Annotated in this window: 48 protein-coding genes and 7 tRNA genes; 14 read left to right on the forward strand and 41 right to left on the reverse strand. The window is 66.8% G+C overall.

From position 1 onward, the window contains the following. From putA to QZ709_RS05385, 3 genes are all read left to right on the forward strand, one after another. Positions 1-2,804, forward strand: a 2,804-nt coding sequence (gene putA / locus QZ709_RS05375; RefSeq protein WP_294636250.1) for a bifunctional proline dehydrogenase/L-glutamate gamma-semialdehyde dehydrogenase PutA, incomplete at its 5' end; no start/stop codon positions are given. A gap of 57 nt (positions 2,805-2,861) precedes the next feature. Beyond that, positions 2,862-4,346 carry a sodium/proline symporter PutP gene (gene putP / locus QZ709_RS05380; RefSeq protein WP_294636251.1) on the forward strand — a complete coding sequence of 495 codons (1,485 nt, stop codon included), beginning with the start codon at positions 2,862-2,864 and terminating at the stop codon, positions 4,344-4,346. A 134-nt stretch (positions 4,347-4,480) separates the two neighbouring features. Further along, the gene (locus QZ709_RS05385; RefSeq protein ID WP_294636313.1) at positions 4,481-5,707 is read left to right on the forward strand and encodes a Glu/Leu/Phe/Val dehydrogenase; all 1,227 of its coding nucleotides are present in this window, start codon (positions 4,481-4,483) and stop codon (positions 5,705-5,707) included. A gap of 3 nt (positions 5,708-5,710) precedes the next feature. On the opposite strand, the gene QZ709_RS05390 is transcribed toward QZ709_RS05385, so the two are convergent. Both QZ709_RS05390 and QZ709_RS05395 read right to left on the reverse strand, forming a co-directional pair. Then, positions 5,711-6,685: a WYL domain-containing protein gene (locus QZ709_RS05390; protein WP_294636252.1), complete on the reverse strand. Its 975-nt coding sequence runs from the start codon at positions 6,683-6,685 to the stop codon at positions 5,711-5,713. Between the two features lie 140 nt (positions 6,686-6,825). Then, positions 6,826-7,935: a hypothetical protein gene (locus tag QZ709_RS05395; protein WP_294636253.1), complete on the reverse strand. Its 1,110-nt coding sequence runs from the start codon at positions 7,933-7,935 to the stop codon at positions 6,826-6,828. A gap of 274 nt (positions 7,936-8,209) precedes the next feature. Between QZ709_RS05395 and QZ709_RS05400 the strand changes: the two genes are divergently transcribed. Continuing rightward, positions 8,210-8,599: a c-type cytochrome gene (locus QZ709_RS05400; protein WP_294636254.1), complete on the forward strand. Its 390-nt coding sequence runs from the start codon at positions 8,210-8,212 to the stop codon at positions 8,597-8,599. A gap of 119 nt (positions 8,600-8,718) precedes the next feature. Here QZ709_RS05400 and QZ709_RS05405 read toward each other — a convergent pair whose 3' ends face one another. The 7 genes from QZ709_RS05405 to QZ709_RS05435 form a co-directional block, all read right to left on the reverse strand. After that, on the reverse strand, positions 8,719-9,279 hold the full coding sequence (locus QZ709_RS05405; protein ID WP_294636255.1) for a phosphatase PAP2 family protein: 561 nt from the start codon (positions 9,277-9,279) through the stop codon (positions 8,719-8,721). Positions 9,280-9,416: 137 nt separating this feature from the next. Further along, positions 9,417-9,492: transfer RNA gene (locus QZ709_RS05410), tRNA-Thr, on the reverse strand. A gap of 88 nt (positions 9,493-9,580) precedes the next feature. Then, positions 9,581-10,978: a diguanylate cyclase gene (locus tag QZ709_RS05415; protein WP_294636256.1), complete on the reverse strand. Its 1,398-nt coding sequence runs from the start codon at positions 10,976-10,978 to the stop codon at positions 9,581-9,583. Between the two features lie 76 nt (positions 10,979-11,054). Further along, positions 11,055-12,068 carry a class 1 fructose-bisphosphatase gene (locus tag QZ709_RS05420; RefSeq protein WP_294636257.1) on the reverse strand — a complete coding sequence of 338 codons (1,014 nt, stop codon included), beginning with the start codon at positions 12,066-12,068 and terminating at the stop codon, positions 11,055-11,057. Between the two features lie 36 nt (positions 12,069-12,104). After that, on the reverse strand, positions 12,105-14,777 hold the full coding sequence (pepN, locus tag QZ709_RS05425; RefSeq protein WP_294636258.1) for an aminopeptidase N: 2,673 nt from the start codon (positions 14,775-14,777) through the stop codon (positions 12,105-12,107). Positions 14,778-14,828: 51 nt separating this feature from the next. Beyond that, positions 14,829-15,933, reverse strand: a protein-coding gene (prfB, locus tag QZ709_RS05430; RefSeq protein WP_294636259.1) for a peptide chain release factor 2 whose coding sequence is annotated in 2 segments (ribosomal slippage) — positions 14,829-15,851 and positions 15,853-15,933 — 1,104 coding nt in all. Because the reading frame shifts where the segments join, the coding sequence is not laid out codon by codon here. 86 nt (positions 15,934-16,019) lie between these two features. Beyond that, complete coding sequence (locus QZ709_RS05435) at positions 16,020-16,949, reverse strand: alpha/beta hydrolase (protein WP_294636260.1); 930 nt, start codon at positions 16,947-16,949, stop codon at positions 16,020-16,022. A 195-nt stretch (positions 16,950-17,144) separates the two neighbouring features. Here QZ709_RS05435 and QZ709_RS05440 point away from each other — a divergent pair, with 195 nt between their 5' ends. The 5 genes from QZ709_RS05440 to QZ709_RS05460 all read left to right on the forward strand — a co-directional run bounded on the left by QZ709_RS05440 (position 17,145) and on the right by QZ709_RS05460 (position 22,743). Further along, positions 17,145-20,372, forward strand: a complete 3,228-nt coding sequence (locus QZ709_RS05440; protein ID WP_294636314.1) for an EAL domain-containing protein — start codon at positions 17,145-17,147, stop codon at positions 20,370-20,372. Between the two features lie 63 nt (positions 20,373-20,435). Next, positions 20,436-21,278, forward strand: a complete 843-nt coding sequence (locus QZ709_RS05445) for a thioesterase family protein (RefSeq protein ID WP_294636261.1) — start codon at positions 20,436-20,438, stop codon at positions 21,276-21,278. Beyond that, complete coding sequence (locus QZ709_RS05450; RefSeq protein ID WP_294636262.1) at positions 21,271-21,891, forward strand: chromate transporter; 621 nt, start codon at positions 21,271-21,273, stop codon at positions 21,889-21,891. Before QZ709_RS05445 ends, QZ709_RS05450 begins: the two co-directional genes overlap by 8 nt. An 8-nt stretch (positions 21,892-21,899) precedes the next feature. After that, complete coding sequence (locus QZ709_RS05455; protein ID WP_294636263.1) at positions 21,900-22,439, forward strand: chromate transporter; 540 nt, start codon at positions 21,900-21,902, stop codon at positions 22,437-22,439. Positions 22,440-22,455: 16 nt separating this feature from the next. After that, a complete protein-coding gene (locus tag QZ709_RS05460; RefSeq protein WP_294636264.1) occupies positions 22,456-22,743 on the forward strand; it encodes a GNAT family N-acetyltransferase in 288 nt (95 codons plus the stop codon). Positions 22,744-22,764: 21 nt separating this feature from the next. On the opposite strand, the gene QZ709_RS05465 is transcribed toward QZ709_RS05460, so the two are convergent. Together QZ709_RS05465 and QZ709_RS05470 are read right to left on the reverse strand one after the other, a co-directional pair. Continuing rightward, positions 22,765-24,063 carry a 3-deoxy-D-manno-octulosonic acid transferase gene (locus tag QZ709_RS05465; RefSeq protein WP_294636265.1) on the reverse strand — a complete coding sequence of 433 codons (1,299 nt, stop codon included), beginning with the start codon at positions 24,061-24,063 and terminating at the stop codon, positions 22,765-22,767. A 111-nt stretch (positions 24,064-24,174) separates the two neighbouring features. Further along, complete coding sequence (locus QZ709_RS05470) at positions 24,175-25,566, reverse strand: phosphomannomutase/phosphoglucomutase (protein WP_294636266.1); 1,392 nt, start codon at positions 25,564-25,566, stop codon at positions 24,175-24,177. 191 nt (positions 25,567-25,757) lie between these two features. Between QZ709_RS05470 and QZ709_RS05475 the strand changes: the two genes are divergently transcribed. Together QZ709_RS05475 and QZ709_RS05480 are read left to right on the forward strand one after the other, a co-directional pair. Then, complete coding sequence (locus QZ709_RS05475) at positions 25,758-26,693, forward strand: DMT family transporter (RefSeq protein WP_294636267.1); 936 nt, start codon at positions 25,758-25,760, stop codon at positions 26,691-26,693. Then, positions 26,690-27,169, forward strand: coding sequence for a MaoC family dehydratase (locus QZ709_RS05480; protein ID WP_294636268.1), 480 nt, complete (start codon positions 26,690-26,692; stop codon positions 27,167-27,169). Before QZ709_RS05475 ends, QZ709_RS05480 begins: the two co-directional genes overlap by 4 nt. A gap of 84 nt (positions 27,170-27,253) precedes the next feature. On the opposite strand, the gene QZ709_RS05485 is transcribed toward QZ709_RS05480, so the two are convergent. The 23 genes from QZ709_RS05485 to leuC form a co-directional block, all read right to left on the reverse strand. Then, a tRNA-Asp gene (locus QZ709_RS05485) sits at positions 27,254-27,330 on the reverse strand. 60 nt (positions 27,331-27,390) lie between these two features. Continuing rightward, positions 27,391-27,466, reverse strand: a tRNA-Glu gene (locus QZ709_RS05490). An 85-nt stretch (positions 27,467-27,551) separates the two neighbouring features. Continuing rightward, positions 27,552-27,627 (reverse strand) — tRNA-Ala (locus QZ709_RS05495). Between the two features lie 94 nt (positions 27,628-27,721). After that, positions 27,722-27,798, reverse strand: a tRNA-Asp gene (locus tag QZ709_RS05500). 51 nt (positions 27,799-27,849) lie between these two features. Further along, positions 27,850-27,925, reverse strand: a tRNA-Glu gene (locus QZ709_RS05505). Positions 27,926-28,000: 75 nt separating this feature from the next. Next, positions 28,001-28,076: transfer RNA gene (locus QZ709_RS05510), tRNA-Ala, on the reverse strand. A gap of 118 nt (positions 28,077-28,194) precedes the next feature. Beyond that, positions 28,195-29,613, reverse strand: a complete 1,419-nt coding sequence (gene gltX, locus QZ709_RS05515; RefSeq protein ID WP_294636269.1) for a glutamate--tRNA ligase — start codon at positions 29,611-29,613, stop codon at positions 28,195-28,197. After that, positions 29,610-30,893: an O-succinylhomoserine sulfhydrylase gene (locus tag QZ709_RS05520; protein ID WP_294636315.1), complete on the reverse strand. Its 1,284-nt coding sequence runs from the start codon at positions 30,891-30,893 to the stop codon at positions 29,610-29,612. Before QZ709_RS05520 ends, gltX begins: the two co-directional genes overlap by 4 nt. Before the next feature lie 98 nt (positions 30,894-30,991). After that, entirely contained in the window at positions 30,992-32,518 is a 1,527-nt protein-coding gene (purF, locus tag QZ709_RS05525; RefSeq protein WP_294636270.1) for an amidophosphoribosyltransferase, read from the reverse strand. Between the two features lie 41 nt (positions 32,519-32,559). Next, positions 32,560-33,093, reverse strand: a complete 534-nt coding sequence (locus tag QZ709_RS05530; protein WP_294636271.1) for a CvpA family protein — start codon at positions 33,091-33,093, stop codon at positions 32,560-32,562. 19 nt (positions 33,094-33,112) lie between these two features. Next, the gene (locus tag QZ709_RS05535) at positions 33,113-34,069 is read right to left on the reverse strand and encodes an SPOR domain-containing protein (protein WP_294636272.1); all 957 of its coding nucleotides are present in this window, start codon (positions 34,067-34,069) and stop codon (positions 33,113-33,115) included. Between the two features lie 41 nt (positions 34,070-34,110). Beyond that, the gene (folC, locus tag QZ709_RS05540) at positions 34,111-35,505 is read right to left on the reverse strand and encodes a bifunctional tetrahydrofolate synthase/dihydrofolate synthase (protein WP_294636273.1); all 1,395 of its coding nucleotides are present in this window, start codon (positions 35,503-35,505) and stop codon (positions 34,111-34,113) included. 90 nt (positions 35,506-35,595) lie between these two features. Then, positions 35,596-36,471, reverse strand: coding sequence for an acetyl-CoA carboxylase, carboxyltransferase subunit beta (accD, locus tag QZ709_RS05545; RefSeq protein WP_294636274.1), 876 nt, complete (start codon positions 36,469-36,471; stop codon positions 35,596-35,598). A gap of 2 nt (positions 36,472-36,473) precedes the next feature. Next, positions 36,474-37,298, reverse strand: a complete 825-nt coding sequence (gene trpA, locus QZ709_RS05550) for a tryptophan synthase subunit alpha (protein WP_294636275.1) — start codon at positions 37,296-37,298, stop codon at positions 36,474-36,476. Continuing rightward, positions 37,298-38,542, reverse strand: a complete 1,245-nt coding sequence (trpB, locus tag QZ709_RS05555; RefSeq protein ID WP_294636276.1) for a tryptophan synthase subunit beta — start codon at positions 38,540-38,542, stop codon at positions 37,298-37,300. The genes trpA and trpB overlap by 1 nt, the downstream gene beginning before the upstream one ends. A 55-nt stretch (positions 38,543-38,597) precedes the next feature. Beyond that, on the reverse strand, positions 38,598-39,278 hold the full coding sequence (locus QZ709_RS05560; protein ID WP_294636277.1) for a phosphoribosylanthranilate isomerase: 681 nt from the start codon (positions 39,276-39,278) through the stop codon (positions 38,598-38,600). A 116-nt stretch (positions 39,279-39,394) separates the two neighbouring features. Continuing rightward, positions 39,395-40,348 (reverse strand): tRNA pseudouridine(38-40) synthase TruA, encoded by a 954-nt coding sequence (gene truA / locus QZ709_RS05565; RefSeq protein ID WP_294636278.1) that lies wholly within the window; start codon positions 40,346-40,348, stop codon positions 39,395-39,397. 9 nt (positions 40,349-40,357) lie between these two features. After that, positions 40,358-43,066, reverse strand: coding sequence for a FimV/HubP family polar landmark protein (locus tag QZ709_RS05570; RefSeq protein ID WP_294636279.1), 2,709 nt, complete (start codon positions 43,064-43,066; stop codon positions 40,358-40,360). Between the two features lie 317 nt (positions 43,067-43,383). Then, a complete protein-coding gene (gene asd / locus QZ709_RS05575) occupies positions 43,384-44,517 on the reverse strand; it encodes an aspartate-semialdehyde dehydrogenase (RefSeq protein WP_294636280.1) in 1,134 nt (377 codons plus the stop codon). Between the two features lie 55 nt (positions 44,518-44,572). Next, positions 44,573-45,649, reverse strand: a complete 1,077-nt coding sequence (gene leuB / locus QZ709_RS05580; RefSeq protein WP_294636316.1) for a 3-isopropylmalate dehydrogenase — start codon at positions 45,647-45,649, stop codon at positions 44,573-44,575. Between the two features lie 26 nt (positions 45,650-45,675). After that, complete coding sequence (leuD, locus tag QZ709_RS05585; protein WP_294636281.1) at positions 45,676-46,323, reverse strand: 3-isopropylmalate dehydratase small subunit; 648 nt, start codon at positions 46,321-46,323, stop codon at positions 45,676-45,678. Positions 46,324-46,329: 6 nt separating this feature from the next. Continuing rightward, entirely contained in the window at positions 46,330-46,461 is a 132-nt protein-coding gene (locus QZ709_RS05590) for an entericidin A/B family lipoprotein (protein ID WP_109037095.1), read from the reverse strand. A 12-nt stretch (positions 46,462-46,473) separates the two neighbouring features. Then, positions 46,474-47,883: a 3-isopropylmalate dehydratase large subunit gene (gene leuC / locus QZ709_RS05595; protein WP_294636282.1), complete on the reverse strand. Its 1,410-nt coding sequence runs from the start codon at positions 47,881-47,883 to the stop codon at positions 46,474-46,476. A 303-nt stretch (positions 47,884-48,186) separates the two neighbouring features. Here leuC and QZ709_RS05600 point away from each other — a divergent pair, with 303 nt between their 5' ends. Continuing rightward, entirely contained in the window at positions 48,187-49,167 is a 981-nt protein-coding gene (locus QZ709_RS05600) for a DUF5666 domain-containing protein (RefSeq protein WP_294636283.1), read from the forward strand. Positions 49,168-49,200: 33 nt separating this feature from the next. Continuing rightward, a complete protein-coding gene (locus QZ709_RS05605) occupies positions 49,201-49,344 on the forward strand; it encodes a hypothetical protein (RefSeq protein WP_294636284.1) in 144 nt (47 codons plus the stop codon). A gap of 100 nt (positions 49,345-49,444) precedes the next feature. Here QZ709_RS05605 and gltA read toward each other — a convergent pair whose 3' ends face one another. The 7 genes from gltA to QZ709_RS05640 all read right to left on the reverse strand — a co-directional run bounded on the left by gltA (position 49,445) and on the right by QZ709_RS05640 (position 55,521). Further along, the gene (gene gltA / locus QZ709_RS05610) at positions 49,445-50,755 is read right to left on the reverse strand and encodes a citrate synthase (protein ID WP_294636285.1); all 1,311 of its coding nucleotides are present in this window, start codon (positions 50,753-50,755) and stop codon (positions 49,445-49,447) included. Between the two features lie 113 nt (positions 50,756-50,868). After that, positions 50,869-51,159, reverse strand: coding sequence for a succinate dehydrogenase assembly factor 2 (locus tag QZ709_RS05615; RefSeq protein ID WP_294636286.1), 291 nt, complete (start codon positions 51,157-51,159; stop codon positions 50,869-50,871). Positions 51,160-51,210: 51 nt separating this feature from the next. Continuing rightward, a complete protein-coding gene (locus QZ709_RS05620; RefSeq protein WP_294636287.1) occupies positions 51,211-51,918 on the reverse strand; it encodes a succinate dehydrogenase iron-sulfur subunit in 708 nt (235 codons plus the stop codon). A gap of 29 nt (positions 51,919-51,947) precedes the next feature. After that, positions 51,948-53,726 carry a succinate dehydrogenase flavoprotein subunit gene (gene sdhA, locus QZ709_RS05625; RefSeq protein WP_294636288.1) on the reverse strand — a complete coding sequence of 593 codons (1,779 nt, stop codon included), beginning with the start codon at positions 53,724-53,726 and terminating at the stop codon, positions 51,948-51,950. A 3-nt stretch (positions 53,727-53,729) separates the two neighbouring features. Further along, positions 53,730-54,092: a succinate dehydrogenase, hydrophobic membrane anchor protein gene (sdhD, locus tag QZ709_RS05630; protein ID WP_294636289.1), complete on the reverse strand. Its 363-nt coding sequence runs from the start codon at positions 54,090-54,092 to the stop codon at positions 53,730-53,732. 22 nt (positions 54,093-54,114) lie between these two features. Continuing rightward, positions 54,115-54,534: a succinate dehydrogenase, cytochrome b556 subunit gene (gene sdhC, locus QZ709_RS05635; protein ID WP_294636290.1), complete on the reverse strand. Its 420-nt coding sequence runs from the start codon at positions 54,532-54,534 to the stop codon at positions 54,115-54,117. 147 nt (positions 54,535-54,681) lie between these two features. Continuing rightward, positions 54,682-55,521: a GntR family transcriptional regulator gene (locus QZ709_RS05640; RefSeq protein ID WP_294636291.1), complete on the reverse strand. Its 840-nt coding sequence runs from the start codon at positions 55,519-55,521 to the stop codon at positions 54,682-54,684. Positions 55,522-55,719: 198 nt separating this feature from the next. Between QZ709_RS05640 and QZ709_RS05645 the strand changes: the two genes are divergently transcribed. After that, positions 55,720-56,706 (forward strand): malate dehydrogenase, encoded by a 987-nt coding sequence (locus tag QZ709_RS05645; RefSeq protein ID WP_294636292.1) that lies wholly within the window; start codon positions 55,720-55,722, stop codon positions 56,704-56,706. Positions 56,707-56,883 lie beyond the last annotated feature (177 nt).

The raw sequence follows: 56,883 nt of genomic DNA on the forward strand, positions 1-56,883 counted from the left end.
ACTGGGACAAGCACGTCGGCCAGAGCGACAACGTGCTCGTGAACTTCGCCGCCTGGGGGCTGGTGATGACGGGCAAGGTCGTCAACCTCGACCAGCCCACGAACGGCAAGGCCGGCAGCGTCATCAACCGCCTGGTGCAACGATCCAGCGAGCCGGTGATCCGCGCGGCCATGAACCAGGCCATGAAGCTCATGGGCAAACAGTTCGTGCTGGGCCGCACCATCGAAGAAGCCCTGACCAACGGCCGACCGCAGCGCAAGCTGGGCTACACCTACTCCTTCGACATGCTGGGCGAGGCTGCGCTGACCGCCGCGGATGCCGACAAGTACATGGCCGACTACCGCGAAGCCGTGATGGCCGTCGGCAAGGAGCCGCAGGTGGGCCCCGGCCCGCGCCCCTCGGTGTCGATCAAGCTGTCGGCACTGCATCCGCGCTATGAAGTGGCCCAGCGCGAACGCGTGCTGACCGAACTGTTCGCCCGCGTGCGCGACCTGGCCACGCTGGCCCGCAGCCTGAATGTCGGCATCACGATCGACGCCGAAGAAGCCGACCGACTGGAGCTGTCGCTGCACCTGTTCGAGAAGCTGCTGCGGGATCCGGCCATCAGCGGCTGGGGCGAGTTCGGCCTGGTCGTGCAGGCGTACTCCAAGCGCTGCCTGCCGGTGCTGGTGTGGCTGACCACGCTGGGCAAGACGCTGGGCCAGCGCATCCCCGTGCGCCTGGTCAAGGGTGCCTACTGGGACAGCGAGATCAAGGCCTGCCAGCAAGCAGGCCTGAAGGACTACCCCGTCTTCACGCGCAAGGAGGCGACCGACACGTCCTATCTGGCGTGCGCCCGCTACCTGCTGAGCCCGCACACCGACGGCGTCATCTACCCGCAGTTCGCCACACACAACGCACACACCGTCACCTGCATCCTGTCGATGGCCGGCGGGCGCGCCTTCGAGTTCCAGCGCCTGCACGGCATGGGTGACGCGCTCTACGACACCGTCATGGCGCAACGCAAGGTGAACGTGCGCATCTACGCGCCCGTGGGTGCCCACCGGGACCTGCTGCCCTACCTCGTGCGCCGCCTGCTCGAGAACGGCGCCAACTCCTCGTTCGTGCACCAGCTGGTCGACCCCAGCGTGCCGGTGGCCGACCTGATCCACCACCCGGTGCGCGTGCTGTCGCAGCACGGCAGCATCCGCAACGACCGCATCCCCCTGCCGCCCGACCTTTTCGGCGCCACACGACGCAACTCCCAAGGCATCAACATGAACATCCAAGCGCAATGGGGCCCGCTGCAGCAGGCCTTCGACCAGCAACTGCAACGCACCTGGACGGCTGCGCCGCTCATCGCCGGCGAGCGCCAGCACAGCGACCGGGTCCACAGCATCGCCTGCCCTTACGACCTGACCCGCACCGTGGGCCAGGTGCAGTTCGCCACCGCCGAGATGGCCGCCCGCGCCCTCGACGGACTGGCCGCAGCCTGGCCGCGCTGGAACGCCACCGCAGTGGCCGACCGCGCCGCCATCCTGGACCGTCTGGCCACCTTGCTGGAAACCCATCGCCCCGAGCTGATGGCGCTGTGCACCCTGGAAGCCGGCAAGAGCCTGCAGGACGGCATCGACGAAGTGCGCGAAGCGGTCGACTTCTGCCGCTACTACGCCGAACAGGCCCGCACCCGCCTGCACCGCGAGGTGCTGCCCGGCCCCACGGGCGAGCGCAACGAACTCTTCCACGAAGGCAAGGGCATCTTCGTGTGCGTGAGCCCGTGGAACTTCCCGCTGGCCATCTTCCTGGGCCAGATTGCCGCCGCCCTGGTGGCCGGCAACGCCGTGCTGGCCAAGCCCGCCGAGCAGACCAGCCTCATCGCTGCCCGCACCATCGAGCTGGCCCTGGAAGCCGGCTTGCCCAAGGACGTGATCGCCCTGCTGCCCGGTGACGGAGCCGAGCTGGGCGGCGTGTTCTGCCGCGACGTGCGCGTGGCCGGCGTGTGCTTCACCGGCTCGACCGACACCGCCCGCATCATCAACCGACAGCTGGCCCTGCGCGACGGCCCGATCGCCACGCTGATTGCCGAGACCGGTGGGCAGAACGCGATGCTGGTGGATTCGACTGCGCTGCCCGAGCAGGTCGTCAAGGACGCGGTGGCCTCGGCCTTCACCAGCGCCGGCCAGCGCTGCTCGGCCCTGCGCGTGCTGTACGTGCAGCGCGACATCGCCGACCGCGTGATCGACCTCATCCAGGGCGCGATGGCCGAGTTGAAGGTGGGCCCCACCCATCTGCGCGAAAACGACGTCGGCCCGGTGATCGACGCCGAGGCGCGCGAAGGCCTGATCGCCCACATCAACAAGCTGAAGGCCGAAGGTCGCCTGGTGGCCGAAGCCAAACTGCCCGCAGGCCTGAACGGCCACTTCGTGGCGCCGGTTGCCTTCGAAATCGACAGCATCGCCAGCCTGGCCAAAGAGCAGTTCGGCCCCATCCTGCACATCGTTCGCTATGATGCGGCCGCGCTTGACCAGGTGATCGCGGACATCAACGCCACGGGCTACGGCCTGACGATGGGCGTGCACAGCCGCAACGACGAAACGGCCCGCCGCATTGAAGCGGCCGCGCGCGTCGGCAACCTGTACGTCAACCGCAACCAGATCGGCGCGGTGGTCGGCGTGCAGCCCTTCGGGGGCTGCGGCTTGTCCGGTACGGGTCCGAAGGCCGGTGGCCCGTCCTACCTGCTTCGCTTCACCAACGAAAGAACAACGACCGTCAACACGACGGCGGTGGGCGGCAACGCCTCCCTGCTGTCGCTGGCACACGGCTGATCCCCGCTGCGCTTCCCTCAACCTGCCCAGAAGTCCCCTTGAGGGGGATCCACGTCCATGAGCTTTGCCAACCCCACCCTGATCACCTTTGTGGTCTACATTGCCGCGATGGTGCTGATCGGCTTCATCGCCTATCGGTCCACCAAGAACCTGTCGGACTACATCCTGGGGGGGCGAAGTCTGGGCAGTTTCGTGACCGCCCTGTCGGCCGGCGCCTCCGACATGAGCGGTTGGCTGCTCATGGGCCTGCCGGGCGCGCTGTTCGTTGCCGGCGTGTCGGAAAGCTGGATCGCCACCGGGCTCATCATCGGCGCCTGGCTGAACTGGTACTTCGTGGCCGGCCGCCTGCGCGTTCACACCGAGCACAACGGCAACGCCCTGACGCTGCCGGACTACTTCAGCCACCGCTTCGAGGACAACAGCCGCGTGCTGCGCATCCTGTCCGGCCTGGTGATCCTGGTGTTCTTCACCATCTACTGCGCATCCGGCGTCGTGGCCGGTGCGCGCCTGTTCGAAAGCACCTTCGGCATGAGCTACGAAACCGCCCTGTGGGCCGGCGCCGCGGCCACCATTGCCTACACCTTCGTCGGCGGTTTCCTGGCCGTGAGCTGGACGGACACCATCCAGGCCAGCCTGATGCTGTTCGCCCTCATCCTCACGCCCATTGCCGTGATGCTGGCCACCGGCGGCATCGACCCGACGCTGGCCGCGATCGAGATGAAGAACAGCGAGGCCTTCAACCTGTTCAAGGGCACGACCGCCATCGGCATCGCCTCCCTCATGGCCTGGGGCCTGGGCTACTTCGGTCAACCGCACATCCTGGCGCGCTTCATGGCCGTGGATTCGGTCAAGTCCATCCCCAAGGCCCGCCGCATCGGCATGGCCTGGATGATCGTGTGCCTGGTGGGCGCCATGGCCGTCGGCTTCTTCGGCATCGCCTACTTCTCGGCGCATCCGGATCAGGCTCAGGCCGTGACCGAGAACCCGGAACGCGTGTTCATCGAGCTGGCGAAGATCCTGTTCAACCCGTGGGTGGCCGGTGTGCTGCTGTCGGCCATCCTGGCCGCGGTGATGAGCACGCTGAGCTGCCAGCTGCTGGTGTGCTCCAGCGCCTTGACCGAAGACTTCTACAAGCCCTTCTTCCGCCCGAACGCCTCTGAAAAGGAACTCGTGTGGGTGGGCCGCGCCATGGTGTTCGCCGTGGCCGTGATCGCCATCATGCTCGCGACCAACCCGAACAACCGCGTGCTGGGCCTGGTGTCCTACGCCTGGGCAGGCTTCGGCGCCGCCTTCGGCCCGCTGGTGCTGTTCTCGGTCCTGTGGAAGGGCATGACCCGCAACGGCGCGCTGGCCGGCATGCTGGTCGGTGCCGTCACCGTGATCGTGTGGAAGCAGTTCGGCTGGCTGGGCCTGTACGAAATCATCCCGGGCTTCATCCTGGCCAGCATCGCCATCGTGGTCTTCAGCCTGATCGGCCCGAAGCCCACCAAGCGCATGGTGGTGCGCTTCGAGCGCGCCGACCGCGAGCACGCCGCGAGCTGATCGCGCCGACAGAAACAGACGGGGCCTTGTGCCCCGTTTTCTTTTCCAGCGTTTCTCTTCAACCACAGGAGGTTTTCTTGAGCACCGCTCGTTTCCCGTCCTACATCGACCCCGCCCATCCCGGCCCCTGGGGCATGTTTCTGGAACAGCTCGATCGCGTCGAGCCCCATCTGGGCCCGCTCGCGCGCATGATGGACACGCTGCGCCGACCGAAGCGCATCCTCGCTGTCGACGTACCCATCCACCGCGATGACGGCACGATCTACCACGTCGAAGGCTACCGGGTGCAGCACAACCTGTCGCGCGGCCCCGGCAAGGGCGGCGTGCGCTACCACCCCGACGTCAACCTGTCCGAGGTGATGGCGCTGGCCGGCTGGATGACGATCAAGAACGCCGCCGTGAACCTGCCCTTCGGCGGCGCCAAGGGCGGCATCCGCGTCGACCCGGCCACGCTGTCCCAGGCCGAACTGGAGCGCCTGACCCGTCGCTACACCAGCGAGATCGGCGTGGTCATCGGCCCGGACCGCGACATCCCCGCGCCGGACGTCAACACCAATGAACAGACCATGGCCTGGATGATGGACACCTACTCCATCAACCAGGGCGCCACACAGACGCGTGTGGTGACGGGCAAGCCCATCTCGATGGGCGGCAGCCTGGGCCGTCGCGAGTCGACCGGCCGTGGCTGCTTCGTGGTGGCGCGTGAGGCCATGCGCAAGCTCGACATCCCGATGGCGGGCGCGCGCGTGGCCATCCAGGGCTTCGGCAACGTCGGCAGCGCCGCGGCTCGGGCCTTCCATGCGGCAGGTGCGCGCATCGTGGCCGTACAGGACGCCACCGGCACCGTGTACAACGAGTCGGGCATCGACCCCGCCGCGCTGGATCGCCATCTGCGCCAGGACGGTGGGCGCGTCGCCGACTTCCCGGCCGCCACCGCCATCGCCGCCGAAGAATTCTGGGCACTGCCGTGCGAAGTGCTGCTGCCCGCCGCCCTCGAAGGCCAGATCACGCGGGACAACGCCCACGCGGTGAAGGCGCGCCTGGTGGTCGAGGGCGCCAACGGCCCGACCACCCCGCACGCCGAGGACATCCTGCTGGACAAAGGCTGCCTGGTGCTGCCCGACGTGCTGGCCAACGCCGGCGGCGTGACCGTGAGCTACTTCGAGTGGGTGCAGAACGCGTCGAGCTTCTTCTGGACGGAGGACGACATCAACGCGCGACTGGATCGCGTGCTGACCGAGGCCTTCGAGGCCATCTGGTCGGTGGCGCGCGAGCGCCAGGTGCCGCTGCGCACGGCGGCCTTCATCACCGCGTGCAGCCGGGTGCTCGAGGCCCGCGCCATGCGCGGGCTCTACCCCTGAGCCTTACTTGTACTGGGCCAGCGCGGCCTTGAGCCGCGTGGTCACGGCGTCGCGCAGCGCCTTGGGCGACGCCACCTCGACCTCGGCGCCGTGGCGCAGCACGTCCATGGCGAGCTCGGTCACCTCGACATACGGCACCTTGAGCTCGTAGCGGCCATCGGGCAGCACGCGGGTCTTCTGGTCAGGGTGCCACTCTTCGCGCGACACCCACTGGGCCGCCTCGGCACTGAACACCAGCGTGGCCCAGTTCACCTTGCTGCCGGCGAAGATGCCGTAGCCGCCGTCCAGTTCCTGCTCGACGCGCTTGAGGCTGATGTCGCGGGCCTTCTGGCCCGTGGTTTGCGCCGACTCGACCGCATCCAGGGCAAAACGCTTCAGCGCGTCGCTTTCATGGCACCAGGCATCCAGGTACCAGGTGCCGCGGTAGTGGATCAGGCGCTGAGGCGAGACCTCGCGGTCGGAGCTGGTCTTGCGGCCACGCGTCAGGTAGCGCATGGCGATGCGCTGGCGCTTGAGCAGGGCCGCGCCGATCAGCTCGAAGTGCTCGCTGGGCACCGGGCGCTTGCCCGTGCCCATGATGCGGACGCGGCGCATCAGCTCGGCGCTGTCCGAGTCGGACGTGCCCAGCAGGTGGTAGATGCGATCAAGCAAGGGCTGCAGGTGGCGCGCCAGCGTGCCGTTGCTGTCCAGGCCGGACAGCAGTTGGTGTGCGGTCAGCAGGCTGTAGAGCTCGCGCTCGTCAAACCACAGGCCGGGCAGTTCATGCTTCTGGCCCCGGAATTCCTCGCCAAAGCGGTAGAGGTTGTCCTCGCGGTGGTAGACGATGGGCGCGTCCATGCGATCCCGCAGGAACTGCAGGTCGCGCTTGAGCGTGGCGGGCGAGACCTCCAGGGCGTCCAGCATCTGCTGGAAGCTCACGCCGCCATGGTGGCGGATCAGGTTCTCGATCTTGTAGAAGCGTTCAGTGCGGTTACCCATGGCGGTATCGACTCCCAGGCTCACCCCTTGAGCCTCCAACACCGACTCTAGCAGAGTCCCCCCCCGGACAGGCAAGAGTCAGCTGCCGCCACGCGGCCATCGCACCACAGGAATCTGCCCCAGAGTGGGGCGTCAGGCACTCAGCTTGCTGCAAACAGGTCGGACTGCCGGGCCGCCAGCCAGTGATCGGCCGGCAGGCTCACCTTGGGATCCGGCAGCGGGCGCGGCACCGGACGGGGCGACAGCAGGCCACGCGTGGCAAGCGCCCAGCCCTCGGTCGCCTGGGTGTCCGGCAGACAGCGCGTTCCCTGCCCTGCTGCGGCCACGATGGTCTCGGCCTGCGCTGCAGTCAGGGCCCGCGCCACCCGCTTCCAGCGATTGAGCACCAGGCGGGTCTGCCAGGCGTCTTCCACGGCCGCCCGCAGGCTGAGTGCCGGGTGCGCGCGACGCAGCGCCCGCACCTGGGCCACGTACGCGTCGGTGAAAGCGAGCACGTCCTTGCGCAGGGCCTTGCCGGGCACATGCTGGCGCAGTTGATCAATGTGGTCGTCGAGTGCGGCGGCATCGTCGCTCTCGGCATGGGCCAACACCAGCCGGCACAACACGGCCTGCAGGGCCTGGATCGGGTTGAACACCCGCAGTCGGTTCGGCGGCAGCACCAGCATGGGCAGCACGGCCGCCTCCTGGTGCGCCAGTCGGGTGACGAACGACATCAGCACCGCCACGCGCCCCCACTGGGCCGCATCCAGGCCGTCGATCTCGCTGACGCTGCCTTCGCAGTCCCGGGCATACCGAACTGCGTCATGGAAGGCAGCATCGGCCTTGGCCTCGTTGGCGCTGCGGCTCATCACCGCCAGGTTGCCAGCGGCGTAGGCCGCGTCGTTGAAAACCCGGTCCACGGACCAGTCGGTGCCGGCGCCGGTGCCGTACGTCAGCGGCATGCGGGTCACCGGGCAGATCTCGGTGTCGATCAGTTGCAGAAAGCGGGGGGTGACCTGCTCGGTGTCGAACACGCGGCCCCGGTTGAGCGCGTTCAGCCGCACCTGCAACCATTTGCGGGCATGCCGGGTGGCGTGCAGCGTGCGTGCGCCAAAGGTTTGCCGCCCGGCTTCCACCCCCTGGGCCAGCTGAGGCCAGTTCAAGAGGGCTTCGGACGGGGGTTGGACACCGTAATGGGCGAAATCCCAGCCGAGCTCGAAGGCCAGGTCGACGCCGAAACGGGGAACGCGCGAAGTGACGAGGGTCTGCATGGGGTGCTCCTGGAACCGCGGCCCGCCCTGTGCGGCGCCGACCATGCCATGCAGTCTGACGAGCCACAGGCTCAGGGCGTGATCCTCGCACCATCCATCTGTCATCCCCCTTGGATGCGGGCCGGGCACCACCCGGGGTGCTCCATTTCGAAGCACCGGCCCGTCAGCGTGCTCCATCCTGACAAAAGCCGGTACCGACTTGATTTCGCTCAAGCCGACAGCGCGTCGGCGCCCTATCTTGGGGACACCCCGGTTGTCTTTCAGGAGAAAACAAATGACCAAACTGGTGATCCCCCTCGCCGCCCTGCTTGCTTCCTGCGCCGCGCTGGCTGCAGATCCCGCCCAGGACAAGTCCATGCTCGACCTGGCCAAGAACGCCGGCTGCATGACCTGCCACCACGTCGAACCCGGTGCCAAGGGCCCGGACGGTCTGCCCCCGATCGGCCCGCCGTGGCGCGACGTGTCGGCCAAGTACAAGGGCCAGAAGGGTGCGCTGGAACAGCTGACCCAGACGGTGATGAAGGGCTCCAATCCTTACGACAGCCACTGGAAGGGCAAGGCTTCGGGCTTGGCAATGCCGCCCAATGCCGCCGCCATCGGTGAAGCAGACGCCCGCAAGCTCGTGAAATGGATCCTGTCGCTGGAAGGCAGCAAGAAGTCCTGATCGCGATCGCCCTGATCTGCCTGTTTTTTGAGCAGACCAGGGTGTTTCCCAGGGGGCGGCACGCTTGCTCAGCCCTTCCCAACAGACTTGTCCACAGGAAACGGGGACAAGTCTGTTTTTCATTCAGCGGCGCTCGGCCCGGGCCACGCCCGCCACAACGCGCCGACCCATGCCAGTGCCACCACGGCACCTGCCAGCACGTCACTGGGATAGTGGACCTGCAGGTAGACGCGGGAGGCCCCCACCAGGGTCACGAAGGCCGCAGCGAGCAGCCAGCCGGTCAGGCGCGCGGGATGACGGCATTGCAGCAGGCAGGCCACGGCAAATGCGCAGGCCTGCATGGTGTGTGCGCTCGGAAAGCTCGGATCGATGGGCATGGTGACCAGCGGCTCGAACAGACCGGGCCGTGTGCGCGCCACCGCCAACTTCAGCGCGTGCACGATGAGGCTGGCGCCCAGCAAAGCCGCCAGCACGAAGCAGGCTGGCCCGCGCCGCCCCGGCGGGAGACGACGCGCACGCCAAGCCGCCGCGATGAGGGCGACCGGCAGCAGCACATAGAGCGACCCCAGCCAGGTCGCAACAACCATGGCCTGGTCGGCCCATGGAGAGCGCCAGCCCTGCATCCACGTGAGCAAGGCATGGTCGAACGCGATGAGATCCGGCAAAGAGAGCGGCATCATGCAGGCGCGAGGCAAACCAGGTGCCGATCTTGCCCTCAGACGGTGGTCGGGTGCCAGCACAGCCATGGGGCGCCCCGCACGCCAGGTCCGGAAACGACAAAGCCCCGGAGATCATCCGAGGCTTTGGCTTGTTCTGATGGTGCCGGTGAAAGGAATCGAACCCTCGACCTTCTCATTACGAATGAGCTGCTCTACCGACTGAGCTACACCGGCGTCCAAGACCGCTAGTCTAGCACGCCAAAATGCCCCAGGAACAGCCCGTCAGGCAGATTCGCCACAACCGCGCACACGGGCAAGGGGGTCAACGCGCCAGGCAGACCTGGTTGCGCCCACCCTGCTTGGCCTCGTACATGGCCTGGTCGGCACGGTTGATCAGATGCTGGAAGTCGGGGTGGCCGTCGTAGACCGCCACACCCACGCTGACCGTCACGTGCAGCTTGCGGCCCTGGCCCACCAGGAAGTCGGCTGCGGCAAAGCGCTCGCACAGGTCCTGCGCAATGCGCTGCGCCACGGGCGGGGTCACCTCCACCAACATCACCAGCAGTTCCTCGCCACCATAGCGGAAGACGAAGTCGCCGTTGCGCACGCTGTTGAGCACCAGCATGGCGGCCTGCTGCAGCACCATGTCGCCGGCGTCATGCCCTTCTTCGTCATTGATGCGCTTGAAGTGGTCCACATCGATGAGCAGCAGGGCAAACTGCGTGTGCCGCTCGTTGGCCAGCTTGATCTCCCGGCTCATCACCGAGGGCAGGAAACGGCGGTTGAGCAGGCGCGTCAGCGTGTCTCGGCCGTTCTCGACTTCCAGCTGGCGTTCGAACAGCGTGTTGAGCTGGAACTTCAGGTTGTCCAGCTCGGTCTGCAAGGTCATGATCAGCTGCGGTATCGGATGCCCCACCTGCTGGTCGTGCCCGCTGAGTTGCGGCAGCAGCGTGTCGTCCACCCGCTCGATGATCTCGGTGATGCTGTCGAGTTCGGGTGCGCCTTCGAACATGGCCGCCGCCTTGTGGTTGAACCACAGGCCGAATTCCGAATGGGCCAGCCGTGGCAAGGCGCCCGGGGTGGGCGAGCGGTGGAGGGCAAACAGCAGTTCCTGCCCCCATTCCAGCAGCACCGAACGCTGGCGCTCGCGCTCGACCGACATGTTCTGCCCGAGCGAGAACAACCGGTAGGCCTCATCAGTGCGCGCGCCCCGCTGCGTGTTGCGCATGTAGGCCTCGGACATCAGCTCCTGGGCCAGGTCCATCAGCAGGCCCGCATAGCGCTCGGCCTCCTGACGCAGCACCGGATCGCCACACGCCGCCGTGAGGTGCTCGACAAGGGTTCGCTTGAGCGTGCGCGCTCCACGCGCCACCAGGTGGATGGGCAGCTGGATGCGGGCATGCACCTCGCCCACATGGCGCTGATGGGCCACCAGGGTCGCCACCTCGCTGGGGCGGTCGCCATAGATCTCGCGGATCCACCGCGCCATCGAGGCCCGCAGGCGCTCATGCACCACGTCATGCGCCAGGAAGGCGCTCGCGCGCGGATGCGCCATCATCACAGCGTAGAAGCGGTCCGACAGGGCTTCGGCGTGGCGATCGGCCACTTCGGCCACCAGTTGGCGACACGCCGGTGTGGCACTGTCGACCAGCGCCTGCCACTCTTCTTCCGGTGCGTGGTGGTGCGGCGTCCCCTCGGGTGCTTGCGACGAATACTGCATGTGTGAGTGGGCAGAAGTAAAAAGGGGCCCATGGCAGGGCCCCATTGTTGCGGGCGCGTCATGCGCGCCTCCAGGCTCAACCGGTCTGCTTTGCTTCGCGGTGGTAAGCCGTCACGCGCTCCACCTCGTTCTTCGAGCCGAGGATGACGCTCACACGCTCGTGCAGGCCCTTGGGCTCGATTTCCATGATGCGCTGCAGGCCGTTGGTGGCCGCGCCGCCCGCCTGCTCCACCAGGAAGCTCATCGGGTTGGCTTCGTACATCAGGCGCAGCTTGCCGGGCTTGTTCGGCTCGCGCTTGTCCCACGGGTACATGAAGACACCGCCGCGGGTCAGGATGCGGTGCACGTCGGCCACCATCGAGGCGATCCAGCGCATGTTGAAGTCCTTGCCGCGCACACCGTCCTTGCCCTGCAGGCACTCGTCGATGTAACGCTTCACCGGGGCATCCCAATGGCGCATGTTCGACATGTTGATGGCGAACTCCTTGGTGTCTTCGGGGATCTGGACCTTGTCGGTGGTCATGACCCACGAACCCTGCTCGCGGTCGAGCGTGAACATCACGACGCCCTGCCCCACGGTCAGCACCAGCGTGGTCTGCGGGCCGTAGACGCAATAGCCGGCGCACACCTGCTCTGTGCCGGCTTGCAGAAAGCTTTCGTTGGTGACGTCGCCGCCCTTGTGCTTGAGCACCGAGAAGATGGTCCCGATCGACACGTTCACATCGATGTTGCTCGAGCCGTCCAGCGGATCGAACAGCAGCAGGTAGTCACCCTGCGGATAGTTCATGGGCACCGCATGCATGTCGTCCATTTCCTCGGACGCCATGCCGGCCAGGTGGCCGCCCCACTCGTTGGCCTCGATCAGCACCTCGTTGGCGATGATGTCCAGCTTCTTCTGGACTTCACCCTGCACGTTTTCGCTGCCGGCGGTGCCCAGCACCTCACCGAGCGCGCCCTTGTTGACGCTGATGGCGATGCGCTTGCAGGCGCGCGCCACCACTTCGATGAGCAGGCGCAGTTGCGCGGGGATCTGGGCTTCGCCGCGTTGCTGTTCGATCAGGTACTGCGTGAGGCTGATGCGTTTGGTCATGGGTTGGTGGGGTGGGTAAGAAAAAGGATTTCGCGCTCAGTCCTGCAGCGCACGGGTGACGATTTCGCGCACGTCGTCGGACAGCTCGGGGCGGGCCGCCACGCGGCTGATGGCCTCGCGGGCCGCCGTGCGGTAAGGCTCGGCCAGGCGGCGCCAGTGGTCGAGCGCCCGCGCCAGGCGGGCAGCCAGCTGCGGATTGATGCCGTCGATCTCGATGACGCGGTCGGCCCAGAACACGTAGCTGGCGGCGTCTGTGCGGTGGAAGGCGGCCGGGTTGCTCTGGCACAGCGCCATCAGCAGGCTGCGGGCACGGTTGGGCGTGCGCAGCGTGAAGTCCGGGTGCTGCATCAGGGCCTTGGCACGGGCAAAGACCTTGCCGTCGTGTTCGGGCGCGGTGGCCTGCAACGTGAACCACTTGTCGATGACCAAGGCCTCGCTCTTGAACTGCGCATGGAAGCGCTCGAGCGCGGGGGCAGCCAGGTCGGCGTGGGCGTTGACCAGGGCCTGCAGGGCACCCAGCCGGTCGGTCATGTTGGTGGCGTCCTTGAAGCGCTGCAGCGCCTTGCCCGGCCAGATCGGGTTCTGGCGCGCGGTGCCGTCCAGCACCAGCATGGCCAGGGCCAGGTTGGCCAGCGCGCGACGGCCGGCGCTGCGGGCGTCCGGCGAGTAGGCGCCGTTGTCGTGGAAGTGTTCCCAGGCCCAGATCCAGTCTTCGTGCAGCGCATGGGCCAGCTGGCGCTTCAGGCTTTCGCGCACGGTGTGGATGCGCTGCGGGTCGACCACCTCGAGCTGTTCGGCCACATAGGCCTCGCTCGGCAGGGTCAGCACCAGCTCCTTGAAGGCGGCGTCCAGCTCGGGATGGCGCAGCACCTCGCGCATGGCCTGCACATAGCGGGCGTCCAGCTCGATGTGGCCATCGCCGCGCACGGCAGCCAGGATGCGGTTGAGCGCCAGTTGCTGGCCGGCTTCCCAACGGTTGAAGGGGTCGTGGTCGTGGCTCAGCAGCGTGAACAGCGAGTCGTCGCTGTGCTCGGCCTCCAGCACCACCGGCGCCGAGAAGCCGCGCAGCAGCGAGGGCACCGGTTCGACCGGCACGTGCACAAAGGTGAAGGTCTGCTCCGGCTCGGACAGCACCAGCACCGTGTCGTGGCCCAGCGGGTTCAGCTGGCCTTCCAGCTGCAGGTGGATCTGGCGGCCGTCGCGGCCCACCAGGCCCATGGCCACGGGGATCACATACGGCGCCTTCTCGGGCTGGCCAGGCGTGGCCGCGCAGCGCTGGCTCAGCGTCAATGTGTAGATGTGGTTGGCTGCATCGTACTGTCCCCGGGCCGTGACACGGGGCGTGCCGGCCTGGCTGTACCAGCGCTTGAATGCGTCCAGGCGGGTGGCCAGTTCGCTGCCCGGGTTGGCATCGGCAATGGCCTGGGCAAAGTCGTCGCACGTGACGGCCTGGCCATCGTGGCGTTCGAAGTACAGCGACATGCCGTTGCGGAAGCCATCGTCGCCGACCAGGGTGTGCATCATGCGCACCACCTCGGCCCCCTTTTCATACACCGTCGTGGTGTAGAAGTTGTCGATGGCCAGGTAGCTGTCGGGGCGCACCGGGTGGGCCATCGGGCCCGCGTCTTCCGGGAACTGCAGCTGGCGCAGCGTGCGCACGTCTTCGATGCGCTTGACCGCGCGGGCGCTCTTGCTGCCAGCCATGTCCTGGCTGAACTGCTGATCGCGGAACACCGTGAGGCCTTCCTTGAGCGACAGCTGGAACCAGTCGCGGCAGGTGACGCGGTTGCCCGTCCAGTTGTGGAAGTACTCGTGGGCGACCACGCTTTCCACGTTGCCGAAGTCGATGTCGGTGGCCGTGGCGGGGTTGGCCAGCACGAACTTCGTGTTGAAGATGTTCAGGCCCTTGTTCTCCATCGCGCCCATGTTGAAGTCGCTGACCGCGACGATCATGAAGCGCTCCAGATCCAGGCTCAGGCCGAACCGGGCCTCGTCCCACGCGATCGACGCGATCAGCGAGTTCATCGCGTGCTCGGTCTTGTCGAGGTCACCCGCACGCACATAGATCTGCAGCAGGTGGTCCTTGCCGGCACGCGTGCGGATGCGCTGCTCGCGGCGGACCAAGTCGGCAGCCACCAGCGCGAACAGGTAGCAGGGCTTGGGGTGGGGGTCTTCCCACACCGCGTAGTGCTTGCCGCCTTCCAGCGCGCCCTCTTCCACCAGGTTGCCGTTGGACAGCAGCACCGGGTACTTCAGCTTGTCGGCCTTCAAGGTGACCTTGTAGGTCGCCATCACGTCCGGGCGGTCCAGGAAGTAGGTGATGCGGCGGAAGCCGAGGGCCTCGCACTGCGTGAAGAAACCGCCGCTGCTGGTGTACAGACCGGACAGCTGGGTGTTCTTCTCGGGCGCGCAGGTGGTGCGGATCTCGAGCTTGAACGGCTGCTGCGGCAGGTTCTCCAGCACCAGCTGGCCACCTTCGGTGCGGAAGGACACGGGCTCGCCGTCCACCAGCACACGCAGCAGGTTGATGTCCTCGCCATCCAGGCGCAGGGGCGCGCCCGGCTGCTCGGCGTTCGGTTCGACCGTCATCTTGTTGATGACCAGGGTCTTGGCCGGATCCAGGTCGAACGTCAGGTCGACGGTGCGGATCCAGAAAGCCGGCGCCGCGTAGTCTTCGCGGCGGATCAGCTGGGCGGTACCTTCACGCATGGGGGTCCTTGGTGTCGGGTCAGGCGGTGGGGGGCAGCGGCGGAAACAGGGTCAGACGCCCTGCTTCAGGCTCGCTTCGATGAAGGCGTCCAGGTCGCCATCCAGCACCTTCTGGGTGGCGGAGATTTCGACGTTGGTGCGCAGATCCTTGATGCGGCTGTTGTCCAGCACATACGAACGGATCTGGTGGCCCCAGCCCACATCGGTCTTGGTGTCTTCCAGCTTCTGCTGCGCTTCCATGCGCTTGCGCATCTCGTGGTCGTACAGGCGCGAGCGCAGACGGCGCCAGGCCACATCGCGGTTGCTGTGCTGCGAGCGGCTGTCCTGGCATTGCACGACGATGCCGGTGGGGATGTGCGTCAGGCGCACGGCCGAGTCGGTCTTGTTGATGTGCTGACCGCCCGCGCCCGAGGCACGGTAGGTGTCGGTGCGCACGTCGGCCGGGTTGATGTCGATTTCGATCGAGTCGTCGATTTCCGGGTAGACGAAAACCGACGCGAACGAGGTGTGACGGCCGCCCGACGAGTCGAACGGCGACTTGCGCACCAGCCGGTGCACGCCGGTTTCGGTGCGCAGGTAGCCGAAGGCGTACTCGCCCTCGACCTTGATCGTGGCGCTCTTGATGCCGGCGGTGTCGCCGTCGGTGATGTCTTCCACCGTGGCGGTGAAACCCTTGCGCTCGCAATAGCGCAGGTACTGGCGCAGCAGCATCGAGGCCCAGTCGCAGGCCTCGGTACCGCCGGCGCCGGCCTGGATGTCGACGAAGCAGTTGCTCGGGTCGGCCGGGTTGCTGAACATCCGGCGGAACTCCAGCCCCTCCACGTCCTTCAGCAGGTTCTGCACGTCATCGTGGATGGCCTGCAGGCCGTCGGTATCGCCTTCTTCCTTCGACATTTCGAAGAGTTCGGCGTTGTCGGCCAGATTGCTCGTCAGGTTGTTGATGACGACGACGACGTCTTCCAGGGACTTCTTTTCCTTGCCGAGGGCCTGGGCCCGCTTGGGATCGTTCCAGACGGACGGATCTTCCAGTTCGGCATTCACTTCAGCGAGGCGGCGGGACTTTTCATCCCAGTCAAAGATACCTCCGAAGCTCAGCGGTCCGCTGAGTCAGGTCGGCGATCTGGGTGCCCAGGGCGTTGATGTGTTCGATGTCCATGGTCTTGTGGTGTTCGGTGCGGGGCCACGCAGAGGGATGGCCCGAAGCTTAGATTTTCTCACGCTCGGGCGCTTGCGACGCGGCACTCAGGCCAGGAACGTGGCCAGCCAGCCGGCCAGCACCTCGGGCTGGTCGTGGTGCAGCATGTGGCCAGCCTCCGGCAGCACCTTGTGCGTGCCGTCCTGCAGCACCGCCACGCGCTCGAGGAAGGCCTCGCGGGTGTGCCGCCCCTGAAAGAACTGGTAGACCTCGGTTTCGCTCCCCTCCACCACCAGCGTGGGGGCCGTGATGGCGCGCCAGATGGCCAGCACCTCTTCGACACGGTACAGATGGGGCCCGGGCCGCTTGTGCGCCGGATCGGCGTTGATGTGCCAGCGACCGTCCACCTCGTGGGCCCAGTGACCGGCCAGCCATTGGGCGCGCTCAGGGGTCAGGCGGGGGTTGTTCTGCCGCAAGCGGGCGGCCACCTCGTCGAGGCTGGCGTAATCCTTGAGTCCCACCGGGGATTTCAAGCCGTCCAGCCACGCTGCGAGCCGCGCGGGCGCCTGCTCCGGCCGTCCCGCCGGCAAGCCGACTCCTTCGAGGTTCACCAGGCGGCGGATGCGCCCCGGCCGCGCGCCGGCATACAGCATGACGACATTGCCGCCCATGCTGTGCCCGACCAGGTTCACCGGTTGCCCCGGAGAGAGCCGATCCAGCACCACATCCAGGTCGGCCAGGTAGTCCACATAGGCGTAGTCGCCCTCGGGGGTGGGGCCATTGGCGAGGTAGCTGCCGCCGAAGCCCCGCCAGTCCAGCGCCACGAAGGCGCGCTCGCCCCACCCGGGCAGGGCACGCCAGGCATCCACCAGAAACTGGAACGAGGCCCCCACGTCCATCCAGCCATGTACCAGCACGGTCAGCGGTTCGGTCTCGGATGCGCGAGCCGGGTCGCCCCAGTACAGCACTTGCTGGAGGCGGCCGCGCACGGGCAGGCGTTCAGTCAGAAAAGATTGACGAGGCTGGTAAGTCGACATGCGGCGGATTTGAAAAAACCGGAAACGAGGGACACCCGGTGTGGCATCGGTCACGAAGTCGTCACGCTCGGAGGAGGGAGAGTTGTGCTCGGGGCAGGTGAATCATCCCCTATTTGTGCGGTTTTCACCTAAGCTGTCTGGTTTTGTGCCCATCGGCCGTCCGCCTCCAGAGAGAACCCTCAGCGAACCGTGAGCATGACCCCACCGCATCCCCTGTCCCCCGCCACAGCGGACCCGCTGGCCGCCCCGCGTGCGCCAGCTTTGGTGCGCTTCGGCCCGCTGGCGTTGGCCGTTTCCACGCTGGCGGCGGTGAGCATGGGACTGATTGCCTGGTCACATGAGAGCTGGGGGCGACTGCAGGCCCGCACGCACCGGGTCGACACCCTGCTGTCGACGGTGCAGTACCAGGCCCGCTTCAGCGTGCTCGAAACCGAGCAGCGGGTGATGGGCCTGCCCACCGCGCGCAGTGAAGCCCCGTATCAAGCGATGACCGAGGCGCTCGCCCTCGCCCGGACCCTGCACGAGGAGTCACCCGAAGATCTGCGCCCTGCGATGCGAGCGCTCATCGACGAGCTGGAGTCGGCAGCCGATGCGGTTCGGGCGCGCACCCTGGCCCCGCCAGCCCTGGACGCCAGCGGGCTGCGCCGGGCCCTGGACCAGGTGGATGCGGCCGTGCAGCACGCCACCCGGCAATGGGACGACACCCTGCGGGCCGACACCACCACGCAGCGGCGCTTCGACCACCTGAACATCGCCCTGGTCGGCGTGGTGACGCTGCTGCTCATCGGCCTGATGCGCCGTGCCGACCGACAGCGCACCAGCACCGCACGCAAACTCACCGCACGCGACGCCCAGCTCCGCGCCTTTGCAGAAGTCCTGCCCGACCTGGCCTTCCGCATGGACGCGCAGGGCACGTTTCTCGACGTCTACGGCAACAACCTGCCCTTGCTGGGGCGCCCTCCGGAGGCCATTCTGGGTCGCCCGCTGTCTTCGCTGTTTCCGGCCGAGATGACACAGCGCTTCACGGATGTGATCGACCAGACCCTGCACACCCGGCGCACGCAGTCGCTGAGCTTCTCGGTGCGCATCCACGACGACCTGCGGCACTTCGACAGCCGTTGCGCGCCCGTGGGCGACACCCCCGAGGTGGTCTGGATGATCTGGGACATCACCGCCCACCGCCAGACGGAAAAGCGGCTGCGCCACAAGACCCGGCTGTACGACTTCCTCAGCCACGTCAACCAGTCCATCGTCCGCTCGGCCGACGAGGCTTCGCTGCTGGCCCGGGTATGCCGGGTGGCGATCGAGCACGGCCAGTTCCGCAAGGCCTGGGTGGTGCTGCATGGAGACGACCCGCTGCAACTGCGCTGCCAGGCTGTCGCCGGCGATGACACCCCCGAGCGCCCGCAGCTCGACTTCGACCTGCCGCCAGATGCGCAGCAGGACAGCGCACTCGAAGCCGCACTGCGCCAAGGCCACACCTATTGCAGCAGCGACCTGGGGCGCCTGCCTCGGCGCCCCGATTGGGCCGACGCCGCGATCGCCACCGGCCTGCCCGGCTGCGTGACGGTCCCTCTGCGCCGCGACGAGCGCCTGATCGGTCACCTCGTGCTGCTGGGCCGGCGCGTGAACGACCAGGCCGAAGACCTGCTGACCCTGTTCGACGACCTGGCCAAGGACCTGTCTTTCGCGCTCACCAACCTGCACCGGGAGGCCCTGCGCCACCAGGCCGAAGAACGCATCCGCCTGCACGCCGCCGCGCTGGAGAGCACCCGGGACGGCATGATGGTGCTGTCCCAGGACCGCGTGGTGGTGTCGGTCAATGCCGCTTTCACCACCCTGACGGGCTGGCGCGAGGAAGAGGTGATCGGCCGCGTCCCGGACTTCCTGCTGCCGGACGACCCCACCGTCACGCTCGACGACATCCGCGAAGGCCTGCTGCGCGATGGCAGCTGGCAGGGCGAAATGTGGTTCCAGCGGCAGAGCGGCGAGCTGTTCATGACCAAGCTGTCCGTCAGCGCGGTACACAACAAGGATGGTCGCCCCACCCATTTCGTGGGCGTGTTCACCGACATCACCCAGCTCAAGCAGACGGAAGAGCGCCTGGCCCGCATGGCGCACTTCGACACCCTCACCGAGTTGCCCAACCGGGGCATGATCCACCAGCGACTGACCCACGCCCTCAGCCTGGCCCAGCGCCACCACACGCTGGTGGGCGTGGTCTTCATCGACCTGGACAACTTCAAGACCGTGAACGACGGCCTGGGCCACGCCGCCGGCGACAGCCTGCTGCGCCAGGTGGCCAGCCGCCTGCGGGCCCGCGTTCGTCAGGAAGACACCCTGGGCCGCCTGGGCGGCGACGAGTTCATCCTTGTGCTCGAGCACCTGCGCCACCCGCAACAGGCCGCACACGTGGCCTCGGCCATCCTCGACACCCTGCAGCAGCCCTTCACCCTCGATGGCGGCGAGCAGGTGTACGTGCGCGCCTCGATCGGCATCAGCCTCTTCCCGAACGACGGGCAGGAGGCCGCCGACCTGATCCGCAACGCCGACGCGGCGATGTACGAATCGAAGCGACGCGGCCGCAACAGCTTCAGCTTCTACACCGAGTCCTTCACCAGCGACGCCACCTCGCGCCTGCTGCTGGAAACCCGCCTGCGCCGGGCCATGGAACAGGGCGACTTCCTGCTGCACTACCAGCCGCAGATCAGGCTGAGCGACCGCCGCATCACCGCGGTCGAGGCGCTGGTGCGCCTGCGCCCGCCCTCGGGCAGCGGCGAGTTCATGGCGCCCGTCAGCCCGCACCAGTTCATCCCGGTGATGGAAGACACAGGGATGATCGTGGCGCTGGGCGAATGGGTGCTGACCGAAGCTTGCCGCCAGGGCCGCGCCTGGCTGGATGCCGGACTGGACTTCGGCCGCATGTCGGTCAACCTGTCGCCCTCGGAGATCCGCCGTGGCGGCGTCGTGGAGCGCGTGTCACGCATCCTGCGGGAAACCGGCCTGCCGCCGCACCGGCTCGAGCTCGAGATCACCGAAAGCGGCCTGATGGAGTCCGGCGGCAACACCGAGCAGTTCCTGCACATGCTGCACGGGCTCGGCGTCACCCTCACGATCGACGACTTCGGCACCGGCTATTCGTCGCTGGCCTATCTCAAGCGTTTCCCGGTCCACCAGCTGAAGATCGACCGCAGCTTCGTCCAGGACCTGCCCGGCAACGACAACGATGGTCAGCTGGTCGCCACCATGATCGCCATGGCACGCGGGCTGAAACTCAATGTGGTCGCCGAGGGCGTGGAGATGCCTGATCAGGAGGCTTACCTGGCCAGCCGCGGCTGCGACATCGTGCAGGGCTATCTCTATAGCCGCCCCCTGACTGCACCGGCGCTGGCCACCTGGCTGCAGGAACACCCCTCGTCCTGACACAAAAAGCACGATCGTTCGATTCCTCCCATAATGGGCGTCTCATCCCTCGCGCCCTCCACCATGTCCGACTCCCCGACCTCCTCCTCTGCCGTCTGCCCCCTGCCCGACCTGCTGGCATCCCGCGCTTCCCAGGACGCCCGCATCCGCTTCCAGGTGGGTGAAGACTGGGGACAAGGCCGCACCACCTTCGGCGGCCTGCTCTCGCTGCTGGCCGTGCAGGCCATGCGGGATGTGTGCGGGGCCGAGTGGCCGCTGCGGGCCCTACAGACCAGCTTCGTCGGCCCCGTCGTGCCCGGCCCCGTCGAGGTCGAAGTGCACCTGCTGCGCCAGGGCAAGAACGTGCGCCAGGTGCAAGCGCGCCTGCTTCAGGCCGATGCAAATGGCATCGAACAGGTGGCAGGCGTCCTGCTGGGTGTGTTCGGCACCGGGCGCGACAGCACGCTGCCCGCGCTCAGCCCTCAGCAGCCCTCCGTGGACAAGGCACCGGACGATGCCTTGAAGCTGCCCTTCATCCCCGGCCTGACCCCGAACTTCACGCAGCACCTGGAGTTCCGCATTGCAGAAGGCGGCCTGCCGTTCACCGGCGCCGAGCACTGGCACAGCCGTACTCACGTGCGACTGCAACAGGCAGGCGACGTCGACGCCGAACTGCAGGCCGTGCTGCTGGCCGATGCAGGCCCGACCCCGGCCCTGCAGCGCCTGCGGGGGTTCGCCCCCGCCTCGTCCGTCTCCTGGGCGCTCGAGCTCCGCCCGGTGAGCGTGACCGAGCCAGCCGGCTTCTGGCGCATGGACAAAGACGCCCTGGTCACCGGCGAGGGCTATGTCAACGAACGCACGACGTTGTGGACCCCCTGCGGCCAGCTGGCGGCGCTCGGATACCAGGTGGTGGCGGTGTATGCCTGATCCGGCGGAAGGCGAGTTGCGCCGGCCCACCTCGCTGGGCGAGCTGTTCGTGGCCTTCACCCTGCTGGCCTTGCAAGGATTCGGCGGGGTCATTGCCGTGGCCCAGCGTGAACTGTGCGAGCGTCGTCGCTGGCTGAGCGCCAAGGACTTCGTCGAGATGCTGGCCAACGCGCAGGTCCTGCCCGGTCCCAACGTCTGCAACCTGTCGCTGATGATCGGCGACCGTTTCTTCGGCTGGCGAGGCGCGCTCACGGCGCTGGCCGGCATGGTGTGTGCCCCGCTCGCTCTGATGCTCTTCATTGCGTGGGGCCTGGGCGCGGCGGCGTCCAGCGGCCTGGCCCAGCAACTGGTGCGCGGGGCCTTGCACGGCATTGCCGCCGTCGCCGCCGGCCAGATCATCGGCACGGTGCTGCGGCTGGCCGTGTCGCTGCGTGGCCACGTGCTCGGCGCCGGCGCGGGCGCGGCGCTCGCCGCCGTCGCCTTTGCACTGATGACGGTGGCCCGCCTCCCGCTGCTGTGGGTGCTGCTCGGATTGGGCGGCAGTGCCTGGCTGGTGACCTACGCCCTGCTGCGGCGCCGCGCCGCCGGCACCGACGCCGCCAGCCCGACATGAGCCCCCCGATGCAACCCTGGATGTGGGCGCCCGACACCTGGTGGACGCTGTTCGGGCACTTTCTCGCGCTCTCCCTGATGTCGATCGGCGGCGCGATCACCCTGGTGCCCGACATGCACCGCCGCCTGGTGGTGGAAGACGGCTTGCTGAGCGACACCGACTTCACAGCGGCCATCGCCCTGGCCCAGGCGGCCCCCGGACCGAACGTGCTTTTCGTCGCGCTGATGGGGTGGTATGGCGCCGGGCTGGGTGGGGCCATCGTCAGCCTGCTCGGCATCATGATTCCTTCCACCACACTGGCCCTGGCCGCATCGCGGTGGGTGACGCGGCGGCGGCAATGGCTGGGCGTACAGGCCTTTCAGGCCGCCATGGTGCCCGTCACCGTGGGCCTGCTGCTTGCCACGGGATGGCTGTTGGCCCCCTCCCCGGAGGCCCCGCGCGCGCTGCTGCTGAGCGCAGGCGTGGCCCTGGCGGTGTGGCGCACCCGCGTCCGGCTCATCTGGCTCGTGGCACTCGGTGCCGTGCTGGGCGCGATGGGCTGGGTCTGATTCCCGAGGAGCAAGCATGAGCAAGACACCCGCACTGGACATCGTCCATCACCCCGAGATCGGCCGGTTCGAGGCCATCGTCGACGGCCTGCGATGCGAGGCCGACTACGTGCTGCAGGGCCAGGTGATGCGCATGACGCACACCGGCGTCCCGCGCGCCCTGGAAGGCCGCGGCATTGCGGCCGCCCTCGTCTCCCACGCGCTGGGCTGGGCGCGAGAACAGGGCTACAAGGTCCAGCCCGTGTGCAGCTATGTGGCGGTCTACATGCGCCGCCACCCGGAGTGGCAGGACCTCGCTGCCTGAGCGCGATGCCGCTGGCCGTCCTCAGACACGCGCAATGAGGGCCGCAACGGCCTGTGCCATGCGCTGCGCCGCCCCCCGGTGGCTGACCGCAAAGGCCAGGGCCGCCGCGCTGGCTTGAGCGCGCGCGCCCGGCTCGGTCAGCCGCACCGCTTCGTTCACACCCGCGCGCCAGTCGGACACCCGATGAGCCGCCCCGGCCGCCTCGCTCAATTCGGCGGCCAGTGCGAAGTTGAAGGTCGATGGCCCCATGACCACCGGACAGCCGCAGGCCGCCGCCTCGATCAGGTTCTGCCCCCCCAGCGGGGCAAAACTGCCCCCCAGCAGCGCCACATCGGCCGCGGCGTAGTAGGCCGGCATCTCCCCCATCGTGTCGCCCAGCCACACGTCGGCGGCGCACGCCGTGGCGTCCGGGCCGGACTGCGGCCACGTGCTGCGGCGCGACAGCGTGAAGCCCGCGGCCTGCACTGCCTTCGCCACCTCGTCGAACCGCTGCGGGTGCCGCGGCACGATGAACAGGCGCGGGCGGCGGTCCAACGGCAGGTTCTGCCACGCCGCAAGCAGGTCGGGCTCCTCGCCCTCGCGGGTGCTGGCTGCCAGCACCACCGGCCGCGCATCCACACGCCAGGCCCGCCCCCGCGCCAGCAGCGTCTCATCGGGTTGCATGTCGAACTTCACATTCCCGGCCACCTCGACCCGGGAGGCCCCCATGGCCCGCAGCCGATCCGCATCGGCCTGGGTCTGCGCCAGGCACAGCGCCAGCGCGCGCGCGGCGGGCCGCATCAGGGCCGACAGGCGCTGCCCCTGTCGCAGGCTCTTCTCGCTCAGGCGGGCATTGGCCAGCACCATGGGCACGCCCGACCGAACCGCCTCATGCTGCAGATTGGGCCACACCTCGGTTTCCATCAGCACCCCTACGGCCGGCCGGTGCACGGCCAGGAACCGCCGCACCGCGCCCGGGGTGTCATAGGGCAACCAGGTCTGCACGTCGCCAGGCTGCAGCAGTGCACGCCCCGCTTCGCGACCCGTGGCCGTGGTGTGCGTGAGCACAAGCCGCATGCCCGGACACGCCACCCGCAGCGCCTGAATCAGCGGCGCGGCTGCGCGCGCTTCACCGAGGGACACGGCATGGACCCACACACAGGGCCCTGGCTGCGGCAACAACCGGCCTCGATAAGCCCGACCGTAGAGCCCCAGCCGCCACGGCCAGTGGGCCCGGTAAGCGGGCTCCTCGCAGCCGCGCGCCCACACCCGCCACAGGTAGGCCGGCGTGCCCAGACGCAGCAACAGGGAATAGGCCTGGCGGGCCAGCCAGGCGCTCAATGCGTGATCGGACAAAGGCAACGCTTTCGGGACAGCAAACCCGAAATGCTAGCCGAGAGCCGACGCGGGGCACGGGAGGCCCTGCGTCGTCGGCTCACCGCAGCGTCGCGCTCAGTGGGCCGAGGCACCGACGTGGGCGTCGGGCTTCACGGCCAGGATGGCGTCCATGAAGACCTTGCGGATGCGCTCCAGGGCTTCCGGGCTCTGCCCTTCGAAGCGCAGCACCAGCACCGGCGTGGTGTTCGACGCGCGGACCAGGCCGAAGCCGTCCTCGTAGTCGGCGCGCAGGCCGTCGATCGTGGTGACCTCGCGTGCGCCTTCGAACTTGGCCGTTTCACGCAGTTTTTCGACCACGGCGTGGTGCTCGCCTTCGGCACAGGCCACGTTCAGCTCCGGCGTGCTGAAGCTGGTGGGCAACGCATTGAGCACGGCGCTTGGATCGGCCTCCTTGCTCAGGATCTCCAGCAGGCGACCGGCGGTGTAGGTGGCGTCATCGAAGCCGTACCAGCGCTCGGCAAAGAAGATGTGGCCCGACATTTCGCCCGCAAACGGCGCGCCCGTTTCCTTCAGCTTGGCCTTCACCAGCGAATGGCCGGTCTTGTACATCACCGGCTCGCCACCGGCCGCACGGATGGCCAGCGCGAGTTGCTGGCTGCACTTCACGTCATAAATGATCTTGCCACCCGGCACCCGGCTCAGGATGTCTCGCGCGAACAGCATGATCTGCCGGTCCGGGAAGATGTTCTGGCCGTCACGGGTGATCACGCCCAGGCGGTCACCGTCGCCGTCAAAGGCCAGGCCCAGATCGGCGCCCTGCGCCTTCACCGCGGCAATCAGGTCCTGCAGGTTTTCGGGCTTGGAGGGATCGGGATGGTGGTTGGGGAAATCGCCGTCGACCTCGGAGTACAGCTCGGTGACCTCACATCCCAGCGCACGCAGGATGCCCGGGGCCGACGCGCCCGGAATGCCGTTGCCCGAGTCCACCACGATCTTCAGCGGGCGGCTCAGCTTGCAGTCGCCGACGATGCGCTGGGTGTACTCCGGCAGGATGTCCAGGGCCGTGAGGCGCCCCTCGCCGGTGGCGTAGTCCTCGCGCTCGATGCGCTGACGCAGGCCCTGAATGTCATCGCCGTAGATCGCACGGCCAGCCAGCACCATCTTGAAGCCGTTGTAGTCCTTGGGGTTGTGGCTGCCCGTCACCTGGATGCCGCTGTGGCACCCCTGCTCGCCTCGCGTGGCGGCCACGTAATACAGCATCGGGGTGGTGACGGCACCGAGGTCGATCACGTCGATGCCGGTCGAGCGCAGGCCCTTGATCAGCGCACCACTCAGCGACGGGCCGGACACGCGCCCATCACGGCCCACGGCCACGGCCTTCTCGCCGAGCTTGAGCGCCTCGGTACCGAAGGCGCGCCCCAGGTGCTCGGCCACGGCCTCGCTCAAGGTCTGCCCGACGATGCCCCGGATGTCGTAGGCCTTGAAGATGGAAGCCGCAACTTGCATGGTGGTCCTTTGCTGAATGAATGATGGATACGCCAAGAATGTGGTGCATTTTAGAGACCGCCTCGTGACCATCTGCAAAACCCGCATCGACCTGGCTTGGCCCCCCATGAACGAAGGGCCTGACATGCCTTCCGCGTTGTGAATCCGGTGCGTCCGGCGTGTACCGGCGCGTTCCGCTAGCATCGGGCCGCATGCATCTCAAAGATCACCTGTCGCTGCTGCTGCTCGCCGCCTTGTGGGGCGCGTCCTTTCTGTTCCTGCGGCAGGCTGCGCCGGTGGTGGGCCCGGTCATCGTGGCCACGGTGCGCACGCTGGGGGGCGCCCTGGTGCTGCTGCCCTTGTTGATGTTGCGCCAGAGCGCGCCCCGCCCGCTGTCCGTGTTGAAACAGCAAGGCTGGACGCTGGCCGGCGTGGCGTTGACTTCGACGCTGTTGCCCTTTCTGTTCCTCAGCCAGGCAGCGCTGTCGCTGTCGGCCGGCTTGATGTCCATCCTCAACGCCTCGACTCCGCTGTGGGGCGCGGCGATCGGCTGGGTGTGGACCCGCGAGCCGCTGGGACGCCGACGCCTGCTCGGGTTGGCCACGGGCTTTGCCGGCGTCGTGCTGCTGTCCGCCGAGCGCCTTCACGGCGGGCATGCATCCGGGCTCGCCATCCTGTTCGTGCTGCTGGCCACGTTCTGTTATGCCCTGTCCGTCCACACGATCCAGCGAAAGCTGCACGGCGTTCCGTCCTTGACGATCACGACCTTGACCCTTGGCATCACGGGCATGGCGCTGCTGCTGCCCGCCTGCCTGGGTGGGCTGCCTGCGACGGCCGGCGCGGGGCACGACCTTTCCCTCACGGTCTGGATCGCACTGGGCGGCCTGGCCGTGCTGTGCACCGGCTTCGCTTATGACCTCTTCAACCGCCTCATTGCGCGGGTGGGGGCCAGTCGGGCGATCTCGGTCACCTTCCTGATCCCGGTGTTCGGGATGCTGTGGGGCACCCTGTTTCTGGGCGAAACGGTGAGCGCCAGCATGCTGCTCGGCACCGCCGTCATCCTGGCAGGCACGCTCCTGTCCAACCAGGGAGCGGTCCCTGTTTCGCGCACGGCCCGCCCCATTCACTTCGAAGAGGAGACCCGATGAGCACACGCTCCCCCCGCTGGCAGTGGGAAGATTTCACCGAAGGCCTGAGCATGACCTTCGGGCCGAAAGAGGTCACGCGCGACGAGGTCGTCGCTTTCGCTCGCGATTTCGATCCCCAGCCCTTCCACCTCGATGAGGAAGCAGGCAAAGCCTCGCTGTTCGGCGGCCTGGCCGCCAGCGGCTGGCACACGGCCGGCATCGTGATGCGCCTGATGTGCGACGGCTTTCTGCTGGATTCGTCCAGCCTGGGCTCACCTGGCCTGGACACGCTGAAGTGGCTCAAGCCCGTGCTGGTGGGCGACCAACTGCGTGCCCGCATGACGGTGCTGGCCTCACGGCCCATGAAGAGCCGCGCCCATGTGGGCCTGGTGCAGACGCGCTGGGAAGCCCTGAATCAGCGCGACGAGGTCGTGATGCTGATCGAGAGCTGGGGCATGTTCGGGCGCCGCGAACCGGCAGCCCAGCCGGAGGGCTGAACCGAGATCGCCCGTGCGGTTTGCTCGGGCTGGCGCCGCAAAGCAAAAAGCCCTGATGCACAGGCATCAGGGCTTTGCTTTTCTTGGCGGAGTGGACGGGACTCGAACCCGCGACCCCCGGCGTGACAGGCCGGTATTCTAACCGACTGAACTACCACTCCGCGTCGGTGACGACTTCGGCTTCACATGCAAGCATGCTCAACCCAAGTGCCGTCAAAACTTGGCGTCCCCTAGGGGATTCGAACCCCTGTAGTCACCGTGAAAGGGTGGTGTCCTAGGCCTCTAGACGAAGGGGACTCCGTCTCAACAAATTGTATCTGACACAAACCGTCTCGCTACCGGCCCTGACGCCACCGACCAACAGGACACCCTGTCGGCATTCTGGTGGAGGTAAGCGGGATCGAACCGCTGACCTCTTGCATGCCATGCAAGCGCTCTCCCAGCTGAGCTATACCCCCGTTCGTGTTGCCACGTTCAGGGCGCCAGACTGGCACCGAGACTGTTTCCATCAACGGCGTTGCTGTGTCACCAGCAACGCCCATTCAAAAGAACTGGCGGAGTGGACGGGACTCGAACCCGCGACCCCCGGCGTGACAGGCCGGTATTCTAACCGACTGAACTACCACTCCGCGTCGGTAACGACTTTGCTGACATCGCTGCCAGCCAAGTGCCGTCAAACTTGGCGTCCCCTAGGGGATTCGAACCCCTGTAGTCACCGTGAAAGGGTGGTGTCCTAGGCCTCTAGACGAAGGGGACTGAATTCCTTCATGCAACCTGATCGACGCTCTACCCGACACACTCTGCAACCAGACACCGACCAGATTGCTCTGGTGGTGGAGGTAAGCGGGATCGAACCGCTGACCTCTTGCATGCCATGCAAGCGCTCTCCCAGCTGAGCTATACCCCCTTTTGATGCGCATTTGGATTTGCATCCTTCGGGTTGCCCGGCTGCTTTGTCGTTTCGAACAAAGCGTCGTTCAAGCGAGAATGAGAGTATATGTCGATTTTTCTGCCGTTGGCAAGCCTCAGCTGTTTTTCTGCAACCGTTGCACCACAACGTCACGTTCAAACAACACCAGCGCTGCATCGACGGACGGGGTCTGCGAACGGCCACACACCAGCAGACGCACGGGGATGGCCAGTTGCGGCATCTTCAGGCCGAACTCGCCCAGCGTGTCCTTGATGGCCTGGCTGATGGCCGGTGCCTCCCACGCCACGCCCTTCAGGCGTTCTGCCAGCGCGGCCACGGCCGGCTTGACGGCGTCGGTCAGCTTGGCAGCCAGCTCATCGGCCGGCGGGGTCACGTCGGCCACATACATGGTCAGCCACTCCGCCAGCTCGACCGTGGTGCTGCAGCGGTCCTTGAACAGCGCGCAATGCGGGGCCAGCGCGGCGTCGTCGGCCACTTCATGGCCCTTGGCGCGCAGGTGCTTGGCCACCAGGGCCGACAGGCGGGCGTCGTCGGCGTGCTTCACGTAGTGGGCGTTGACCCACGCCAGCTTGGCCGCATCCCACTGGGCCGGGCTCTTGTTGAGGTGCGAGCCATCGAACCAAGACACCATCTGCTCGATGGTGAACAGCTCTTCGTCGCCATGGCTCCAGCCCAGGCGGGCCAGGTAGTTCAGCATGGCTTCGGGCAGGTAGCCCATTTCTTCGTAGTTCGACACCGCCACGGCGCCGCGGCGCTTGGACAGTTTGGTGCCGTCGTCACCCAGGATGACGGGCAGGTGGCCGAACTGCGGCAGCGCGGCGCCCAGCGCGCGGTAGATGTTGATCTGCCAGGGCGTGTTGTTGATGTGCTCGTCGCCACGGAAGACGTGGGTGATTTGCATGTCCCAGTCGTCGACCACCACGGCGAAGTTGTAGGTGGGCACGCCGTCCGGACGCTGGATGATGAGGTCGTCGATCTCGCGGTTGTTGATCGTGATCGGCCCCTTGACGAGGTCGTCCCAGGTCACGTCGCCTTCCAGCGGGTTGGCGAAGCGCACCACGGGCTTCACGCCCTCCGGGATCGGAGGCAGAACCTTGCCCGGAGCGGGGCGCCAGCGGCCGTCGTAGCCGGTCTTCTCGCCGCGGGCCTTCTGGGCCTCGCGCATGGCGTCCAGCTCTTCCGGCGTGGCGTAGCAGCGGTAGGCTGTGCCGTTGGCCAGCATCTGGTCAATCACCTGCTGGTAGCGGTCCAGACGCTGCATCTGGTAGATCGGGCCTTCGTCGTAGTCCAGGCCCAGCCAGTGCATGGACTGCAGGATCTGCTCGACCGACTCCTGGGTGGAGCGCGCCACGTCGGTGTCTTCGATGCGCAGCACGAACTGGCCGCCGTGGTGGCGGGCATAAGCCCAGGAATACAGCGCGGTGCGGGCGGTGCCCAGATGCAGGTAGCCGGTCGGCGACGGGGCGATCCGGGTGCGGACGACGCCGGTGGGGTGGGTGGCAGCGTTGCTCATGTGTTCAGGGTATCCAGGCCACGGGCCAGATCGGCCGTGAGGTCATCGATGTGTTCCAGGCCGACGGCCACGCGGATCATGCCCTGCGTGATGCCCGCGGCCAGGCGCTGGGCTTCGGTCAGGCGCCCGTGCGAGGTGCTCGACGGGTGGGTGATCAGCGTCTTGGTGTCGCCCAGGTTGGAGGTGATCGAGCACAGACGGGTCTGGTCGATCACGTGGAAAGCAGCCTGTCGCAGGCGTAGGGCGGCCTCGTCCAGCGTGGCGGGACCGGGCACGGTGACGTCGCCTGCCGCGGGCCGGGTCGTGAAGGACACGACGGCCCCGCCGCAGCCATTCTGCTGCTTCATCGCCAAGGCGTGCTGCGGGTGGCTGGGCAGGCCGGGGTAGAAGACCTGTTCGACCTTCGGGTGTTGCTCGAGCCACTGTGCGAGCTTGAGCGCGTTGGTGCTCTGCGCGGCCATGCGGATGGACAGCGTCTCGAGGCCTTTGAGCACGACCCACGCATTGAACGGCGACAGCGTCATGCCGGCACCGCGCAAGGTCGTCATCAGCGGGCCGTTGATGAGGGCGTCCGGACCACAGACGGCGCCGGCCAGCACCCTGCCCTGCCCGTCCAGGTACTTGGTGCCCGAATGGATGACGAGGTCGGCGCCCAGGTCGACCGGCCGTTGCAGCGCCGGGGTGCAGAAGCAGTTGTCGACCGCGAGCAGTGCACCGTGCGCGTGGGCCACCTCGGCCAGCGCGGCGATGTCGCACACCTCGGTGAGCGGGTTGCTGGGGGTTTCGGCGAACAGCAGCCTGGTGTTGGGGCGCATGGCGTCACGCCACTGCTGCACATCGGTCTGCGACACGAAGGTGGTCTCGACGCCGAACTTGCCGAACTGCGTGGCCAGCAGGGTGATGGTCGAGCCGAACACGCTGTGCGAGCACACCACATGGTCGCCCGCCTTGAGCAGGCCCATGACCATGAGCAGGATGGCGCTCATGCCGCTGGCGGTGGCAATGCACGCCTCGGTGCCTTCGAGCGCGGCCAGGCGGCGCTCGAACATCATCGTGGTGGGGTTGGTGAAGCGCGAGTAGACGAAGGCTTCTTCTTCGTTGGCAAAGCGCGCGGCGGCCGTGGCGGCATCCGGGTGGTTGAAGCTGCTGGTCAGGAACAGCGCCTCGGAGTTTTCGCCCCACTGCGTGGGCGGCAGCCCTTCGCGCACCGCCAGGGTGTCGATGTGGGCATCGGCCGGCAGGTCTTTGCGCGGCAGTCGTTTCTTGTCTTGCTCGGCCATCATCGGCCCCTTTCGTCGGCCGGCCGCGGGTTTGGCCGGCCCGGTGTTACGCGGATCACGAGGGGAAACCGGGTACGGACCCGGCCCCTGACGTGCCGTCACTCAGGCTGGTTCTGCAGCGCCAGGCGAGAGTTCACCGCCTCTTCCTCGCCCTTCTGGGTGAGGCGCTGCGACTCGATGGCGGCGAAGTCGGCGGCACCGACGTCGCCCGTGATGTAGCAGCCATCGAAGCACGAGGCCTCGAAGCCCTCGATCTTCCGGTTGAGCTTGCCCACCACCTTCTTCATCGCGTCCACGTCCTGATAGATCAGGGCATCGCAGCCGATGATCTGACGGATGTCCTCCAGCGAGCGTCCATGGGCCACCAGTTCGCTCTTGGTCGGCATGTCGATGCCGTACACGTTGGGGAAGCGCACGGGCGGCGCGGCCGACGCCAGGTAGACCTTGGCTGCGCCGGCCTCGCGAGCCATCTGGACGATTTCCTTCGAGGTGGTGCCACGCACAATGGAGTCGTCCACCAGCAGCACGTTGCGGCCCTTGAACTCCAGGCCGATGGCGTTGAGCTTCTGGCGCACGGACTTCTTGCGCACGCCCTGCCCCGGCATGATGAAGGTGCGGCCCACGTAGCGGTTCTTCACGAAGCCCTCGCGGTAGGGCTTGCCCAGCTTCTGCGCCAGCTGCATGGCCGAGGGCCGGCTGGACTCGGGAATGGGGATGACCACGTCGATCTCGGACGGCGGCATCGTGTTGATGACGCGCTGGGCCAGGGTCTCGCCCATTTCGAGGCGAGCCTGGTAGACCGACACCCCGTCGATGACGGAGTCGGGACGCGCCAGGTAGACGTACTCGAACATGCAGGGATTGAGGATGGTCTTCTCAGCGCACTGCTCGGCGTGCACGACGCCATCGAGGTCGACGAAGAGCGCCTCACCGGGCTGCACGTCGCGCACGAACTTGTGGCTGGTGCCTTCCAGGGCGACCGACTCGCTGGCCACCATCACTTCGCGGCCTTCAGGCAGGTCAGCCTCGCCGTAGCACAGCGGGCGAATGCCGAACGGATCACGAAACGCCACCAGGCCGTAGCCCGCGATGAGGGCCACCACAGCGTACGAGCCCTTGATGCGCTTGTGCACGGCTTTCACGGCCGAGAACACCGCGGCCGGCGTCAGCGGCAGTTCGCGCCCCGCCAGTTCGAGTTCGTGGGCGAACACGTTGAGCAGCACCTCGGTGTCGCTGTCGGTGTTCAGGTGGCGACGGTCGATGTCGAACAGTTCCTTGCGCAGGTCGTGCGCATTGGTCAGGTTGCCGTTGTGCACGAGCACGATGCCGAACGGCGCGTTCACGTAGAAGGGCTGGGCCTCTTCCTCATTGAAGGCGTTGCCGGCCGTGGGGTAACGAACCTGACCAAGGCCGACCGTACCGGGCAACGCACGCATGTTGCGGGTGCGGAAGACGTCCTTCACCATGCCACGGGCCTTGTGCATGAAGAACTTGCGACCATGCGCATCGGGGCCGGCCGTGACGATGCCGGCGGCGTCCTGACCACGGTGCTGCAGCAGCAGCAACGCGTCATAAATCAACTGGTTGACGGGCGCCTTGGAAATCACACCAACGATGCCGCACATGGTTCACCTCTATTCCAGATCAAAAGCAAGAATTCGAACGATCAGGTCTGTTCGGGCAGGAATTTGACCACCTGATCGGGCAGGACGGGGCGCAGCCCGTCCAATAACACTGCAAGCCACGCGACGCCGCGTGACGATTGCCACGGCGCCCATTGGGCCAGCGGCGTCATGCTCACCAAAGTGGCGACCAACAAGGCCACCACAAGGCCTCGCGCCAGGCCAAACCCGGCGCCAAACAGGCGATCCGGCCCGTTGAGGGGCGACTCGCGGGTCAGCTGGGTCACCACCCACGACAGCACGGCCCACATCAGCCAGGCCAGAACGAAGGCCACCAGCATGCCGGACAGCAGATTGAGACGACCACCGGCCTCCCCTACCGGCACGTGGCCCGCCACGACCGGCCCGAACCACTGCGCGGACGCATAGGCCGCGCCCCAGCCCAGCAGGGACATGACCTCGTGTACCAGTCCGCGCCACGCCCCGACGATGACCGACAGCCCGAGGCCGATCAGCAGGGCCAGGTCGACAAAGGACCAGGTCGGGCCGGCTTCAACAATCGGGGTCACGGGATCCATGGGAAGCTGCGGGCGCGGGTCAGAGCGTCAGGATGTTGCCGCCCAGGCCCGCCTTGTGCAGGCTGCCCAGCGCTTTTTCTGCCTCGGCCTTGTCGGCATACGGGCCGATGCGCACGCGAATGCGCTTGCCATCCGGCGTGTCGACCGACTGCGTGTAGGTCTTGATGCCCAATCGCTCGACCTTCTGGCGCACTTCCTGTACCTTCGTGGCGTCGCTGAAGGCACCGATCTGAACGATGTAGCGGCCTGCGGCATCCGTCTTGTCCGCCGGCTTGCTGGCAGCCGCGCGGGCTTCGGCCTGGCGACGCTCGGCCGCCTTTTGGTCGGCGGCTTTCTGCTCTGCCGCCTTTTGCTCGGCTGCCTTCTTGTCTGCGGCCTTCTGTTCGGCCAGCTTCAACTCGGCTGCACGGGCTTTCTCTTTTTCCTTCAGCTCAGCTGCTTTCTTGTCGGCAGCGGCCTTCTGCTCGGCCAGTCGGCGGGCGCGCGCCTCTTCCGCGGCCTTCTCGGCTCCTTTGTCAGCCACGTTGGCCGGAGAGGCAGTGGCGAGCGGCGGCGTGGCCTTGCCCGGGGCGGAGTCCGCCGTTTCGGGCCGCGATCGATCCTGAGGCGAGGGCTCCTCCGCCTGTTCCACCATGTCCTCGGCAGGAGACGCTGCCTGCGGCGCCACGATGCCGGCGACCTCGACCTTGCCGGCAACGGCCCGTCCCGGCGTCGAGGGGCCTCCCTCCACGCCACGTGGCGCGCCGGCCTGCACGACCTGCACGTCGTTCGACAACGGTCGAGGTTGCGTCTCGAACAGCCAGGGGAAACCGATCACGCCAGCCCCCACCAGCACCGCCATGCCGATGAGGCGACGTCGGGCCCGCGTACGGGTGGCCTCGATGTCAGCCTGCGACGGCGGCAGGGACTCTGCGGCGGGCGCCTGGGCCGCGGGGCCCCGACGCAGGAGGCGCTGAAGGAACGTAGGCAGCGGCATGCTCGGTTGAAAAATGGGCAAAAGCGAAGTCGAACGCCGGATCAGGCGCCGCCCGTCCCCGCCTGGAGATGTGGTGCGTTCAGCTTGGGCAGTCCGTCATGCAGGACACCGCCCACGGTGTAGAACGACCCGAAGACCACGATTCTATCCGTCGGGTCCGCCGCAGCGAGGGCCGCCTTCAGGGCGGTCATCGGATCAGGGTGCTCGCTGACGGTGGCCTTCGGGGCGGTTGCCAGGGGCCGGGCCTCCACCTCGTCCGCGATGGCCTGGGCCAGCTGGGCCGCCGTCGCAGCCCGGGGAGTCGGCAGGTCGCACACATACCAGGCGTCCACCAGCGGGCGCAGCCTGGCGACCATGCCGGCGGCGTCCTTGTCGGCCATCGCCCCCCACACGGCGTGCGTGCGCGGGAAAAAGCCCATCTGATCGAGGTTGACGGCCAGCGTGGCGACCGCATGGGGGTTGTGTGCCACGTCCAGAATCAGTGTGGGTTGACCCGGGATGATCTGGAAGCGGCCGGGCAACTCCACCGTGGCCAGGCCGGTGCGCACTGCCTGCGCCGACACCGGCAGACGCGGACGCATCGCCTCGAGCGCGGCCAGCACGCCCGACGCGTTCAGCAGCTGGTTGGCACCGCGCAGCGCCGGATACGCCATGCCGTTGAAGCGCTTGCTGCGCCCGCCCCAGGACCACTGCTGGCGGTCGCCCGCGTAGTTGTGGTCGCGGCCGAAGAGCCACAGGTCTGCGCCGAGGGCCGCCGCGTGGTCCACCACGCTTTGCGGCGCCTGCGGATCGGAGACCACGGCCGGGCGCCCTGCCCGCATGATGCCGGCCTTCTCGCGGCCGATGGCCTCGCGATCGGGACCGAGCCACTCCATGTGGTCCAGGTCGATGCTGGTGATGATGGCGCAGTCGGTATCGATGATGTTGACGGCATCCAGCCGGCCCCCGAGCCCCACTTCCAGGATCACCGCGTCCAGCCCGGCCGAGGCCAACAGGCGCATGATGGCCAGTGTGGTGAACTCGAAGTAGGTCAGCGGGGTGTCGCCCCGCGCGGCCTCGATGGCCGCAAAGTGCGGCACGAGCTGCTCGGCCGTCACCAGCTCACCCTGGATGCGGCAGCGCTCCTCGAAGCGCACGAGGTGCGGCGAGCCGTACACGCCCACGCGGAAGCCCGACGACATCAGGATGCCCTCGAGCATCGCGCAGGTCGAGCCCTTGCCATTGGTCCCGGCCACCGTGAACACCACCGGGGCGTCACGCCCGCTGTCTTCCTGGCCCATCGGCGTGCCCAGTACCACGCCGGTGCGCGCCCACACCGAGCCCACGCGGTCCAGTCCCATGTCGATGCCGACCGGGTGCAGGCGTTCGCAGTGCGCGAGCCAGTCGTCCAGCGTGCGCGGGTTGGCCGAAGGGGAAGACGTGTCGGAAGCGGTCATGTCGACAGGGTCAGGAAGAAAAGCAAACGGGCTGCACCGTGGCGCAGCCCGATCGGTGAAGGCCTTTCGGCCTTCCGGACAGACAGGGGCTCAGCCTGCGACGGCGTCGGCCGGCTGGCGCGTCAGCATGGCGAGCTGGCGGGCGATGGCCTGACGCAGTTCGCGGCGGTCGAGGATCATGTCGACGGCGCCCTTCTGCAGCAGGAACTCGGCGCGCTGGAAGCCTTCCGGCAGCACTTCGCGCACGGTGTTCTCGATCACGCGGGGACCGGCAAAGCCGATCAGGGCCTTGGGTTCGGCGATCACCACGTCGCCCATGAAGGCGAAGGAGGCGGACACGCCACCCATGGTCGGATCGGTCAGCACGCTGATGTAGGGCAGCTTCGCCTTGGCCAGGCGGGTCAGCGCGGCGTTGGTCTTGGCCATCTGCATCAGGCTCAGCAGGCCTTCCTGCATGCGGGCGCCGCCCGTGGCCGTGAAGGAGATGAACGGCGTCTTCTGCTCGACGGCGGTTTCCACGCCGCGCGCGAAACGCTCCCCCACCACCGAGCCCATCGAGCCGCCCATGAAGTCGAACTCGAAGCAAGCCGTCACGACCGGGATGCTGTGGACCGAGCCACCCATCACGATCAGGGCGTCCGTCTCGCCGGTCGATTCCATCGCCTGCTTGATGCGGTCGGGGTACTTCTTGCTGTCGCGGAATTTCAGCGCGTCGACCGGCAGCACTTCCTGGCCGATCTCGTAGCGGCCTTCGGCGTCGAGGAAGGCGTCCAGGCGGGCCCGCGCACCGATGCGGTGGTGGTGGCCGCACTTCGGGCAGACGTTGACGTTCGCCTCGAGGTCGTTCTTGTAGAGCACCGTCTCGCACGACGGGCACTTGACCCACAAGCCCTCGGGCACCGAACGACGCTCGGACGGGTCGGTCGGCTGGATCTTCGGGGGCAGCAGTTTCTCAAGCCAGCTCATGCTCAGGCTCCTTTCAGGGTATCGAGGGCGGCGCGGATCTCGGCAATGAAGCCGCGCGCAGCAGAAACAACGGTGTCAGGCGATTGCGTCTCGAGCAGTTGCACGATGCGCGAGCCGATCACGACGGCATCGGAGACGGCGGCCACGGCTTTGGCGGTCTCGGCATCGCGGATGCCGAAGCCCACGCCGACCGGCACGTTCACGTGGGCCTTGATGCGCGGCACCATGGCGGCCACGGCGGCCGTGTCCAGGTGGCCAGCGCCCGTCACGCCCTTGAGCGAGACGTAGTAGACGTAACCTGCAGCCACGCGGCCGACGTCGGCCATGCGCTGCTCGCTGGACGTGGGCGCCAGCAGGAAGATGGGGGCCAGGCCTTCCGCCTTCAGGCGCGCGGCGAACTCCTCGCACTCTTCCGGCGGGTAGTCGACCACCAGCACGCCGTCGACGCCCGCGGCCTTCGCGTCGCGCACGAAGCTGCCCGCGCCATGACGGAGGTCGTGGTTCTCGATCGGGTTGGCGTAGCCCATCAGCACCACCGGCGTGGTGGCGTTGCGCTCACGGAAGGCCTTCACGTCGGCCAGCACATGGGCCAGCGAGATGCCCTTGACCAGTGCGCGCTCAGCGGCCTTCTGGATCACGGGGCCGTCGGCCATCGGGTCGGAGAACGGCACGCCCAGCTCGATCACGTCGGCACCGGCTTCAGCCATCGCGAGCATCAGCTCGACTGTCTTCTCGGGGTACGGGTCGCCGCAGGTGATGTAGGGGATCAGCGCCTTGCGGCCCTGTTCTTTCAGCGTGGCAAAGGTCTGGTCGAGGCGGGTCGTCATCACACGCCCCCCTTGACCGACAGGCCACGGCACGACGGCCGGCAATAGAACTCGGCGCCAGTCAGGTCAGCCACCGTGCCGATGTCCTTGTCACCGCGGCCGGACAGGTTGACCAGCACGTGCTGATCCGGCTTCATGGTGGCGGCCAGCTTCATGCCATAGGCCACGGCATGGCTGGACTCCAGCGCCGGGATGATGCCTTCGGTGCGGCACAGGCGGTGGAAGGCTTCGAGCGCCTCCTGGTCGGTGATGCCGACGTACTCGGCACGGCCGATGTCCTTCAGGTAGGCGTGCTCGGGGCCGACACCGGGGTAATCGAGGCCGGCCGAGACCGAGTGCGTTTCGGTGATCTGACCGTTCTCGTCCTGCAGCAGGTAGGTGCGGTTGCCGTGCAGCACGCCCGGCACGCCCTTTTGCAACGACATCGAGTGCTTGCCGCTCTCGTAGCCTTCGCCGGCCGCTTCCACGCCGATCAGGCGCACGCCTTCATGCGGGATGTAGGGGTAGAAGATGCCCATGGCGTTCGAGCCACCGCCCACGCAGGCCACGACGGCGTCCGGCTGGCGGCCGATCTGCTCGGGCATCTGCTTGAGGCACTCCTCGCCGATGACGCTCTGGAAGTCGCGCACCATGGCTGGGTATGGGTGCGGGCCCGCGACCGTGCCGATGATGTAGAAGGTGTTCTCGACGTTGGTCACCCAGTCGCGCATGGCTTCGTTCAGCGCGTCCTTCAGGGTGCGGCTGCCCGACTCGACCGGCACCACCTTGGCGCCCAGCAGGTGCATGCGGTAGACGTTGGGCGACTGGCGCTTGACGTCTTCGGCGCCCATGTACACCACGCACTCGAGGCCATAGCGGGCGCAGATGGTGGCCGTGGCCACGCCGTGCTGCCCTGCCCCGGTTTCGGCGATGACACGGGGCTTGCCCATGCGCTTGGCCAACAGGGCCTGGCCAATGGTGTTGTTGACCTTGTGCGCGCCGGTGTGATTCAGGTCTTCGCGCTTAAAGTGGATCTGCGCGCCGCCCACTTCACGGCTCAGGCGGGCTGCGTGGTAGATCGGGCTGGGGCGGCCGACGAAGTGCGCCAACTCCTTGCGGAACTCGGCGTTGAACTCAGGGTCATGGCGGTAGTGCTCGTAGACGTTCTTCAGTTCTTCGAGCGCGTAAATCAGGGTCTCGGAGACGAAGGTGCCGCCGTAGGGACCGAAGTGCCCGCGGGCATCGGGCTGGTTGTAGTTCAGCATGTGACTCTCAAGGAACTCGGACGCGGTTGCCACCGGAATGAGGTTGGCAGCCGCTTCAAACGGTTTCGGCACAAAGCCGGTCGGCCGTTCGCACGGCCTCACAGAAACGGCGCATCAGCGCGGCATCCTTGATGCCCTTGCTGGCTTCCACGCCCGAACTGACGTCCACGGCCCAGGGCCGCACGCGCCGCACGCCTTCTTCCACGTTACCGGGGTGCAGGCCACCCGACAGAATCATTGGACGCAACAGGCCCGTCGTCAACAGGGACCAGTCGAACACCTGTCCGCCGCCCCCGTAGCCTTCGACATGGGCATCCACGAGCAAGGCCTGCGCATCCGAGTAGGACGAGGCGAAGTCTAACAAATCGAAACCTGGCGCCATCCGGGCTGCCCGGATGAAGGGCTGCCCCGCTGCAAGGGCGGCGCAATCCCCCGGCGTCTCATCGCCATGGAACTGCAGCAGCGCCTGGGGCAGCGTGTGTCGCACCTGGGCCGCCAGGGCGGCGTCGGCGTTCACCAGCAGCACCACGGGCGTCACGAACGGGGGCAGACGGCGTGCCAATTCGGCTGCGCGGTCCAGCGGCACGTGGCGCGGGCTCTTGGGGTACAGCACGAACCCGATGGCGTCGGCCCCGGATTCGACCGCGGCGTCGACGTCAGCCTCGCGGGTGAGGCCACAGACCTTGATGCGGGTGCGATGAAAGGCGGGCAACGGCGACGTCAGACTGGGGGGCATCCCGACATGGCGGCAGCCTGGGCTGCGTCGCCGGTGGTGACAACCCTCGGATTGTCGCAAAAATCGGCCGCCAGGCCAATCTCCCGGCCGGCGGCATGGGGCGCGACACCGCCGATTCACGCCCCGTGGACGTCGGCCGGCAGGGGCTGAGGGAGCCACGACAGCCCCGGCACCTGGCTGGGCAGGCCCCAGGCCGCGTCGTACTGCGGCCCCAGAAAGTACAGGCCGTCGGGCGAGAACGTCGGCGCGGCCACCTTGCGGTCGCGGGCTTCGAGCACCCGCTGCACCCAAGACACCGGCTGGGTGCCGGTGCCCACCGCGATCAGGCAGCCCATGATGTTGCGGATCATGTGATGAAGAAACGCCTGCCCCTCGAAATCGAAGCGCCAGTACCGGTGCGGCACGTCGCTGTCCCGCGGGGGCACGAAGGGGGTGGCGGGCCGGCATGGCGCAATGCGAATCTCGCGCAAGCGCTTGACCGGCGTCGGCGATTGACACTGCGACGATCGGAAGGAGCTGAAGTCGTGCTCGCCGATCAGCAGGGCCGCGGCCTCGCGCATGGCCTGCAGGTCCAGGGGCCGGAACACCCATCCCACCTGCCCCGCCTCGATTGCCGGCTTGATGGGCGACTCGAGCAGGATGTAGGCATAGCGGCGCCCGATGGCGCTGTTGCGGGCGTGAAAGGTGTCAGGCACCTCGGCCGCCCACTGCACGGCGATGTCAGGCGGCAGAAAGGTGTTCGTGCCGCGCACCCAGGAGAACGGTGCGCGCGACAAAGGGGTGTCGAGGTGCACCACCTGGTTGATGCCGTGCACCCCGGTGTCGGTGCGCCCGGCACACACGGTCTTCACAGGATGCACGGCGAACTCGCGCAGCGCGTGCTCGAGCGCGTCCTGCACCGTGCCGCCGTAGGGCTGGCTCTGCCAGCCGCTGTAAGCGCCACCACGGTAAGAAACACCAAGGGCGACCCGCCGGGTCGCCCTTGTCTCGGGCCGGGAGGCGTTCGGGGCGTCGGGGTCGGCCACCAGGGTGGACCGACCCGGCGCCCGCGCCGGATCCTCATGCTGCATGGTGCGTCATCACCCCAGCGTATCAAGCATGCCCTGGGCCTTGGTCCGCAAGGCCGGGTCCTGGGTGTTGTCCAGCACCTCCTGCAGCAGCTCGCGAGCGCCGTCGATGTCACCGATCTGGCGGAACTCGTCGGCGAGCTCCAGCTTGCGGGCCATCGGATCGGTCAGCGACGAGTCGGCTGCCGGCTGATCCAGCCAGTCCTCCTCCGCCTCGGCAGGGGCATCGGGCAGCACCTCCGCCGGGTTGCTCACCGGCGCAGGCACGTCGAGATCGAGGCTGATCGACTCCATGTCGAACGCCGGCGACGGGGCCGGTGCGGCGGCCGGCGGCGGGAACTCGTCGGCAGAAAGGTCGAAGTCGAGCCCGGCATCGGCTTCATTTGCCGGTGTCGCAGGCACCTCGGGCAACGGCAGATCGTCCAACGGCGAGACGGCGGGTGCCGCGGCGGCCGAAGGCAGGTCATCGTTGAGATCCAGCGGCGGCAGGTCAGCCGGCTCGGCCGCCATCGGCGAGACCGAGTCGGTCACCTCATCCAGCGGGGCCGGCGTCGAGATGTCGAGGTCGAGGTTGACCATGTCCACATCGCCCGGCTCGGTCGGCGCACCGGCAGGTGCCACCGTGTCAAGCTGGCTCGGGGCCGGCATCACGGAGTGCGGGACGGTGCTGGCGCCCAGCATGTCGGCCGGCTCCCCTGCCGCGAGCGCAGCAGAAGGCGCGCCACCGGGCTGGTACAGCGGATTCTCGGGGTCGATACCCAACCCCATTTCCTGGGCCTTGGCCCAGTCTTCACCCTGGCCGTTCGTCAGGCCGAACAGCTGCACGGCCAGTTGCTCGAAGCCCTTGGTGTCGCGGCGCTTGGCATAGACCTCCAGCAGCTTGGTGCGGATGGCCAGGCGATCCGGTGTGCTGCGCAGGGCTTCCTTGAGGATTTCCTCGGCCTGCAGGTCGCGGCCGTAGGCCAGATAGACATCGGCCTCGGCCACAGGGTCCACGTCGCCGATGGCATCCAGCTGGCTGAGCGAGTAGCTCATGGAGGACGGGCCACCCGTGGCGTCACGGGTGTCCACACGCTGCCCACCGCTGGCACCGAAGAAGGAATCCGGCTGCAGTCGGCTCTCCAGGAAGGAAGTCTCTCCGGAATCCGAGCGACGACGCGAGCGCACGAACATCAGGCCACCAGCCAGCAAGGCGATGGCCGCACCACCCACGGCCAGCAACATCGGATTGAGACCGGCCAGCAGGCCTGGCTCTTCCGGCTCGGGTTGCGGCGGCGCCACCGGCAGAGAGGCGGGCAGCGACGGAGCGGGCACCGAGGGTGCCGAAGCGGCCTCGGATGCGACGTCGGCGACGGCCGTGGCCGAAGCGGCCTCGGAAGCCGGCAAGCCGGGCGCATCGGCCACCGGGGGCGATGCGGGCGCCTCGACGGGCGCAGGGAGGGTATCCTCCAGAGGCTTGGACGGTGCGGGCGGAACTGGCGCCGGAGCCGGGGCGGCCACCGGTGCGGAAGCCGCCTTGTCCTTCAGCTTGCGCAGCTCGTCCAGGTTCTTGGACAGCTCGGCCACACGGGCCGTGCTTTCTTCCTTGGCCCGGGACTTGGCCAGGCGATCTTCCACCGCCGCGCCGCCCGGTGCAACACCACCCTTGCTCAGGGTGAGCTTGTCGGGCGCGGGCGTCGCCGCCTGCTTCTGGTCCTTGACCTCGGCTTCGACCTTGCCCTTGGCCTGGCGCTGGGCCTGTTCGGGCACGGAATCGGCCGCCATGCCGGCGAGGCGCTGGCGATAGGCCGCAAAGTCGGCGCTTTCGGCGATGACGATCTTGCGCGCCTCCTGCGGGCTGACTTCGCGTGCCTTCTCAGCCGAAGGAACGTCCAGCACCACCCCCGCCTTGAGGCGGTTCATGTTGCCCATGAACGCCTTCGGATTGGCGCGATACAGACCGACCAGCATCTGGTCCAGGGAGACCCCCGGCTGCTGCATGCGCGCCGCGATGGCGGACAACGAATCCCCACTGCGGACGCGAACGGAATCCACCGCCGAGGCATCGGGCGAGGATGCCGGTGCGGGTGCCGGTACGGCAGCCACGTCGGGCGCGGGCGCGGCGGGGCGTGCCTCCTTCACCGGCTTGCGTGCCGGCGTCGGCCGGGATGCCGGCTCGGACGGGGCCGTGGCGGCGACCTGCGGACGGGATGGCGCCCGGTCACGCGGGGCAGCAGCCTCCGTGCTCGGCGGCGGGGTGACGGGAGACGGCGCCTGCATCACCGGCGGCGTCATGGGCGCAGCGGCACGGTTGGAGGGCGGATCGAACAGCAGTGTGTATTCGCGTACCAGGCGACCGGTCGACCAGGACAGGTCCAGGATCACATCGACGAACGGTTCCTGCACGGAGCGGTCGCTGCTGATGCGCAGATACGGCCGCCCATCGGCGCGGCGCTGCAAGGTGATCGACGTGGCCGACAGCACCGGGTTGTAGTCCACCCCGGCTGCGCGGTAGGTTTCCGGCGAAGCCACCTTCACCTGAAGGGAGGCGCCTTCCTCGGTCGTCAGGCTGCTGAGGTCGATCTCTGCACGGAGGGTTTCGCCCAGCGCGGACTGCACGCTCAGCCTGCCCAGCCCCAGCGCCCAGGACGCCGCCGGCAGGCTGGCCAGCACGGAAAAGGCTGCGGCGAGCGCAACCCGGTTCAGAGCGAATCGCCCCGCGGACAACGGTTGATCTTTCAAGGCGTCTCCCAAGTCGTCGTGTCGGTGAGTGTGTCAGCCCTGACACGGCCGGATCCGGCAAGACCCAGGAGGCGCGACCTCACCTGCAGACGGTACGCAGCAGAAAACACAATAACAGCCGGTAGATACAGTGACAAGCTCATGCATTTACTGACATAAGCCCGCCACCGGACATGGTGCACGGGCCGGCACCCGTGGCGGGGCATGATTGTCGCCTTGCGGCTACAACGCACGCCCTCGATTTTGTGACCAGACGTTGCAGGCGCTGCCAAGATCAGCAGCCATCTGGTGGCGCTTTTTCAGCGCATGGAAACCGCTCAGGCGTCCAGCAGGATGCGCAGCATGCGGCGCAGCGGCTCGGCGGCCCCCCACAGCAACTGGTCACCGATGGTGAAGGCGCCGACGTACTCCGGGCCCATGGCGAGCTTGCGGATGCGGCCCACCGGGATGGTCAGCGTGCCGGTCGTGGCCACCGGGGTCAGGTCCTTGATGGTGGCCTCACGGGTGTTCGGCACGACCTTCACCCACTCGTTGTCGGCGGCGATCATGGCCTCGATGTCGGCCAGGGGCACGTCCTTCTTGAGCTTGAAGGTCAGGGCCTGCGAGTGGCAGCGCATGGCGCCGATGCGCACGCAGAAACCGTCGACCGGGATCGCGGCCGAGCCGAAGCCCTCGCCCAGACCCAGGATCTTGTTGGTCTCGGCCATGCCCTTCCACTCTTCCTTGGACTGGCCATTGCCCAGGTCCTTGTCGATCCAGGGGATGAGCGAGCCACCCAGCGGCACGCCGAAGTTGGCCGTTTCGGCTTCGGTCAGCGAACGCTGCTTGGCGATGATCTTGCGGTCGATTTCCAGGATGGCGCTCTTGGGATCGTCCAGCAGGGCCTTCACTTCGGCGTTCAGCGTGCCGAACTGGGTGAGCAGCTCGCGCATGTGCTGGGCACCGCCGCCCGAAGCCGCCTGATAGGTCTGGGTCGACATCCACTCGACCAGACCGGCCTTGTACAGCGCACCCACGCCCATCAGCATGCAGCTGACGGTGCAGTTGCCGCCGATCCAGTCCTTGCCGCCGTTGGCCAGCGCATTCTTGATCACGGGCATGTTGACCGGATCCAGCACGATGACGGCGTTGTCCTTCATGCGCAGCGACGAGGCCGCATCGATCCAGTGGCCGTTCCAGCCGGCGGCGCGCAGCTTGGGATACACCTCGTTGGTGTAGTCACCGCCCTGGGCCGTCAGGATGATGTCGCAGCGCTTGAGTTCGTTGATGTCGTAGCCGTCCTTCAACGTCTTCTCGTTCTTGGCCATGGCCGGGGCAGCGCCGCCGGCGTTGGAGGTCGAGAAGAACAGCGGTTCGAAGTGGGCGAAGTCGCCTTCGGCCTGCATGCGGTCCATCAGCACCGAGCCGACCATGCCGCGCCAGCCGACCAGACCAACCAGAGTCGTAGCCATGATGAATTTCCTTCAGTGATTCAGTGTTGTGTAGCGAGCGGTTCAGCCCGGTCGGTCATTGCGCCTTCAGGGCGGCCACGACGGCCTCACCCATCTCGACGGTGCCGACCTTCTGCGTGCCTTCCGAGAAGATGTCCGGCGTGCGCAGGCCCTGCTCCAGCACGGCCTGCACGGCCCGCTCGATGCGGGCGGCCGCCTCTTCCTGGTTCAGGCTGAAGCGCAGCATCATCGCGGCCGACAGGATGGTGGCCAGCGGGTTGGCGACGCCCTTGCCGGCGATGTCCGGGGCAGAGCCGTGGCTGGGCTCGTACAGCCCCTGGCCCTTGGCGTTCAGCGAGGCCGAGGGCAGCATGCCGATCGAACCCGTCAGCATCGAGGCTTCGTCCGACAGGATGTCGCCGAACATGTTGCCGGTCACGACCACGTCGAAGCGCTTGGGCGCCTTGACCAGCTGCATGGCGGCGTTGTCCACATACATGTGGTCCAGCTCGATGTCGGGGTACTGGGCGTGCACCTCGGTGACCACGTCCTTCCAGAACTGGAAGGTCTCCAACACGTTGGCCTTGTCGACGCTGGTGACACGCTTGTTGCGCTTGCGGGCGGCCTGGAAGGCCACATGGGCGATGCGCTCGATCTCGGGCTTGCTGTAGCGCATCGTGTCGAAGGCTTCCGGCGCGCCCTTGAACTCGCCGTCCGGGGCCTCACGACGGCCGCGGGGCTGACCGAAGTAGATGTCACCGGTCAGCTCGCGGATGATCAGGATGTCCAGGCCGGCCACCAGTTCGGGCTTGAGGCTCGAGGCGTGGGTCAGCTGCGGGTAGCAGATGGCCGGACGGAAGTTGGCGAACAGGCCCATGTTCTTGCGCAGGCCCAGGATGGCCTGTTCAGGGCGCAGATGGCGCTCGAGCTTGTCGTACTTCCAGTCGCCCACCGAACCGAACAGCACGGCGTCCGACTCCATGGCCAGCTTCAGGGTGTGCTCGGGCAGCGGGTGGCCGTGCGCATCGAAGGCGGCGCCGCCGACCTTGGCTTCGTCCAGCTGGAAAGGCAGGTCCAGCACCTTCAGCACCTTGACCGCCTCGTTGACGATCTCGGGACCGATGCCGTCACCCGGCAGCACAGCAATCTTCATGACCATGGTGTTTCTTCTCGGAAATCTCAGACGATGCGGTTGTTCAGCCAGGGCTTCTGCGCCAGGCGCTCGGCTTCATAGGCCTTGATCTTGTCGGCGTGGCGCAGGGTCAGGCCGATGTCATCGAAGCCATTGAGCAGGCAGTACTTGCGGAAAGGCTGGATGTCGAAAGGCAGTTCGGCGCCATCAGGCTTGACGACGACCTGACGCTCGAGGTCGATGGTCAGCTCGTAGCCGGGGCAGGCGAACACTTCGTTGAACAGCTGATCGACCTGCGACTCGCTGAGCTGGATCGGCAGCAGGCCGTTCTTGAAGCTGTTGTTGAAGAAGATGTCGGCAAAGCTCGGCGCGATGATGCTGCGGAAGCCGTACTGCTCGAGCGCCCACGGTGCGTGCTCACGGCTGGAGCCACAACCGAAGTTCTTGCGCGCGATCAGGATCGACGCGCCCTGGTAACGCGCCTGGTTGAGCACGAAATCGGGGTTCGGCTTGCGGGTGGCCGGGTCCTGGCCGGGCTCACCGGCATCGAGGTAGCGCCATTCGTCGAACAGGTTGGGGCCGAAGCCCGTGCGCTTGATCGACTTCAGGTACTGCTTGGGGATGATGGCGTCGGTGTCGACGTTTTCCCGGTCCATCGGGGCGACCAGGCCCTTGTGAATGCGGAATGCTTGCATGGTGGTTTACTTTTTCGCCGCGTTGGAGATGGCCTCACCGGCCTTCTCGAGGTCCTGACCGAAGCCGTGCACCGTGTTGCAGGCGCTCATGGCCCACAAGGTCATCAGCATGAGGATCAGGGCTGCCAGACGTTGCATGGTGGTACTGCCTCAGGCCAGACGACGGACGTCGACAAAGTGCCCTTCCATGGCCGCCGCGGCCGCCATGGCCGGGCTCACCAGATGGGTGCGACCGCCCGCGCCCTGACGACCTTCGAAGTTGCGGTTGCTGGTGGAGGCGCAGCGCTCACCGGGCTCCAGGCGGTCTGCGTTCATCGCCAGGCACATGGAGCAACCCGGCTCACGCCATTCGAACCCGGCAGCCTTGAAGATCTGGTCGAGGCCTTCGCGCTCGGCCTGCTCCTTCACGAGGCCCGAGCCCGGCACCACCAGCGCCAGCTTGATGTTCGAGGCCACGCGGCCCCCGATGCGCTTGACCACGGCCGCGGCTTCGCGCATGTCCTCGATGCGGCTGTTGGTGCACGAACCGATGAAGACCTTGTCGACGCGGATGTCGTTGATGGCCTTGTTCGGCTCGAGCGCCATGTACTGCAGCGCGCGCTCCATCGCCGAGCGCTTGACGGGGTCCTTTTCCTTGTCAGGATCGGGCACGCGGTCTTCGATGGACAGCACCATCTCTGGCGAGGTGCCCCAGGTGACCTGCGGCTTGATCTCGTCGGCGTTCAGCTCGACCACGGCGTCGAACACGGCATCCGGATCGGAGTGCAGCGTGCGCCAGTAGGCCACGGCCTGCTCCCACTCGACGCCAGTGGGCGTGAAGGGGCGACCCTTGACATAGTTGATCGTGGTGTCATCGACCGCCACCAGGCCGGCGCGGGCACCGGCTTCGATGGCCATGTTGCAGACCGTCATGCGGCCTTCCATGCTGAGCGCGCGGATGGCGCTGCCGGCGAACTCGATGGTGTATCCCGTGCCGCCGGCCGTGCCGATCTTGCCGATGATGGCCAGCACGATGTCCTTGCCCGAACAGCCCTTGGGCAGCGTGCCCTCGACCTTCACGAGCATGTTCTTGGCCTTCTTGGCCAGCAGCGTCTGGGTGGCCATGACGTGCTCGACTTCCGACGTGCCGATGCCATGCGCCAGCGCGCCGAACGCGCCGTGGGTGGAGGTGTGGCTGTCGCCGCACACCACGGTCATGCCGGGCAGCGTCGCGCCCTGCTCAGGCCCGATCACGTGCACGATGCCCTGGCGCTTGTCACCCATCTTGAACTGCGTGATGCCGAAGCGGTCGCAGTTCTTGTCCAGCGTGTCGACCTGCAGCTTGGAAACTGGATCCTTGATGCCTTCGCGACGGTCGGTCGTGGGCACGTTGTGGTCGCTCACGGCCAGGTTGGCCGACAGACGCCACAGCTTGCGGCCGGCGATGTCCAGGCCCTCGAACGCCTGGGGGCTGGTCACTTCGTGCACCAGCTGGCGGTCGATGTACAGGACGGCGGTGCCGTCTTCCTCGGTGTGGACGACGTGCTCGTCCCAGATCTTGTCGTAGAGGGTGCGTCCCATGGTGCTGCTGCGCGCGCGTACGCGTCCGGAAGGCCGCAAGGCCGGTGTGGGGAAAAGATGACGATTTTAGGGCAGATGGACACGCCCGGGACGCCCGCAAGGTCACCCAAGCCGATGACAGGCCGCGATCGCCCCCACTGACGGTCGCTCGCCCGCCCGAGAGGACGACCTTGCGGCGTACCGACCACAGACGCGCCACAATCAGACCATGAACGCTGCCGAACGCCCCCCCCCAACGCTGCGGCCTGCGGGCCAGCCCTGCCGCCACCCCGGCTCACGCTTGTCCCTGCCCGACGCCCAGCCGTGACCACGCTCAGCATGGTGATCGCTCTGGCCGTCTCGGCGTGCGGTGGAGGCGGAGGCGGCGGCCCCGTCGTGGGCCCGACGGGCTCTTCTGGCGCGGCCACCGGCGTGGTCACTGGGCTGGGCTCGGTGATCGTCAACGGCGTCCGCTTCGACGACGGCACCGCCCTCATTCGGGATGACAGCGGCGCGACCCGCACCCGAAGCGACCTCAAGCTCGGCATGGTGGTTGACGTCACTTCCGGTCCCATCAGCCCCGGCAGCGGGGACACCCTGGGTGCGGCCACCGCCACCCGCGTCCAGTACGGCAGCAGCATCAAGGGCCCGGTCACGGCCCGGAACCTCGTCGCCGGCACACTGACCGTTCTGGGGCAGACGATCACCGTGCCGGCCGGCGTGGCGTTCGATGGCTACCCGAGCGGGTTGGGTGGCGTGGCGATCAACGACCTGATCGAGGTCCATGCACTCTTTGACCCGACCACGCAGACCTTCCGGGGCACCCGGATCGAAAAGGCAGCAAGCCTGGCTGAATGCAAGGTCGTCGGGGTCGCACAAAGCGTGGACCGCACGGCACGCTCGTTCGTGATCCGGAGCCTGGGTTTGAGTTACACAGCCGGCGCCACCCTGAACGGCCTGAACAACGCCACCACCGTCAAGGTGCGCATGCCCTACACCCCGGGTCTGGGTTGCGGTACCAGCGCGGTCACGGAGGTGTCGGCCCTCACGAGCAGCCCCGCGGAGGGCGCACAGGCCGAACTGGACGGTTTCATCACCGACTACATCGGCAACACCAGCTTCAAGGTCAATGGCCTTCCGGTCCGCGCGGGCACGGCCATCACGGGGCTGGGCAACGGTGTGCGGGTCGAAGTCGAAGGCACGGTGCAGTCGGGCGTGCTGGTCGCCAGCCGCGTGGAACTGCGGAGCGGTGCGGTCAGCGATGACCGCATCCGCCTGTATGGCGTGCCCAGCACAGCAGCGTGAATCCCACGGACCAGACGCTGCTGCTGCGGGGGGGTGACGGTGTCCTATGCGACCGCCAGCCTCGAGAACGGCATCACGGTCGGCAACCTCGGTGGAGGCACGGCGCTGGAGGTTCGCGGCGATCTGGACGCCACCGGCACCCAGGTGGTGGCCACACGGATCCGGCCGGCCAACTGAGCCAAGCACCCGCGGCGGGCGCCATTCGGAAAGCAAAAACCCCGGCCTGTTGCCGGGGTTTTTCGCTGCGGGCCTGTCTGAACAGGCCCGATCACGTCGATCAGCGCTTGCCGATCGGTGCGACGTCGCGCTTCTCGGCGCCGACGAACAGCTGACGGGGACGGCCGATCTTGTACTCGGGGTCGCCGATCATCTCGTCCAGCTGAGCAATCCAGCCCACGGTACGGGCCAGAGCGAAGATGGCGGTGAACAGCGGCACGGGGATGCCGATGGCGCGCTGCACGATGCCCGAGTAGAAGTCGACGTTCGGGTAGAGCTTGCGCTGCACGAAGTAGTCGTCTTCCAGAGCGATCTGCTCGAGCTTCTTGGCCAGGGCAAACAGCGGGTCGTTTTCGAGGCCCAGTTCGGCCAGCACTTCGTTGCAGGTTTCCTGCATCAGCTTGGCGCGCGGGTCGTAGTTCTTGTAGACGCGGTGACCGAAGCCCATCAGGCGCACGCCCGAGTTCTTGTCCTTCACCTTTTCCATGAACTCGCCGACCTTCGAGATGCCGCCCATGGCCTGGATTTCCTCCAGCATGTTCAGGCAGGCCTCGTTGGCGCCACCGTGAGCCGGGCCCCACAGGCAGGCCACGCCGGCTGCGATCGCGGCAAACGGGTTGGTGCCCGACGAACCGCACAGACGCACGGTCGAGGTCGAGGCATTCTGTTCGTGGTCAGCGTGCAGGATGAAGATGCGGTCCATGGCGCGCTCGAGCACCGGGCTCACCTTGTACTCTTCGCACGGCGTGGCGAACATCATGCGCAGGAAGTTGCCGGCGTAAGACAGGTCGTTCTTCGGGTAGATGAACGGCTGGCCGATCGAGTACTTGTACGCCATGGCCACGAGCGTGGGCATCTTGGCGATCAGGCGGATCGCGGCGACCTTGCGGTGCTCGGGATTGTTGATGTCGGTGCTGTCGTGATAGAAGGCCGACAGAGCGCCGACCAGGCCGGTCAGCACGGCCATCGGGTGGGCGTCACGACGGAAACCACGCAGGAAGAACTGCATCTGCTCGTTGACCATGGTGTGCTTGGTCACGCGGCCGACGAAGTCGTCCTTCTCGCTCTGGTTCGGCAGCTCGCCGTTCAGCAGCAGGTAGCAGGTTTCCAGGAAGTCGCAGTTGGTGGCCAGCTGCTCGATCGGGTAGCCGCGGTACAGCAGCTCACCCTTGTCACCGTCGATGTAGGTGATCTTGGAATTGCAGGACGCCGTCGACAGGAAGCCCGGGTCATAGGTGAACTTGCCGGTCTGGCCGTACAGCTTGCGGATGTCAATCACATCCGGGCCGACCGAGCCCTTGTAGATGGGCAGTTCCATGCTGGGGCTGCCGTCAGAGAACGACAGGGTGGCTTTCACGTCGGACGGGGTCATGAGCACTCCTAAGGGGTGAGTCTTGTGAGAGAAAGTGGAAACTTTTGGTACCAGGGGTGACCGACAGCAATGCGCCCTCTGCAGTCCGCTTTCGCGGCATCAGAGGGCAGCATTCAGGCCGGTCGGACCCGCATCATCGACAGCACCTGCAGGACTTCGGGATTGGCCAGATCGCCTTCGGGCTCCTTGCGGGCCAGCAGCAGATCCAGCAGATCATTGTCGGACAGGTCCATCAATTGAAGCAATCCCTGGACCAGCGGTGTGGTCAGGCGGTCACCGTGCTGTTCGAAGAAACGATCAATGAAGATGTCGTTCTCCAGCAGCCCCCGACGGCACCGCCACCGCAGCCGACGCAGCGTGTCCGGGTCGGGCGTCAGATCGGCTGGAACGGTGGCAGAGGTCATCGGGATGGGTGGGCTGGTCAGCACGTTGCGGGCAGGTGGCAGGAGCCGGGATCAGACGGCACGCTTGACCATCAGTTCCTTGATCTTGCCGATGGCCTTCGTGGGGTTCAGGCCCTTCGGGCAGACGTCCACGCAGTTCATGATGGTGTGGCAACGGAACAGACGGTACGGGTCTTCCAGGTTGTCCAGGCGCTCGGCCGTGGCTTGATCGCGGCTGTCGGCGATGAAGCGGTAGGCCTGCAACAGACCGGCGGGGCCCACGAACTTGTCGGGGTTCCACCAGAAGCTGGGGCAGCTGGTCGAGCAGCTGGCGCACAGGATGCACTCGTACAGGCCGTCCAGCTCTTCGCGCTCTTCGGGCGACTGCAGGCGCTCCTTGTCGGGCGGCGGCGTGTCGTTGACCAGGTACGGCTTGATCGAGTTGTACTGCTTGAAGAACTGCGTCATGTCCACGATCAGGTCGCGGACGACGGGCAGACCCGGCAGCGGCTTGAGCACGACCGTCTGCGGCAGGGTGCGCATGTTGGTCAGGCAGGCGAGGCCGTTCTTGCCGTTGATATTCATGGCGTCCGAACCGCACACGCCTTCACGGCACGAACGGCGGAACGACAGGGTGGGATCGACAGCCTTGAGCTTGACCAGGGCGTCCAGCAGCATGCGTTCGTTGCCGTCGAGTTCGATCTCGATGGTCTGCATGTAGGGCTTGGCGTCCTTGTCAGGATCGTAGCGATAGATCTGGAAAGTGCGCTTTTGGCTCATGATGAATTCCTAATGCTGGGTCGCTTCGATCAGAAGGTACGGACCTTCGGCGGCACCGATTCCACGGTCAGCGGCTTGAGGTTCACAGGCTTGTAGTCCAGGCGGTTGCCTTCGGAATACCACAGCGAGTGCTTCATCCAGTTGTCGTCGTCGCGGTTCGGGAAGTCGTTGTGGGCGTGGGCGCCACGCGACTCCGGACGGGCGGCGGCCGACACCATCGTGGCCTGGGCGGCTTCGATGAGGTTCTCGACTTCCAGCGCCTCGATGCGGGCGGTGTTGAAGACCTTGGAGTTGTCCTTCAGGCCGATGCTCTTCACGCGCTCGCGGACCTCGGCGATCTTCTTGACGCCCTCTTCCATCGAAGCCTGGGTGCGGAACACGCCAGCGTGCTTCTGCATGGTCGAGCGGATGTCGTTGGCGACGTCCTGGCAGTACTCGCCGTTCTTCTGGTTGTCCAGACGGGCCAGACGCGACAGGGTGTAGTCGGCAGCGTCCTTCGGCAGCGGCTTGTGGTTCTTGGTCTTGAGGTTGAAGTCGACGATGTGGTTGCCGGCGGCACGGCCGAACACCACGAGGTCGAGCAGCGAGTTGGTGCCCAGGCGGTTGGCGCCGTGCACCGACACGCAGGAGCACTCACCCACGGCGTACAGACCGTTGATGATCTCGTTGGGCTTGCCGTTGGCCGGCACCACGACCTGGCCGTGCACGTTCGTCGGAATGCCACCCATCTGGTAGTGGATGGTCGGCACCACGGGGATCGGCTCCTTGGTGATGTCGACGTTGGCGAAGTTGTGGCCGATCTCGTACACCGAGGGCAGACGCTTCATGATCGTCTCGGCGCCCAGGTGGGTCATGTCCAGCAGCACGTAGTCCTTGTTGGGACCGCAGCCTCGGCCTTCCTTGATTTCCTGGTCCATCGAGCGGGACACGAAGTCACGCGGAGCCAGGTCCTTCAGGGTCGGGGCGTAGCGTTCCATGAAGCGCTCGCCGTTGGCGTTGCGCAGGATGGCGCCTTCGCCGCGGCAGCCTTCGGTCAGCAGCACGCCCGCGCCGGCCACGCCGGTGGGGTGGAACTGCCAGAACTCCATGTCTTCCAGCGGGATGCCGGCGCGCGCCGCCATGCCCAGGCCGTCACCGGTGTTGATGAAGGCGTTGGTGGAAGCCTGATAGATGCGGCCGGCGCCACCGGTGGCGAACAGCACGGTCTTGGCGTGCAGGATGTGCACGTCGCCGGTTTCCATTTCGAGGGCGGTCACACCCACCACGTCGCCGTCGGCGTCGCGGATCAGGTCGAGGGCCATCCACTCCACGAAGAACTGGGTGCGGGCCTTGACGTTCTGCTGGTACAGCGTGTGCAACAGGGCGTGGCCGGTACGGTCGGCCGCGGCGCAGGCGCGCTGCACGGGCTTTTCACCGTAGTTGGCGGTGTGGCCGCCGAACGGACGCTGGTAGATGGTGCCGTCGGGGTTGCGGTCGAACGGCATGCCGAAGTGCTCGAGCTCGTACACGACCTTCGGCGCTTCACGGCACATGAACTCGATGGCGTCCTGGTCGCCCAGCCAGTCGGAGCCCTTGACGGTGTCGAAGAAGTGATAGTGCCAGTTGTCTTCCGACATGTTGCCCAGCGAGGCGCCGATGCCGCCCTGTGCGGCCACGGTGTGCGAGCGGGTCGGGAAGACCTTGGACAGGACGGCGACGTTCAGGCCGGCCAGGGAGAGCTGCAGCGAGGCACGCATGCCGGAGCCGCCGGCACCCACGATGACGACGTCAAACTTGCGGGTGGGAAGAGAGGTAGCGATAGCGGTCATTTTTTACAGTCTCCACAGCACTTGGATGGCCCAGCCGGCACAGCCGACCAGCCACACGATCGAGAACACCTGAAGCGTCAGGCGGATGCCGACCGGCTTGATGTAGTCCATGAAGAGGTCACGCATGCCGACCCACACGTGGTAAAGCATGGCGATGATGACGACGAAGGTCAGCGTCTTCATCCACTGCTGGGAGAAGATGCCGGCCCACTTGTCGTAGCCGAGCGGGCCACCGAAGATGACCTGCACCAGCAGGACGATGGTGAACAGGGCCATCAGAACGGCCGTGATGCGCTGCGCCAACCAGTCGCGCAGACCATAGCTGGCACCGGTGACGATGCGCTTGGTTCCGTAGTTTTGGGACATGCTTGCTTTCCTGAAACAGTGATCAGAACAGACCGAACAGCTTGGCGCCCAGCACGACGGTCAGCGCGATGCTGACAGCCAGGGTCGTCACAGCGGTCGACTTGCCGGTTTCCTTGGAGTAGGAATGCGACACCTCCATCAGCAGGTGACGGAGGCCGGCGCAGAAGTGGTGCAGGTAGGCCCAGATCAGGCCAAGAACGACGAGCTTGAAGAACCAGCCAGCCTGGCCCGTGAAGACGGCCGTGAACTCGTCGTACGAGATCTCGGTCGAGACGCTCTTGTCGAACATCCAGATGATGAAGGGCATCAGCAGGAACATGACGGCACCGCTGATGCGATGCAGGATCGACACGATGCCGGCGGCGGGCAGCCTGTAGGCAAGGATGTCGGTGACGTGGATGTTCCGGTAGACGGGGCGTGGGGTTTTCGCGTTGTCAGCCATGTTGTGTGGGGCTCCTGCCGAGCGTCATTAATCTGTCAAGAGAACACGGGATTTTAGGGCAATCCCCAGCCCGACGATCTCGTTCTGCTTTTGGTCAAAACTGCTTCAGACCCAAGCAGAACGGGGGACTCGTGAAAACGTTTTCGGTCAGCTCAACTCGTTGCGGTAGTAATGTCGTTCGGTGCAATACAGGCCACGGCGCAGCTCGACGGGCTGATCGCCATAGGTCAGCGACAGACGTTCGACACTGAGCAGCGGCGCGCCCACCGGCACCTGAAGGGCCTGGGCAATGTCGGCATCGGCCGTCACCGCGCGGAGTTTTTCTTCGGCGCGGATCATCCGCACCCCGAATTCGGATTCGAACAGCCCGTACATCGGGCCACGGTATTCACTGAGGCGGTCTGCCGTCAGCCCCTTGAAGAGGCGACCGGGCAGCCAGATGTCGTCGAACACGACAGGGCGCCCCGAAAAGTGCAGCACGCGGCGGATCTCGACCACCATGTCGCCCGGCTTGAGGTGGAGCGCGCGCGCCACATCGGCGGGCGCACGCAGGCGGCGGCAATCGAGGAATTCGCGCTTGGAACCGGACGGATCGGCGTCCGGTTGATCGGGCATCAGACGCAGGAAGCGGTACTGAACCTGCTCTTCGGCGTGGGTGGCCACGAAAGTGCCCTTGCCCTGACGGCGCGTCAGGAGGTTCTCGGCCGCCAGCTCATCGACCGCCTTGCGCACGGTCCCCTGGCTGACCTTGAAACGGGCCGCCAACTCGATTTCGCTGGGGATGGCCTCGCCCGGACGCCACTCGCCGGACTGCAGACTGCGAAGGATCAGGGCCTTGATCTGCTGGTACAGCGGACTGAAGGACGGCCCCGACGCAGACGCAGACGACCCACCCGTGGGCAGGGCGGTATCGGCAGCGGAGGTAGGCGGAGGGGTCACCACAGCGTGTCGGCTTGTCTTGGGGGCGATCTTGGTACGATCGGTCATGCGTCGGTCAGGCCGGATAAGGCCAGGCCGGGCGGTATTGCACCACAATCGGCTCTGGCACGCAACAAATCTGACGAATGATGTCTTATATAAGACATAAGACCCCTGACTTTAACAGAATCTAGCCAGGAAGGCCGTCACGGCGCTACACTTGCGGGTTTGTTCCACCCGTCCGTCACCACCTCTTCGGAGTTGCATATGAGCAAAGCACCCGTTCGCGTCGCCGTCACCGGCGCTGCTGGCCAGATTGGCTACGCCCTCCTGTTCCGCATCGCCTCTGGCGAAATGCTGGGCAAGGACCAGCCCGTGATCCTGCAACTGCTGGAGATCCCTGACGAGAAGGCCCAGAACGCCCTGAAGGGCGTGATCATGGAGCTGGAAGACTGCGCCTTCCCGCTGCTGGCCGGCATCGAAGCCCACAGCGACCCGATGACCGCCTTCAAGGACACCGACTACGCCCTGCTGGTCGGCGCCCGCCCCCGTGGCCCCGGCATGGAGCGCGCCGACCTGCTGGCCGCCAACGCCCAGATCTTCACCGCCCAGGGCAAGGCCCTGAACGCCGTGGCTTCGCGCAACGTGAAGGTGCTGGTCGTCGGCAACCCCGCCAACACCAACGCCTACATCGCCATGAAGTCGGCTCCGGATCTGCCGGCCAAGAACTTCACCGCCATGCTGCGTCTGGACCACAACCGCGCTGCTTCGCAGATCGCCGCCAAGATCGGCTGCGCCGTGGGCGACATCGAGAAGCTGGCCGTGTGGGGCAACCACTCGCCCACGATGTACGCTGACTACCGTTTCGCCACCGTGAACGGCAAGTCGGTCAAGGACACCATCAACGACCACGACTGGAACGCCAACGTGTTCCTGCCGACCGTGGGCAAGCGTGGCGCCGCCATCATCGCCGCTCGCGGCCTGTCGTCGGCCGCTTCGGCTGCCAACGCTGCCATCGACCACATGCGCGACTGGGCCCTGGGCACCAACGGCAAGTGGGTCACGATGGGCATCCCGTCGAACGGCGAATACGGCATCCCCAAGGAAGTCATGTTCGGCTATCCCGTCACCTGCGAAGGCGGCGAGTACAAGATCGTCGAAGGTCTGGAGATCGATGCCTTCTCGCAAGAGTGCATCAACAAGACCCTGGCCGAGTTGCAGGGCGAGCAGGACGGCGTGAAGCACCTGCTGTGATGCCTGGGCTCTGAGTTTCAGAGCCTCTGCAGATCGCACACCAACCGGCCCGTGGCAACACGGTGCCGGTTTTTTGTTGCCCGGTTTTTGTTACCTGAGGTTGAGGCTGTGCGCAGTGCGTGCAACCCGTCATGCATCAGGGGCATTTTTTGGGCGAGACTGGCGGCATCGCGGCTG

Source organism: uncultured Aquabacterium sp., assembly GCF_913773725.1.
Taxonomy (GTDB): Bacteria; Pseudomonadota; Gammaproteobacteria; order Burkholderiales; family Burkholderiaceae_C; genus Aquabacterium.

What these genes read in the sequence shown, in the direction of transcription:
- sdhC (WP_294636290.1), bottom strand. Translation starts at nt 54,534, where the DNA reads ATGGCTGACAACGCGAAAACCCCACGCCCCGTCTACCGGAACATCCAC.
- QZ709_RS05620 (WP_294636287.1), bottom strand. Translation starts at nt 51,918, where the DNA reads ATGAGCCAAAAGCGCACTTTCCAGATCTATCGCTACGATCCTGACAAG.
- QZ709_RS05440 (WP_294636314.1), top strand. Translation starts at nt 17,145, where the DNA reads ATGACCCCACCGCATCCCCTGTCCCCCGCCACAGCGGACCCGCTGGCC.
- sdhD (WP_294636289.1), bottom strand. Translation starts at nt 54,092, where the DNA reads ATGTCCCAAAACTACGGAACCAAGCGCATCGTCACCGGTGCCAGCTAT.
- QZ709_RS05395 (WP_294636253.1), bottom strand. Translation starts at nt 7,935, where the DNA reads ATGCAGACCCTCGTCACTTCGCGCGTTCCCCGTTTCGGCGTCGACCTG.
- QZ709_RS05420 (WP_294636257.1), bottom strand. Translation starts at nt 12,068, where the DNA reads ATGACCAAACGCATCAGCCTCACGCAGTACCTGATCGAACAGCAACGC.
- asd (WP_294636280.1), bottom strand. Translation starts at nt 44,517, where the DNA reads ATGGCTACGACTCTGGTTGGTCTGGTCGGCTGGCGCGGCATGGTCGGC.
- trpB (WP_294636276.1), bottom strand. Translation starts at nt 38,542, where the DNA reads ATGCTGAACTACAACCAGCCCGATGCCCGCGGGCACTTCGGTCCCTAC.
- QZ709_RS05450 (WP_294636262.1), top strand. Translation starts at nt 21,271, where the DNA reads ATGCCTGATCCGGCGGAAGGCGAGTTGCGCCGGCCCACCTCGCTGGGC.
- purF (WP_294636270.1), bottom strand. Translation starts at nt 32,518, where the DNA reads ATGTGCGGCATCGTTGGTGTGATTTCCAAGGCGCCCGTCAACCAGTTG.
- QZ709_RS05470 (WP_294636266.1), bottom strand. Translation starts at nt 25,566, where the DNA reads ATGCAAGTTGCGGCTTCCATCTTCAAGGCCTACGACATCCGGGGCATC.
- QZ709_RS05390 (WP_294636252.1), bottom strand. Translation starts at nt 6,685, where the DNA reads ATGGGTAACCGCACTGAACGCTTCTACAAGATCGAGAACCTGATCCGC.
- QZ709_RS05455 (WP_294636263.1), top strand. Translation starts at nt 21,900, where the DNA reads ATGCAACCCTGGATGTGGGCGCCCGACACCTGGTGGACGCTGTTCGGG.
- leuD (WP_294636281.1), bottom strand. Translation starts at nt 46,323, where the DNA reads ATGCAAGCATTCCGCATTCACAAGGGCCTGGTCGCCCCGATGGACCGG.
- QZ709_RS05460 (WP_294636264.1), top strand. Translation starts at nt 22,456, where the DNA reads ATGAGCAAGACACCCGCACTGGACATCGTCCATCACCCCGAGATCGGC.
- truA (WP_294636278.1), bottom strand. Translation starts at nt 40,348, where the DNA reads ATGCAGCATGAGGATCCGGCGCGGGCGCCGGGTCGGTCCACCCTGGTG.
- gltX (WP_294636269.1), bottom strand. Translation starts at nt 29,613, where the DNA reads ATGAGCAACGCTGCCACCCACCCCACCGGCGTCGTCCGCACCCGGATC.
- trpA (WP_294636275.1), bottom strand. Translation starts at nt 37,298, where the DNA reads ATGACGACCCGCCTCGACCAGACCTTTGCCACGCTGAAAGAACAGGGC.
- QZ709_RS05560 (WP_294636277.1), bottom strand. Translation starts at nt 39,278, where the DNA reads ATGCCCCCCAGTCTGACGTCGCCGTTGCCCGCCTTTCATCGCACCCGC.
- QZ709_RS05645 (WP_294636292.1), top strand. Translation starts at nt 55,720, where the DNA reads ATGAGCAAAGCACCCGTTCGCGTCGCCGTCACCGGCGCTGCTGGCCAG.
- QZ709_RS05405 (WP_294636255.1), bottom strand. Translation starts at nt 9,279, where the DNA reads ATGATGCCGCTCTCTTTGCCGGATCTCATCGCGTTCGACCATGCCTTG.
- accD (WP_294636274.1), bottom strand. Translation starts at nt 36,471, where the DNA reads ATGAGCTGGCTTGAGAAACTGCTGCCCCCGAAGATCCAGCCGACCGAC.
- QZ709_RS05415 (WP_294636256.1), bottom strand. Translation starts at nt 10,978, where the DNA reads ATGCAGTATTCGTCGCAAGCACCCGAGGGGACGCCGCACCACCACGCA.
- QZ709_RS05530 (WP_294636271.1), bottom strand. Translation starts at nt 33,093, where the DNA reads ATGGATCCCGTGACCCCGATTGTTGAAGCCGGCCCGACCTGGTCCTTT.
- folC (WP_294636273.1), bottom strand. Translation starts at nt 35,505, where the DNA reads ATGACCGCTTCCGACACGTCTTCCCCTTCGGCCAACCCGCGCACGCTG.
- QZ709_RS05400 (WP_294636254.1), top strand. Translation starts at nt 8,210, where the DNA reads ATGACCAAACTGGTGATCCCCCTCGCCGCCCTGCTTGCTTCCTGCGCC.
- sdhA (WP_294636288.1), bottom strand. Translation starts at nt 53,726, where the DNA reads ATGACCGCTATCGCTACCTCTCTTCCCACCCGCAAGTTTGACGTCGTC.
- QZ709_RS05590 (WP_109037095.1), bottom strand. Translation starts at nt 46,461, where the DNA reads ATGCAACGTCTGGCAGCCCTGATCCTCATGCTGATGACCTTGTGGGCC.
- QZ709_RS05640 (WP_294636291.1), bottom strand. Translation starts at nt 55,521, where the DNA reads ATGACCGATCGTACCAAGATCGCCCCCAAGACAAGCCGACACGCTGTG.
- QZ709_RS05475 (WP_294636267.1), top strand. Translation starts at nt 25,758, where the DNA reads ATGCATCTCAAAGATCACCTGTCGCTGCTGCTGCTCGCCGCCTTGTGG.
- leuC (WP_294636282.1), bottom strand. Translation starts at nt 47,883, where the DNA reads ATGGGACGCACCCTCTACGACAAGATCTGGGACGAGCACGTCGTCCAC.
- gltA (WP_294636285.1), bottom strand. Translation starts at nt 50,755, where the DNA reads ATGACCCCGTCCGACGTGAAAGCCACCCTGTCGTTCTCTGACGGCAGC.
- QZ709_RS05615 (WP_294636286.1), bottom strand. Translation starts at nt 51,159, where the DNA reads ATGACCTCTGCCACCGTTCCAGCCGATCTGACGCCCGACCCGGACACG.
- leuB (WP_294636316.1), bottom strand. Translation starts at nt 45,649, where the DNA reads ATGAAGATTGCTGTGCTGCCGGGTGACGGCATCGGTCCCGAGATCGTC.
- QZ709_RS05385 (WP_294636313.1), top strand. Translation starts at nt 4,481, where the DNA reads ATGTTTCTGGAACAGCTCGATCGCGTCGAGCCCCATCTGGGCCCGCTC.
- QZ709_RS05480 (WP_294636268.1), top strand. Translation starts at nt 26,690, where the DNA reads ATGAGCACACGCTCCCCCCGCTGGCAGTGGGAAGATTTCACCGAAGGC.
- putP (WP_294636251.1), top strand. Translation starts at nt 2,862, where the DNA reads ATGAGCTTTGCCAACCCCACCCTGATCACCTTTGTGGTCTACATTGCC.
- QZ709_RS05435 (WP_294636260.1), bottom strand. Translation starts at nt 16,949, where the DNA reads ATGTCGACTTACCAGCCTCGTCAATCTTTTCTGACTGAACGCCTGCCC.
- QZ709_RS05520 (WP_294636315.1), bottom strand. Translation starts at nt 30,893, where the DNA reads ATGGCCGAGCAAGACAAGAAACGACTGCCGCGCAAAGACCTGCCGGCC.
- QZ709_RS05445 (WP_294636261.1), top strand. Translation starts at nt 20,436, where the DNA reads ATGTCCGACTCCCCGACCTCCTCCTCTGCCGTCTGCCCCCTGCCCGAC.
- QZ709_RS05535 (WP_294636272.1), bottom strand. Translation starts at nt 34,069, where the DNA reads ATGCCGCTGCCTACGTTCCTTCAGCGCCTCCTGCGTCGGGGCCCCGCG.
- pepN (WP_294636258.1), bottom strand. Translation starts at nt 14,777, where the DNA reads ATGCGTGAAGGTACCGCCCAGCTGATCCGCCGCGAAGACTACGCGGCG.